Origin of the sequence: Flavimobilis rhizosphaerae, assembly GCF_014852685.1 — a bacterium.
GTDB lineage: Bacteria > Actinomycetota > Actinomycetes > Actinomycetales > Cellulomonadaceae > Flavimobilis > Flavimobilis rhizosphaerae.
The window spans coordinates 56,830-112,717 of sequence record NZ_JACZDF010000002.1 but is presented as its reverse complement, the minus strand read 5'-3'; the positions used below and the strand labels follow the sequence as shown (position 1 = coordinate 112,717).

54 protein-coding genes and 1 pseudogene (2 of these 55 running past the window's edge) are annotated in these 55,888 nt (G+C 72.4%); 23 read left to right on the top strand and 32 right to left on the bottom strand.

The window, feature by feature from the left end:
- Together IGS67_RS03855 and IGS67_RS03850 are read right to left on the bottom strand one after the other, a co-directional pair.
- Positions 1-547: the beginning of an FGGY-family carbohydrate kinase gene (locus IGS67_RS03855; protein ID WP_192278096.1), read on the bottom strand. It extends 1,160 nt beyond the left edge of the window; 547 of the gene's 1,707 nt are visible here — the first part of the coding sequence; the start codon lies at positions 545-547; its stop codon lies off the left edge, out of view.
- 58 nt (positions 548-605) lie between these two features.
- Positions 606-1,604, bottom strand: a complete 999-nt coding sequence (locus IGS67_RS03850; protein ID WP_192278094.1) for a LacI family DNA-binding transcriptional regulator — start codon at positions 1,602-1,604, stop codon at positions 606-608.
- A gap of 138 nt (positions 1,605-1,742) precedes the next feature.
- On the opposite strand from IGS67_RS03850, the gene radA reads away from it, so the two are divergent.
- A complete protein-coding gene (gene radA, locus IGS67_RS03845) occupies positions 1,743-3,146 on the top strand; it encodes a DNA repair protein RadA (RefSeq protein ID WP_192278092.1) in 1,404 nt (467 codons plus the stop codon).
- 52 nt (positions 3,147-3,198) lie between these two features.
- Positions 3,199-4,263: a DNA integrity scanning diadenylate cyclase DisA gene (disA, locus tag IGS67_RS03840; protein ID WP_192278875.1), complete on the top strand. Its 1,065-nt coding sequence runs from the start codon at positions 3,199-3,201 to the stop codon at positions 4,261-4,263.
- Between the two features lie 21 nt (positions 4,264-4,284).
- Here disA and IGS67_RS03835 read toward each other — a convergent pair whose 3' ends face one another.
- Both IGS67_RS03835 and IGS67_RS03830 read right to left on the bottom strand, forming a co-directional pair.
- Positions 4,285-4,875, bottom strand: coding sequence for a hypothetical protein (locus IGS67_RS03835; protein ID WP_192278090.1), 591 nt, complete (start codon positions 4,873-4,875; stop codon positions 4,285-4,287).
- A gap of 111 nt (positions 4,876-4,986) precedes the next feature.
- Positions 4,987-5,829 carry an Ig-like domain-containing protein gene (locus IGS67_RS03830; protein WP_192278088.1) on the bottom strand — a complete coding sequence of 281 codons (843 nt, stop codon included), beginning with the start codon at positions 5,827-5,829 and terminating at the stop codon, positions 4,987-4,989.
- Positions 5,830-6,186: 357 nt separating this feature from the next.
- On the opposite strand from IGS67_RS03830, the gene IGS67_RS03825 reads away from it, so the two are divergent.
- Positions 6,187-7,071 carry an HhH-GPD family protein gene (locus tag IGS67_RS03825; RefSeq protein ID WP_328741404.1) on the top strand — a complete coding sequence of 295 codons (885 nt, stop codon included), beginning with the start codon at positions 6,187-6,189 and terminating at the stop codon, positions 7,069-7,071.
- Positions 7,072-7,169: 98 nt separating this feature from the next.
- Here IGS67_RS03825 and IGS67_RS03820 read toward each other — a convergent pair whose 3' ends face one another.
- A complete protein-coding gene (locus IGS67_RS03820) occupies positions 7,170-7,685 on the bottom strand; it encodes an amino-acid N-acetyltransferase (protein ID WP_192278086.1) in 516 nt (171 codons plus the stop codon).
- Between the two features lie 186 nt (positions 7,686-7,871).
- On the opposite strand from IGS67_RS03820, the gene IGS67_RS03815 reads away from it, so the two are divergent.
- Positions 7,872-8,162: a hypothetical protein gene (locus IGS67_RS03815; RefSeq protein ID WP_192278084.1), complete on the top strand. Its 291-nt coding sequence runs from the start codon at positions 7,872-7,874 to the stop codon at positions 8,160-8,162.
- 58 nt (positions 8,163-8,220) lie between these two features.
- On the opposite strand, the gene IGS67_RS03810 is transcribed toward IGS67_RS03815, so the two are convergent.
- On the bottom strand, positions 8,221-9,234 hold the full coding sequence (locus IGS67_RS03810; protein WP_192278082.1) for a sugar-binding transcriptional regulator: 1,014 nt from the start codon (positions 9,232-9,234) through the stop codon (positions 8,221-8,223).
- A 152-nt stretch (positions 9,235-9,386) separates the two neighbouring features.
- Here IGS67_RS03810 and IGS67_RS03805 point away from each other — a divergent pair, with 152 nt between their 5' ends.
- The 5 genes from IGS67_RS03805 to IGS67_RS03785 all read left to right on the top strand — a co-directional run bounded on the left by IGS67_RS03805 (position 9,387) and on the right by IGS67_RS03785 (position 16,348).
- A complete protein-coding gene (locus IGS67_RS03805; protein ID WP_192278080.1) occupies positions 9,387-11,138 on the top strand; it encodes a glycerol-3-phosphate dehydrogenase/oxidase in 1,752 nt (583 codons plus the stop codon).
- A 140-nt stretch (positions 11,139-11,278) separates the two neighbouring features.
- Positions 11,279-12,016 carry an MIP/aquaporin family protein gene (locus IGS67_RS03800; protein ID WP_192278078.1) on the top strand — a complete coding sequence of 246 codons (738 nt, stop codon included), beginning with the start codon at positions 11,279-11,281 and terminating at the stop codon, positions 12,014-12,016.
- 99 nt (positions 12,017-12,115) lie between these two features.
- A complete protein-coding gene (glpK, locus tag IGS67_RS03795) occupies positions 12,116-13,633 on the top strand; it encodes a glycerol kinase GlpK (RefSeq protein ID WP_192278076.1) in 1,518 nt (505 codons plus the stop codon).
- Positions 13,634-13,777: 144 nt separating this feature from the next.
- Positions 13,778-14,920 (top strand): matrixin family metalloprotease, encoded by a 1,143-nt coding sequence (locus IGS67_RS03790; RefSeq protein WP_192278074.1) that lies wholly within the window; start codon positions 13,778-13,780, stop codon positions 14,918-14,920.
- Positions 14,921-15,040: 120 nt separating this feature from the next.
- Positions 15,041-16,348 (top strand): alpha/beta fold hydrolase, encoded by a 1,308-nt coding sequence (locus IGS67_RS03785; protein ID WP_328741399.1) that lies wholly within the window; start codon positions 15,041-15,043, stop codon positions 16,346-16,348.
- 212 nt (positions 16,349-16,560) lie between these two features.
- Here the strand turns inward: IGS67_RS03785 and IGS67_RS03780 are convergent, their stop codons facing one another.
- Positions 16,561-17,010, bottom strand: coding sequence for a hypothetical protein (locus IGS67_RS03780; RefSeq protein ID WP_192278070.1), 450 nt, complete (start codon positions 17,008-17,010; stop codon positions 16,561-16,563).
- A gap of 72 nt (positions 17,011-17,082) precedes the next feature.
- On the bottom strand, positions 17,083-18,519 hold the full coding sequence (locus IGS67_RS03775; protein WP_235977732.1) for a helix-turn-helix domain-containing protein: 1,437 nt from the start codon (positions 18,517-18,519) through the stop codon (positions 17,083-17,085).
- A 147-nt stretch (positions 18,520-18,666) separates the two neighbouring features.
- Between IGS67_RS03775 and IGS67_RS03770 the strand changes: the two genes are divergently transcribed.
- Positions 18,667-20,571 (top strand): phosphoenolpyruvate carboxykinase (GTP), encoded by a 1,905-nt coding sequence (locus tag IGS67_RS03770; protein ID WP_192278066.1) that lies wholly within the window; start codon positions 18,667-18,669, stop codon positions 20,569-20,571.
- A gap of 31 nt (positions 20,572-20,602) precedes the next feature.
- Here the strand turns inward: IGS67_RS03770 and IGS67_RS03765 are convergent, their stop codons facing one another.
- Positions 20,603-20,776: a hypothetical protein gene (locus tag IGS67_RS03765; protein WP_192278064.1), complete on the bottom strand. Its 174-nt coding sequence runs from the start codon at positions 20,774-20,776 to the stop codon at positions 20,603-20,605.
- A gap of 110 nt (positions 20,777-20,886) precedes the next feature.
- On the bottom strand, positions 20,887-22,173 hold the full coding sequence (locus IGS67_RS03760) for a hypothetical protein (RefSeq protein ID WP_192278062.1): 1,287 nt from the start codon (positions 22,171-22,173) through the stop codon (positions 20,887-20,889).
- A gap of 239 nt (positions 22,174-22,412) precedes the next feature.
- Here IGS67_RS03760 and IGS67_RS03755 point away from each other — a divergent pair, with 239 nt between their 5' ends.
- Positions 22,413-23,345, top strand: a complete 933-nt coding sequence (locus IGS67_RS03755) for a 1-phosphofructokinase family hexose kinase (RefSeq protein WP_192278060.1) — start codon at positions 22,413-22,415, stop codon at positions 23,343-23,345.
- Between the two features lie 74 nt (positions 23,346-23,419).
- Positions 23,420-24,253 carry a 5'/3'-nucleotidase SurE gene (gene surE, locus IGS67_RS03750; RefSeq protein WP_192278058.1) on the top strand — a complete coding sequence of 278 codons (834 nt, stop codon included), beginning with the start codon at positions 23,420-23,422 and terminating at the stop codon, positions 24,251-24,253.
- 21 nt (positions 24,254-24,274) lie between these two features.
- Here surE and IGS67_RS03745 read toward each other — a convergent pair whose 3' ends face one another.
- The 3 genes from IGS67_RS03745 to trpS all read right to left on the bottom strand — a co-directional run bounded on the left by IGS67_RS03745 (position 24,275) and on the right by trpS (position 27,294).
- A complete protein-coding gene (locus IGS67_RS03745) occupies positions 24,275-25,519 on the bottom strand; it encodes a hypothetical protein (RefSeq protein WP_192278056.1) in 1,245 nt (414 codons plus the stop codon).
- Between the two features lie 99 nt (positions 25,520-25,618).
- Positions 25,619-26,233 carry a hypothetical protein gene (locus IGS67_RS03740; RefSeq protein WP_192278054.1) on the bottom strand — a complete coding sequence of 205 codons (615 nt, stop codon included), beginning with the start codon at positions 26,231-26,233 and terminating at the stop codon, positions 25,619-25,621.
- Positions 26,233-27,294 (bottom strand): tryptophan--tRNA ligase, encoded by a 1,062-nt coding sequence (trpS, locus tag IGS67_RS03735; protein ID WP_192278052.1) that lies wholly within the window; start codon positions 27,292-27,294, stop codon positions 26,233-26,235. Before trpS ends, IGS67_RS03740 begins: the two co-directional genes overlap by 1 nt.
- A gap of 183 nt (positions 27,295-27,477) precedes the next feature.
- Between trpS and IGS67_RS03730 the strand changes: the two genes are divergently transcribed.
- From IGS67_RS03730 to IGS67_RS03720, 3 genes are all read left to right on the top strand, one after another.
- Positions 27,478-29,292: a bifunctional 3'-5' exonuclease/DNA polymerase gene (locus IGS67_RS03730; protein WP_192278872.1), complete on the top strand. Its 1,815-nt coding sequence runs from the start codon at positions 27,478-27,480 to the stop codon at positions 29,290-29,292.
- A 111-nt stretch (positions 29,293-29,403) separates the two neighbouring features.
- Positions 29,404-31,677: a SpoIIE family protein phosphatase gene (locus IGS67_RS03725; RefSeq protein ID WP_328741395.1), complete on the top strand. Its 2,274-nt coding sequence runs from the start codon at positions 29,404-29,406 to the stop codon at positions 31,675-31,677.
- A 71-nt stretch (positions 31,678-31,748) separates the two neighbouring features.
- Positions 31,749-32,165, top strand: coding sequence for an STAS domain-containing protein (locus IGS67_RS03720; protein WP_192278050.1), 417 nt, complete (start codon positions 31,749-31,751; stop codon positions 32,163-32,165).
- Positions 32,166-32,216: 51 nt separating this feature from the next.
- Here the strand turns inward: IGS67_RS03720 and IGS67_RS03715 are convergent, their stop codons facing one another.
- The 4 genes from IGS67_RS03715 to IGS67_RS03700 all read right to left on the bottom strand — a co-directional run bounded on the left by IGS67_RS03715 (position 32,217) and on the right by IGS67_RS03700 (position 34,914).
- Positions 32,217-32,549, bottom strand: coding sequence for a cupin domain-containing protein (locus IGS67_RS03715; protein WP_192278048.1), 333 nt, complete (start codon positions 32,547-32,549; stop codon positions 32,217-32,219).
- 89 nt (positions 32,550-32,638) lie between these two features.
- Positions 32,639-33,265, bottom strand: a complete 627-nt coding sequence (locus IGS67_RS03710) for an NAD(P)H-dependent oxidoreductase (protein ID WP_192278046.1) — start codon at positions 33,263-33,265, stop codon at positions 32,639-32,641.
- The gene (locus IGS67_RS03705) at positions 33,265-33,756 is read right to left on the bottom strand and encodes a MarR family winged helix-turn-helix transcriptional regulator (RefSeq protein WP_192278044.1); all 492 of its coding nucleotides are present in this window, start codon (positions 33,754-33,756) and stop codon (positions 33,265-33,267) included. Before IGS67_RS03705 ends, IGS67_RS03710 begins: the two co-directional genes overlap by 1 nt.
- 75 nt (positions 33,757-33,831) lie before the next feature.
- Positions 33,832-34,914 (bottom strand): aldo/keto reductase, encoded by a 1,083-nt coding sequence (locus IGS67_RS03700; protein WP_192278042.1) that lies wholly within the window; start codon positions 34,912-34,914, stop codon positions 33,832-33,834.
- 56 nt (positions 34,915-34,970) lie between these two features.
- Here IGS67_RS03700 and IGS67_RS03695 point away from each other — a divergent pair, with 56 nt between their 5' ends.
- Positions 34,971-35,435, top strand: coding sequence for a tRNA (cytidine(34)-2'-O)-methyltransferase (locus IGS67_RS03695; protein ID WP_192278040.1), 465 nt, complete (start codon positions 34,971-34,973; stop codon positions 35,433-35,435).
- Positions 35,435-36,055 carry a histidine phosphatase family protein gene (locus IGS67_RS03690; protein ID WP_192278038.1) on the top strand — a complete coding sequence of 207 codons (621 nt, stop codon included), beginning with the start codon at positions 35,435-35,437 and terminating at the stop codon, positions 36,053-36,055. The genes IGS67_RS03695 and IGS67_RS03690 overlap by 1 nt, the downstream gene beginning before the upstream one ends.
- A gap of 84 nt (positions 36,056-36,139) precedes the next feature.
- On the opposite strand, the gene IGS67_RS03685 is transcribed toward IGS67_RS03690, so the two are convergent.
- The 5 genes from IGS67_RS03685 to IGS67_RS03665 form a co-directional block, all read right to left on the bottom strand.
- Complete coding sequence (locus tag IGS67_RS03685) at positions 36,140-36,922, bottom strand: SDR family NAD(P)-dependent oxidoreductase (RefSeq protein ID WP_192278036.1); 783 nt, start codon at positions 36,920-36,922, stop codon at positions 36,140-36,142.
- 374 nt (positions 36,923-37,296) lie between these two features.
- Positions 37,297-38,421 carry a sugar kinase gene (locus IGS67_RS03680; RefSeq protein ID WP_192278033.1) on the bottom strand — a complete coding sequence of 375 codons (1,125 nt, stop codon included), beginning with the start codon at positions 38,419-38,421 and terminating at the stop codon, positions 37,297-37,299.
- A 32-nt stretch (positions 38,422-38,453) separates the two neighbouring features.
- On the bottom strand, positions 38,454-39,095 hold the full coding sequence (gene eda / locus IGS67_RS03675) for a bifunctional 4-hydroxy-2-oxoglutarate aldolase/2-dehydro-3-deoxy-phosphogluconate aldolase (RefSeq protein ID WP_192278031.1): 642 nt from the start codon (positions 39,093-39,095) through the stop codon (positions 38,454-38,456).
- Positions 39,096-39,236: 141 nt separating this feature from the next.
- Positions 39,237-40,757, bottom strand: coding sequence for a hypothetical protein (locus IGS67_RS03670; RefSeq protein ID WP_192278029.1), 1,521 nt, complete (start codon positions 40,755-40,757; stop codon positions 39,237-39,239).
- Between the two features lie 72 nt (positions 40,758-40,829).
- On the bottom strand, positions 40,830-41,969 hold the full coding sequence (locus IGS67_RS03665; RefSeq protein ID WP_192278027.1) for an IclR family transcriptional regulator: 1,140 nt from the start codon (positions 41,967-41,969) through the stop codon (positions 40,830-40,832).
- Positions 41,970-42,067: 98 nt separating this feature from the next.
- On the opposite strand from IGS67_RS03665, the gene IGS67_RS03660 reads away from it, so the two are divergent.
- The gene (locus tag IGS67_RS03660) at positions 42,068-43,450 is read left to right on the top strand and encodes an enolase C-terminal domain-like protein (protein ID WP_192278025.1); all 1,383 of its coding nucleotides are present in this window, start codon (positions 42,068-42,070) and stop codon (positions 43,448-43,450) included.
- A gap of 29 nt (positions 43,451-43,479) precedes the next feature.
- Positions 43,480-44,151: a FadR/GntR family transcriptional regulator gene (locus IGS67_RS03655; protein WP_192278023.1), complete on the top strand. Its 672-nt coding sequence runs from the start codon at positions 43,480-43,482 to the stop codon at positions 44,149-44,151.
- Between the two features lie 91 nt (positions 44,152-44,242).
- Here IGS67_RS03655 and IGS67_RS03650 read toward each other — a convergent pair whose 3' ends face one another.
- The 10 genes from IGS67_RS03650 to IGS67_RS03605 form a co-directional block, all read right to left on the bottom strand.
- Positions 44,243-44,650, bottom strand: a complete 408-nt coding sequence (locus IGS67_RS03650) for a hypothetical protein (RefSeq protein ID WP_192278021.1) — start codon at positions 44,648-44,650, stop codon at positions 44,243-44,245.
- Between the two features lie 231 nt (positions 44,651-44,881).
- Positions 44,882-45,637 carry an SDR family oxidoreductase gene (locus IGS67_RS03645; protein ID WP_192278019.1) on the bottom strand — a complete coding sequence of 252 codons (756 nt, stop codon included), beginning with the start codon at positions 45,635-45,637 and terminating at the stop codon, positions 44,882-44,884.
- Positions 45,634-46,668, bottom strand: a complete 1,035-nt coding sequence (locus IGS67_RS03640; protein WP_192278017.1) for a zinc-dependent alcohol dehydrogenase — start codon at positions 46,666-46,668, stop codon at positions 45,634-45,636. The genes IGS67_RS03645 and IGS67_RS03640 overlap by 4 nt, the downstream gene beginning before the upstream one ends.
- Positions 46,665-47,678, bottom strand: coding sequence for a C-terminal binding protein (locus IGS67_RS03635; protein WP_192278015.1), 1,014 nt, complete (start codon positions 47,676-47,678; stop codon positions 46,665-46,667). The genes IGS67_RS03640 and IGS67_RS03635 overlap by 4 nt, the downstream gene beginning before the upstream one ends.
- Positions 47,679-47,698: 20 nt before the next feature.
- On the bottom strand, positions 47,699-48,478 hold the full coding sequence (gene kduD, locus IGS67_RS03630; protein WP_192278013.1) for a 2-dehydro-3-deoxy-D-gluconate 5-dehydrogenase KduD: 780 nt from the start codon (positions 48,476-48,478) through the stop codon (positions 47,699-47,701).
- 47 nt (positions 48,479-48,525) lie between these two features.
- Positions 48,526-49,305 (bottom strand): IclR family transcriptional regulator, encoded by a 780-nt coding sequence (locus IGS67_RS03625; RefSeq protein ID WP_192278011.1) that lies wholly within the window; start codon positions 49,303-49,305, stop codon positions 48,526-48,528.
- A gap of 28 nt (positions 49,306-49,333) precedes the next feature.
- Positions 49,334-50,161, bottom strand: coding sequence for a 5-dehydro-4-deoxy-D-glucuronate isomerase (gene kduI, locus IGS67_RS03620; protein WP_192278009.1), 828 nt, complete (start codon positions 50,159-50,161; stop codon positions 49,334-49,336).
- A gap of 92 nt (positions 50,162-50,253) precedes the next feature.
- Complete coding sequence (locus IGS67_RS03615) at positions 50,254-51,561, bottom strand: TRAP transporter large permease (RefSeq protein ID WP_192278007.1); 1,308 nt, start codon at positions 51,559-51,561, stop codon at positions 50,254-50,256.
- A gap of 10 nt (positions 51,562-51,571) precedes the next feature.
- Positions 51,572-52,078 (bottom strand): TRAP transporter small permease, encoded by a 507-nt coding sequence (locus IGS67_RS03610; protein ID WP_192278005.1) that lies wholly within the window; start codon positions 52,076-52,078, stop codon positions 51,572-51,574.
- 30 nt (positions 52,079-52,108) lie between these two features.
- Positions 52,109-53,119, bottom strand: a complete 1,011-nt coding sequence (locus IGS67_RS03605; protein WP_192278003.1) for a TRAP transporter substrate-binding protein — start codon at positions 53,117-53,119, stop codon at positions 52,109-52,111.
- Positions 53,120-53,505: 386 nt separating this feature from the next.
- Between IGS67_RS03605 and IGS67_RS03600 the strand changes: the two genes are divergently transcribed.
- From IGS67_RS03600 to nhaA, 4 genes and pseudogenes are all read left to right on the top strand, one after another.
- Complete coding sequence (locus IGS67_RS03600) at positions 53,506-54,486, top strand: DUF4862 family protein (RefSeq protein WP_192278000.1); 981 nt, start codon at positions 53,506-53,508, stop codon at positions 54,484-54,486.
- A pseudogene (locus IGS67_RS14480) lies at positions 54,468-54,941 on the top strand (NAD(P)-binding domain-containing protein); the annotation flags it as partial. The gene IGS67_RS03600 and the pseudogene IGS67_RS14480, both read left to right, overlap by 19 nt.
- Complete coding sequence (locus IGS67_RS14475) at positions 54,915-55,358, top strand: NAD(P)-dependent oxidoreductase (protein WP_407925809.1); 444 nt, start codon at positions 54,915-54,917, stop codon at positions 55,356-55,358. The pseudogene IGS67_RS14480 and the gene IGS67_RS14475, both read left to right, overlap by 27 nt.
- 93 nt (positions 55,359-55,451) lie before the next feature.
- Positions 55,452-55,888: the beginning of a Na+/H+ antiporter NhaA gene (nhaA, locus tag IGS67_RS03590; protein WP_192277996.1), read on the top strand. The gene runs 835 nt beyond the window's last position; only the first 437 of its 1,272 coding nucleotides appear in the window; the start codon lies at positions 55,452-55,454; its stop codon lies beyond the right edge, outside the window.

The following is a 55,888-nucleotide window of genomic DNA, read 5'->3' as shown; positions in this document are numbered from 1 at the left end:
CAAGGACGTGCTGGCCGGTGAGTCGGCCGTGGACGTACCCGGCGAGCGTCGTGAGGCGAGCGAGGTGGGCAAGGTGCGGCTCGTCGTCGAGCACCGCCTGGACGAGGTGGCTCACGGACCAGCGCAGCGGTATGTTGACGCCGAGTGCCTCGGTGAGGAGGGCTGCAGCCGGGCCCGTCGAGGTGTTGCGCCACGTGCGGAACGGGACGAGCGCGTTGCCTGCCGCGTCGAGCGCGAGGTACCCGTGCATCATCGCGGAGACGCCGAGCCCGGCGAGGTCGCGCGGGCGCACGCCGTGGCGGACCTCGGCGTCGCCGAGGACAGCCGCCACCGCGTCCTGAACTCCGGCCTCGACGTCCTCGAGGGAGTACGTCCAGGTGGCGCCAACGAGTTTGTTTTCCCAGACGTGAGAACCCTGGGCGAGGGGGGCAAGGTCGGGTCCGACGAGGACCGCCTTGATGCGGGTCGAGCCAAGCTCGATTCCCAGAACTGCTCGCCCCTCGGCGAGGGTGCGGGCGGCGTCAGACAGTGGGCTTCGTTGCTCCATGTGCACGATGTTAGCGTTCACAATGGCGCGAACGCAAGAGCAACGAAAGCCTCTGTGATTAGCCCCAGGCGGTCGTTGACGCGCGCACAACAAGCTCCGGAACCAGCGGCGAGGTATCCGGATCCTCGCCCTCAACCATGCGATCGGTCACCGCAAGCGCATGACGTCCCAGCGCCTCAAAGTCCTGCCGCACCGTCGTGAGCGGCGGAATAAAGTGGTCCGCACCCGCAACATCGTCAAAGCCCACCACGGAGACATCCCGCGGCACCACGAGCCCGGATTCCCAGAACGCCCGGAGCAGGCCCAGAGCGATCTGGTCGTTCGCCGCGAACACGGCCGACGGCGCTCCCTCCCGCGCAAGCCTGAGCCCCAGGTCATACCCAAAGTCCGCGGTCCAGTCGCCCTGAACCATCTCCCCTGATGCACCCGGAACCGTCTCGAGCGCCGCACGCCACCCCACCAGACGCGCCCGCGCATCAAACCAGTCCCCCGGTCCCGCAACATGCAACACATTGCGGTGCCCCAGGCCCAGCAGGTGCTCGGTCGCCAGACGTCCGCCCGCGACCTGATCAACGCTCACCGAGCGCACGGGGGAAACGCCCGCACCCCGCGCGTCCACAAACGACGACGACACCATGACGATCGGCACCGGCGCCCCCAGGTCGAGGATCGCCCGCGTCGCGTCCACCTGCGGCGCGACGACGATGATGCCCTCAACCCGCTGCTCCAGGAACTGCTCAACCGTCGCGGACATCGTCGAGGGCTCAAACGACGTCACCGTCGCCACCGTGACGACATAGCCGTGCTCGCGCGCCGCGAGCTCAATGCCGAGGAGGGTTGACGAGGGCCCAAAGAGCGCCGATCCCGTCGTCACCACGCCGAGCACGCCCGAACGCCGCGTGACGAGCGCCCGCGCCGCGCTATTGCGCCGGTACCCGAGTTGCTCAATCGCCGCCAGCACCGCCGCCCGTGTTTCCTCGCGGACGTTGGGGTGATCGTTGAGCACGCGCGAAACGGTCTGGTGCGAGACACCGGCCACCTCTGCGACGTCTGCCATGGACGGCGCGCGTCCTTGCGCACCTGGGTTTTCGGCCATCATCACCCTCCTCCCGTCCGCTTCCCGCGGACGAGACCCCACTATGGCAGGTTCCCGGCTTCTCGTATGAATGTCGGTGGCCCCGGCTACCGTGTCGCCATGGCCAGCCGCACCTCCCGACCCCGCCCCGCGTTCCGCTGCACCGAGTGCGGATGGACCACCGTGAAGTGGGTGGGACGCTGCGGCGAGTGCCAAGAATGGGGCACGGTTGTCGAGGCCGACGCGGCCGCGGGGCCGCGCACCGCCGCCACCTCACCCTCCCGCGCGCCCGCCGTCCCTATTGCCGACGTCCCCGTTGAGGCCGCACGCGCCGTGCCGACGGGCGTCGACGAGCTCGATCGCGTGCTCGGCGGCGGCCTCGTGCCCGGCGCCGTCGTCCTCCTCGCGGGCGAGCCCGGCGTCGGCAAGTCCACCCTCCTCCTCGACGTCGCCGCGATCGCCGCGATGGGCGGCCGCACCGTCCTCTACGTCTCCGGCGAGGAGTCCGCGGGGCAGGTGCGGCTGCGCGCCGAGCGCATCGGGGCGCTCGCACCGTCGCTCCTCCTCGCCTCGGAGACGGACCTCGGCACCGTCCTCGGCCACGTCGAGTCGAACGAGCCCGACCTGCTCGTCCTCGACTCCGTCCAGACGATCGCCTCGACCGCCGTCGAGGGCGGGCCGGGCGGCGTCGCGCAGGTCCGCGAGGTCGCGTCGGCGATCATCCAGGCCGCCAAGTCCCGCAACATGCCCGTCCTGCTCGTCGGCCACGTCACGAAGGACGGCTCCGTCGCAGGCCCCCGCACCCTCGAGCACCTCGTCGACGTCGTCTGCACGTTCGAGGGCGACCGACACTCGAGCCTCCGGCTCGTGCGCGCCGTGAAGAACCGCTACGGGCCCACCGACGAGGTCGGGTGCTTCGAGCTCACCGAGGGCGGCATCGTCGGGCTCGCCGACCCGTCAGGGCTCTTCGTCTCCGCGGCCGTCCAGGACGTCCCCGGCACGTGCGTCACCGTCACCCTCGAGGGACGACGGCCGCTGCCGCTCGAGGTCCAGGCACTCGCCGTCCCCTCGACCGTCCCCAACCCCCGGCGCACCACCAACGGGCTCGACTCCTCCCGCCTCGCGATGCTCCTCGCCGTCATGCACCGCTTCGCGGGCCTACGGCTCGACCAGCAGGACGTCTACGCGTCGACCGTCGGCGGCCTGCGCGTCTCGGAGCCCGCCGCCGATCTCGCCGTGACGCTCGCCGTCATGAGCGCAGCCCGCCACCGTGCCCTGCCGCGCGGCACGTTCGCGATCGGCGAGGTCGGGCTCTCGGGCGAGCTCCGGCCCGTGGCCGCGCTCGCCCGCCGCCTCGGCGAGGCCGCACGGCTCGGGCTCCGCACCGCCGTCGTCCCCGCTAGCTCCGCCGCCCAGCTCGACCCCGCCCGGCTGCCCGCCGGACTCACCCTGCGGCCCGTCCACCACGTCGCCGAGGTCGCCGAGCTCTTCTTCGCCGACGCCGACGAGCGCGCCACCCGCTGAGTTCTGCGGGTCAGCCGGATAGGATCGCGACGTGCCCCAGATCTCCGCCCACATGGACGCCCAGCTGCGCGACACCCTCATGGCCGTTGCGCCCGGCACCGAGCTGCGCGATGGGCTCGAACGCATCCTCCGCGGACGCACGGGCGCGCTCATCGTCATGGGCATGGATCCTCTCGTCGAGACCCTGTGCTCCGGCGGCTTCGAGCTCGAGGTCGACTTCTCCGCGACCCGCCTGCGCGAGCTCGCGAAGATGGACGGCGCGATCGTCCTCGACCCGCGCAGCTCCCGCATCGTCCGCGCGGCCGTCCAGCTCCTCCCCGACGCCACGATCCCGACGTCCGAGTCCGGCACGCGGCACCGCACCGCGGAGCGCGTCGCCAAGCAGACCGGCTTCCCCGTCATCTCCGTCTCGCAGTCCATGCGGATCGTCGCCGTCTACACCGGCGGCGGCCGCCACGTCCTCGAGGACACCGAGGTCATCCAGTCCCGTGCCAACCAGGCCCTCTCGACGCTCGAGCGCTACCGCGCGCGCCTCGACGAGGTGTCCGGCACGCTGTCCGCCCTCGAGATCGAGGACCTCGTCACCGTGCGCGACGTGTGCGCGGTCGTCCAGCGCCTCGAGATGGTCTCCCGCATCCACGAGGAGATCGCCGGGTACGTCATCGAGCTCGGCACCGACGGCCGCCTCCTCGCGCTCCAGCTCGACGAGCTCGTCGGCGGCCTCGGCTCCGACCGCGACGCCGTCATCCGTGACTACGTCGAGCTGCGCGCCAAGGACCGCTCGATCTCCGACGTCCTCCAGGCCCTGTCCTTGCTCGACTCGACGCAGCTCCTCGACCTCTCGCAGATCGGTCGCGTCCTCGGCCTGCCCGGCGGCGGCGACGCGCTCGACGCCGCCGTCGCACCGCACGGCTACCGCCTGCTCTCGAAGGTTCCACGCCTGCCCGCGACGATCGTCGAGCGTCTCGTCACACACTTCGGTGGTCTGCAGCGACTGCTCGCCGCGACGATCGAGGAGCTCATGGGCGTCGACGGCGTCGGCGAGCAGCGAGCCCGCGCCGTCCGCGAGGGCCTCTCGCGCCTCGCGGAGTCGAGCATCCTCGAGCGGTACGTCTGACGTCGCCCGCCGGGCCGCGCCTCACTTGAGGCGGAAGACGATCTCCTTCGACGCGACGCCGAGGACGGTCGCCGACGCCCGGTAGGTGCCGGCCTTCGCCACGACACCCGTGCGGGGGCAGCCCTCCTCGGAGCGCGTGCGGTCCCACGTGAGCGTCGACGCCTCGGACTTGCCGGCGCCGACGAGCAACGTCTTCGGCTTGCTCGACTTCACGCAGTCACCGCTGCCCCACACGCGGGCGGGCCCCGACGTCACGGTGACGACCCGGGTCTCGTGGGAGACGTCGACGAGGCAGGGAACCTTCGACGTGTTCGTCATCGTCACCGTGAACGCGGGCTCGGCACCGGCCGCGAACTCGCTGCCGTTCGCCTCGAGCTTCGTCGCTAGGACGTCCTTCGTGCAGATGGGGACGCCCGCCGACGGCGTCTCGGAGGGCGTCGACGTGGCACCGGCCGCCGGCTTGTCCTTGGGTGCCGTCGGGCCGCCGCCAATCTTCTGGACGACGACGACAGCGAGCGCGACGACCGCTACGAGGACGACGAGCACGACGAGGCGGCGACGCCAGTAGACGCTTGGCGGCAATGACCCCGTGGGTCTGAGCAGCGTGCTCACCGGTCCTCCTCGCTCGGTCCTGCGACCCACGGTAGTGCGGGCCACCGACACCGGAGGGGCAGGCGCGCCGGATCGTGCGACCCGGGCGCGCCTGCCCCTCCCGCGAAGCACTCAGCGCACGCGCACCGTCGTCGTCACCGTCCGCGCCTTCGTCGAGACCTTCGTCGAGCCCGACGGCGAGAACGTCACCGTCACCTTGTGGGTGCCGCGCTTGGTGATCTTCGGGAGCGTCACCCTCACCGTGCCCTTCGCCTTCGCAGCAACCTTGACCCGGACGGTCTTCCCGGCGACCTTCACCGTGACGGTGCCCGTCGGGCGGGAGGTCGCCGACGTCGCCACGGACACCGAGAGTCGGGCCGTCGCGCCTCTCTTCACGGTCGCCTTCGACGCTGTGACCTTCGGTGTGAGACGCGCGACCGTCACCTTCGCGGACGTCGAGCTCGCGGGGAGGTACCCCGAGCGCGAGCCCGCGACGCGCACCGTGAGCGGAAGACCCGCGTCGGACGGGCGCACGACGTACGTGCGTGCAGTCGCACCCGTGATCGCCTTGCCGGACCGGAACCACTGGTACGTGAGCCGCGCCCCGGACGTCCACGTGCCGGGGACCGCCGTGAGCCGCTTGCCGACCTTCGCAGTTCCCGACACCCGCGGCCGGGCCGCCGTCACCACCGGGTCGAGGCGCATGCGGTACTCCTTGCCCCACACGGCGTCCGTGCTCCGCGCCTTGACGAGGACCCTGACCTTGCCCGCCGGCACGAAGATCGCCTGCGCCCTCCCCCACGCGCCCGCAGAGTCAGTCCCCTCGAGCTCCCACGACCCGCGCGCCCCTCCGGAGCCGTCGTTCGGCTCGGACTCGACGAGCTCTGCAGCGTGCGCCGGGCTCGCGACGAGCATGGCAGGCAGGGCGAGGGCGAGTGCCCCGAGGAGGGCGATGGTCCGGTGGTGCAGGCGCATGACGGCTCCCGTCGGGCGGAGCCGGGCACCGTCGCCCGGCGGTCATGCCAGCCGAGCAGCGTTCACAGTGGCGCGCCAGGGTTCGCCCTGGACGTCACCCGGCACCCGTCCGCGGGCACTGGCGGGGCGAGGTGCCAGGACCCCTCGACCCGAGGGCTTTCTCCCGCGATGCCACCCTGCCGGGGGCATCCGACCCTCGGCGCCGGCCGAGCTGCCGTGCGCCGAACTAGTCCCTCTGCGCCGACGTAGTCCTCTCAACGCGAGATAGGACGCGCCGGCGACTATCTCGCGTCGGGAGGACTAGCTCGCGGGCCGTGCTCGTCGGGCCGACGGCCCGCCGGGTGCGACCATGGCTCCGTGACCACCACCTCCCCCGCCCTCCTGCGCGCCCGCGTCGTCGAGTGGTTCGCGCGCGAGGCGCGGCCCCTGCCGTGGCGGGCGCCCGACCGCACGCCCTGGGGCGTGCTCGTCTCCGAGGTGATGTCGCAGCAGACGCCCGTCGCACGCGTCGAGCCGTCGTGGCACGCCTGGCTCGAACGCTGGCCGACGCCTGCGGACCTCGCGACGGCCGAGGCCGCCGACGTCCTGCGGATGTGGGGCACGCTCGGCTACCCGCGCCGTGCGCTGCGGCTGCAGGACTGTGCGCGGGCGATCGTCGAGCGTCACGGCGGCGAGGTGCCGTCGTCGTACGAGGACCTGCTCGCGCTGCCCGGCATCGGCCCCTACACCGCGGGCGCGGTGCTGGCGTTCGCGTTCGGGCGTCGGGCCGTCGTCCTCGACACGAACGTGCGGCGTGTGCTCGCACGCGCCGTCGCGGGCACGGCGCTTCCGCACCCGCACCAGAGTGCCGCGGAGGTGCGGCTCGCGGAGTCGGTCCTGCCCGACGACGACGCGTCGGCGGCCGCGTGGTCGGCAGCGTCGATGGAGCTCGGGGCGCTCGTCTGCACGGCGCGCGCGCCGCGCTGCGGCGAGTGCCCGGTCGCGGACCTGTGCACGTGGCGGCTCGCCGGGTCGCCGCCCGACGAGCACGCGGGGCGGCGCCGGACGCAGGCGTGGCACGGCACGGACCGGCAGTGCCGCGGCCGTGTCATGGCCGTGCTGCGCGAGGCGTCGTCCCCGGTCCCCCGCTCTGACCTGGCGCCTCTCTGGCCGGACGCCGCCCAGCTCGACCGCTGCATCGCGAGCCTCCTCGAGGACCACCTCGCGGAGGAGTCCCCAGAGGGCCTCCACCTCCCCACCTGACCACCCCACCTGCTCGCGAGATAGCGGCCACCGGACGAGATAGCGCGAGAGACGCGCTATCTCGTCCGAGGAGCGCCATCTCGCGAGACGGGCAGGTGTCAGAGGTGGAGGAGCATGCGGGTGTTGCCTAGGGTGTTCGGCTTGACCCTGGCGAGGTCGAGGAACTCCGCGACGCCGTCGTCGTGCGAGCGCAGCAGCTCCGCGTAGACCTCGGGCGTGACGACCGTGCCCTCGATCTCCGCGAAGCCGTGGCGCGCGAAGAAGTCGACCTCGAACGTCAGGCAGAAGACGCGCTCGAGTCCGAGCGCCCGGGCGCGGTCGAGCAGCGTGTCGAGGACCGCGTGCCCGACGCCCGCGCCGACCCAGCCCGGGGCGACGGCAAGCGTGCGGATCTCCGCGAGGTCCGACCACATGACGTGGAGCGCCCCGCACCCGATGACGGTGCCCGCGCGGTCGACGGCCACGACGAACTCCTGCACGGCCTCGTAGTAGGTGACCTGCTCCTTCGCGATGAGGATGCGTCGGTGCGCGTACGGCTCGACGAGCTCGCGGATCGCGTGGACGTCGGCGGGCAGGGCGGGGCGGACGGCGAACGACGGAAGGGCGGAAGTCACCCGAGCACGCTACTCCTCCCCGCGACTCGAAGGGCCAGAGCACCATCGAACGGTGCACCGGACCTCCGCGTCGGCAGCGGTTCGCTCTTTCTCCTCGGAACGCGCACACGGAGCATCCAGGCGTCGTCAGTCATCGTGGGAGAGTGGTCGCGCACGGTCGACCGACCGGCACCAGAGGAGCTCCCCTTGGCCGAAATCGCCGTCACGCCGCCCGCGCCACCGCCCGCCGTTCCGCGAAGCCGCGAGCGCTGGTTCGTCGCGATGCTCGTCCTCACAGCGGTCATGGCACCCGTCGCGCTCGTCGGACCGCTCGCGGCGCTTGCCACGCCCCTGCGCCGAGCGCCTCGTGAGATGCGGGTCCTATGGATCCTCGCGGTCACGCTCGTCGTCGTCGGCTGGGGGTTGGCGCTCTTCGCGTCGTCAGAGCTGTGGCCGGACTGGCTGATCCTCGACCCGGAGGAGAACGCCGCGGCCTGACCCGAGGCCACGCCGTCCGACTCGCTGGCCCCCAGCACCATCGAACGGTGCACCGGACCTACGAGTCGCGCGAGGGGTGGGGGTCGCGGACGTTCGTCCACGTCGGGTCGTCGTCGACGTCGTCGTCGAGCTCGAGCAGGCGCTGGGCGGTGAGCTCGTCCGTGATGAGGTGCGTCGGGATGCCCGCGAGCAGCGCGGCCCGCAGCGGCACGGCCTTCGTGTCGCCTGCAACTGCGCACACGCGGCGCGGGATGAGCCGTAGCTGCGCAGGCGTCGGGCCCGTCGCGCGCGCGTTGATCGCCACGTCGGCGTACGAGCCGTCGGCCCGGAGGAACACCGTGCAGACGTCGCCGACGACGCCCTCGAGCTCGAGCATCTCGACGTCCGACGGTTCGAGGTACCCGGCGGAGTAGACGTGGCTCGGCAGCTCGCCCTCGAGCGCCCCGACGGAGAACAGCGCGATGTCGGCGCGGCGCTGGACGTCGAGGACCCGCCGCACCGACCGTTCGCGCCACATGGCGTCGCGCGTCTCGGCGTAGTCGAAGAACGCGGGCACGGGGAAGTGGTGGACGTGCGCGCCGAACGCGCGCCCGTAGCCGGAGATGAGGTCGCCCGCGTAGTCAACGCCGCTCGAGCGCGTGTTCGCGGCACCGTTGAGCTGGACGACGGCCGAGCCGCGCGTCGGCTTCTTCTGGAGGTGCTCGGCGATCGCGTGGATCGTCGTGCCCCACGCGATCGCGAGGACCATCTCGGAGTCGAACCACGAGCCGACGAGCCGCGCGGCGGAGCGGGCGACGTGGTCGAGGCGGTCGGCCTGCGTCGCGGAGTCGGGGACGGGGGCGACGTACGCGTCGATCCCGTAGCGGTCGCGGATGCGCTGCGTGAGGCCGGGGGCGCGAGACTGCGTGGGCCGCAGGGTGATCTCGACGACGCCGGTCTCCCGCGCCTCCTTGATGAGCCGGGAGACGGTCGAGCGCGACGTGCCGAGCTGGCGCGCGATCGTCTCCATCGTCATGTCCTGCAGGTAGTACATCGACGCTGCTGCGAGGACGTCCCTCCCACGTGCACGCATGGCCACCCCTTGACCTTTCTTGCCCGGTAGCCGGGGGTTTTCCCCGGGGATCTAGGTCCTAGCCTTGCACATCTGTGCAGCCCGGTTGCGCGTCCGTGCTCGCACTGGTTGCGTGGACCTCACCAGGCCGACGACGACGAAAGGTGCACCACATGTCCGTCTCCGGAGCCGCATCCCGACTCACCCCGGCGACACGCCGCGCGTCCCTCGACGCTCTCCGCGCCTCGGTCACCGAGCCGCTCGACGTCCTCGTCGTCGGCGGCGGCGTCACCGGCGCCGGCATCACGCTCGACGCCGTGAGCCGCGGCCTCACGACCGCGGTCGTCGAGGGCCAGGACTGGGCGTCAGGCACCTCCTCCCGATCCTCCAAGCTCGTCCACGGCGGCCTGCGCTACCTCCAGATGCTCGACTTCCACCTCGTCAAGGAAGCACTCACCGAGCGCGACCTCCTCATCAACAAGCTCGCGCCCCACCTCGTCAAGCCCGTGTCCTTCCTCTACCCGCTCGAGCACAAGGTCTGGGAACGTGCTTACGTCGGCGCAGGCGTCGCCCTCTACGACGGGCTCGCAACCCTCGCCCCCGGCAAACGTGCGATGCCGTGGCACCGCCATCTCACGCGCACCGGCATGGAGAAGCTCTTCCCCGACCTCCGCCACGACGCCGCGGTCGGCGCCCTCCGCTACTGGGACGCGTCCGTCGACGACGCGCGCCTCGTCCTCACCCTCGTCCGCACCGCCGCCGAGTACGGCGCGCACGCCGCAACCCGCACCCAGGTCGTCGAGCTCACGACCAGCCCCTCCGGACGCGTCGACGGCGCCGTCCTCGAGGACCTCGAGACCGGCGAACGATTCCCCGTCAAGGCACGCCACGTCATCAACGCGACCGGCGTGTGGACCGAGGAGACCGAGGCCCTCGCCGGCTCCGACGGCGGCCTGCGCGTCCTCGCGTCCAAGGGCATCCACATCGTCGTACCCCGCGAGCGCATCCGCGGTTCCGTCGGCCTCATCCTCCAGACCGAAAAGTCCGTGCTCTTCGTCATCCCGTGGTCCCGCTACTGGGTCATCGGCACGACCGACACCCCCTGGGAGCAGGAGCTCACCCACCCCGTCGCGACGGCCGCCGACATCGACTACGTCCTCGACCACGCCAACGCCGTCCTCGCCGACCCGCTGACGCGCGACGACATCATCGGCACGTGGGCCGGCCTGCGGCCCCTCCTCCAGCCCGGCACCAAGGAAGGCACGAATTCCGCGAAGGTCTCGCGCGAGCACACCGTCGCCTCCCCGACCCCCGGCCTCACCGTCATCGCCGGCGGCAAGCTCACGACCTACCGGGTCATGGCCGAGGACGCCGTCGACTTCGCGCTCGGCGCCGAGGCCCGCACCCGTCCGTCCGTCACCGCGCAGACGCCGCTGCTCGGCGCCGTCGGGCTCGACGCGCAACGCAACTGGGCCCGCCGCCACGCCCGCACCTACGGGTGGGACCGCGCGATGCTCGACCATCTCTTCCACCGCTACGGCTCGCTCGTCGGCGACCTCGTCGCCCTGTGCGAGGCCCAACCCGACCTCGCCAAGCCCCTCGAGCACGCACCCGCCTACCTCCGCGCCGAGATCGCCTACGCGGTCGACGCCGAGGGTGTCCTCCACCTCGAGGACCTCCTGCTCCACCGCACCCGCCTCAACTACGAGGTCCGCGACCGCGGCCTCGCCGCCCTCGAGGAGATCTCCCGCATCGCCGCGGACCGGCTCGGCTGGGACGAGTCCCGCCGCATCGACGAGGTCGCCTCCTACACCGCCCGCGCGGAGGCCGAAGCTGCCGCCGAGCTCGAGCCCGACGACGCGTCGGCCGAGCGCACCCGCCTCGCTGCCGCCGACGTCGCACCCCTCAAGCCGCTCGGACGCTGACCGGTCGCGGAGCGCGAGCACCGCTCCCGGCAGCATCCGCCAGCACCGACCTGCCCCGCCCACCCGGGCGGCGCCCACCCGGACGCACCGACGCGTCCGGGACGTGACAACGAAGTCCACCCCTGAAAGTGAGCACCCTCATGCTGATGGATGCCTTCTGGTCCGAGGTTCTCGGCACCGCGATCCTCCTGCTCCTCGGTGGCGGCGTCGTCGCCACCGTCCTCCTGCCGAAGTCCAAGGGCTTCGACGGGGGCTGGCTCCTCATCAACTTCGGCTGGGGCCTCGCGGTCTTCGCCGGTGTGTACGTCGCCTTCAAGTCCGGCGCCCACCTCAACCCGGCCGTGACGATCGGTCTCTTCGCCGCGGGCGAGCCGTTCTACACGGGCGCCGACGGCGCCACGATCGACCCGACGATCGGCAACATGTTCGTCTACTTCGGCGCGGAGATGCTCGGCGCCTTCATCGGTGCCGTCCTCATGTTCCTCGCGTTCAAGAAGCACTTTGACGAGGACGCCGATCCGGGCGCGAAGCTCGCCGTGTTCTCGACCGCCCCCGGCATCCGCTCCTACGGCTGGAACCTCCTCACCGAGATCATCGCGACGTTCGTCCTCGTGTTCTGGGTCGTCATCCAGAGCAAGACCCCGACGCAGATCGGGCCGCTCGCGGTCGCCCTCATCGTCGTCGTCATCGGTACGTCCCTCGGTGGACCGACCGGGTACGCGATCAACCCCGCCCGTGACCTCGGCCCGCGCATCGCGCACGCCCTCCTGCCCATCCGCGGCAAGGGCGGCAGCGACTGGGGCTACGCGTGGGTGCCGGTCGTCGGCCCGCTCATCGGTGGCGTCGTCGGCGGTCTCGTCGGCACCGCGTACATCTGATCTCCCGCGGGCGGCGCGCGTGCGCGCCGCCCGCACCCCGCGCCCCTCGGGCGCACCACCGCACCCCGTCCGACCACGACGACGTGAAGGAAACCCACCATGGAGAAGAAGTACGTCCTGGCGATCGACCAGGGCACGACCAGCTCGCGCGCGATCCTCTTCACGCACGACGGCATGATCCACTCGGTCGGCCAGCTCGAGCACGACCAGATCTTCCCGCAGGCCGGCTGGGTCGAGCACAACCCCGAGCAGATCTGGAACAACGTCCGCGAGGCCGTCGGTATCGCCCTCACCCGCGGCAACGCGTCCCACGAGGACATCGCGGCAGTCGGCATCACCAACCAGCGCGAGACCGCCGTCGTGTGGGACCGCACGACCGGCAAGCCCGTCTACAACGCGATCGTCTGGCAGGACACGCGCACGCAGAAGATCGTTGAGGAGCTCGGCGGCGACGAGGGCGCGGACAAGTACAAGGCGATCGTCGGCCTGCCCCTCGCGACGTACTTCTCCGGCCCCAAGGTCAAGTGGATCCTCGACAACGTCGAGGGCGCGCGCGAGGCCGCCGAGCGCGGCGACCTCATGTTCGGCAACACCGACACGTGGGTGCTGTGGAACATGACCGGCGGCGTCGAGGGCGGCGTGCACATCACCGACGTCACCAACGCGTCACGCACCATGCTCATGAACATCGACTCGCTCACGTGGAACGAGGACATCGCGAAGGACATGGGCATTCCCATGTCGATGCTCCCCGAGATCCGCTCGTCGTCCGAGGTGTACGGCCACGGCCGTCAGCGCGGCATGCTGCCGGGCGTGCCGATCGCCGGCATCCTCGGCGACCAGCAGGCCGCGACGTTCGGCCAGGCGTGCTTCGAGCCCGGCACCGCGAAGAACACGTACGGCACGGGCAACTTCATGCTCCTCAACACCGGGACCGAGCCGGTCCGCTCCGAGAACGGCCTGCTCACGACCGTCTGCTACAAGATCGGCGACCAGCCGACCGTCTACGCGCTCGAGGGGTCGATCGCTGTGACGGGCTCGCTCGTCCAGTGGCTGCGGGACAACCTCGGGTTCTTCGAGGACGCCGCCGACATCGAGCACTACGCGCGCAAGGTCAAGGACTCGGGCGGCGCGTACTTCGTGCCCGCGTTCTCCGGTCTCTTCGCCCCGCACTGGCGGGCCGACGCGCGCGGCGCGCTCGTCGGCCTCACCCGGTTCGTCAACAAGAACCACATCGCGCGCGCCGCACTCGAGGCGACAGCGTTCCAGACGCGCGAGGTGCTCGACGCGATGAACGCGGACTCGGGCGTGCCGCTCAAGGAGCTCAAGGTCGACGGCGGCATGGTCGCCAACGAGCTGCTCATGCAGTTCCAGGCGGACATCCTCGACGTCGAGGTCGTCCGGCCCAAGGTCGCCGAGACGACCGCGCTCGGCGCCGCCTACGCCGCGGGCATCGCCGTCGGCTTCTGGAACGGAGAGCAGGACGTCCGCGACAACTGGGCCGAGGGCGGCCGCTGGAAGCCGACGATGGAGGCCGACGAGCGCGACCGCCAGTACCGCCTGTGGAAGAAGGCCGTGACGAAGACCCTCGACTGGGTCGACGACGACGTGCTCTGACACCACAGGTTCCTGGGGAGGAGGCCCCCGTCCGTCGCGCAACGCGACGGACGGGGGCCTGCGTCGTGCGCGGCTCCTGGTGAGGGCGGCACCTGCCGCCGTCCGTCGGCCCGGATGTCGGTGGCGTGCGGCACGATGGGTCCCGTGACGACGTCCGACGACCTTCCCGACGACGCCTGGCCCCGTGGGCGCCATGCGGCCGATCCGTCGCGATCGTTGCCGTCCGGACCGCCCCAGGATCCGGCACGGTCGCCCTACGACCCACCTCAGGTGCCGGCCACGCCGCCGTCGGGCGCTGCCGAGCCTGCGTCGTGGATGCCCCAGGCGTCCCGAGGCGCACCGCAGCTGTCGGACGAGGCCTACGAGCGGGCGTTCGCCGAGATCGAGCGGGCGGCGGCGGGCTGGGAGCCTCCGTCGCGCGCCCACCTGCGCGTCGTCGGGCCGCCGGCGTCCCCGTACGGTGACCCGCGCGGCTGGTCGGTGCCTCCTGCGAAGCCGCGGCGGCGCGGCGGGTGGCTCGTCCTCGTGCTCGTCGTCGTCCTCACCATCGTCGTCCTCGACCGCGGCCTCGGCACCGACCGCCTCTCGCCGACGCTCGACGTGCCGCGTGCGCAGTGGCTCGGTGACCCGCGTGCCGTGGGCGGCGACGCACCGCGTCCGGGCGAGGGTGAGCAGCGCGAGCGGATCCTGCCCGCCGTGACGACGACGCAGTCCGGGCCGTACGCAACGTTGTCCGACGGAGCCACGTGGTCGCCGTGCCGCACGATCCGTGTGGTCATCGACCCGACCAACGCTCCGGTGGGGTTCGAGGGCTGGGTGGGTCAGGTGCTCGCCGAGGCGTCGTCGCTCTCCGGCCTGTCGATCGTCCTCGAGGGGACGACCGACGAGCGCGTGAGCTTCGACCGCGAGCCCTACCAGCCGAGCCGTTACGGAGAGCGCTGGGCCCCCGCGATCATCGGGTGGGCGAGCGACGCGGAGATCCCCGAGCTCGTCGGGAACGTCGCAGGCCTCGGCGGTGCGCAGCAGCTCACGCGCGGGAACCAGACGGGCTACGTCACGGGAGGCGTCGCGCTCGACGTCGAGCTGCTGCGCGCCGCGCGCCAACGCGGCGAGCCCGCGTACGTCGGGGTGCTGCGGCACGAGGTCGGGCACCTGCTCGGGCTCGGGCACGTCGACGAGCCGGCCGCCCTCATGTACGGGGGCGCGAACAGCGTCTCGACGTGGGGGCCCGGTGAGGTCGAAGGCCTCGCGGCACTCGGTGCAGGACGGTGCACGCCGCGCCTGTGACCGCCGAGCCTCTCACCCCGCTCCCGGAGTCGGTCCGAGAGTCCGCGCATCTGGCTGCTCCCAGTAGCCATGCGCGCGGAATCTTGGTGCGGGGAGGTGCACGGGTGGGACCATGAGGGGGTGAGCACCCTCCACCGACTTCCCGGCGTCCGCGTGACCGACCACGTCGTCACCGTCCCCCTCGTCCACGGCGATCCCGCGGACCCTCGCACGATCCAGGTCCTCGCGCGCGAGGTCGTCACGGCGACGCGTGCGGGCGACGACCTGCCGCTCCTGCTGTTCCTCCAGGGCGGTCCGGGCGGCCGTTCGCCGCGTCCGCTGGGTGCGGAGGGCTGGGTTGGGACGGCGCTCGAGCGCTTCCGCGTCGTGCTGCTCGACCAGCGCGGCACGGGCCGGTCGACGCCGGTGACGGCCGCGACGATGGCGACGCTCGCCGATGGCCGCACGCCCGCGGAGGCGACCTCCGCCCAAGCCGAGTACCTCACGCACTTCCGGGCGGACGCGATCGTCGCGGACGCGGAGGCGGTGCGCACCCAGGTGTTCGGTGGGCGAAAGTGGACCACGCTCGGCCAGTCGTACGGCGGCTTCCTCACGCTCGCGTACCTGTCGCGACACCCGGAGGCGCTCGACGCGTGCCTCGTCACGGGCGGCCTCGCGAGCCTGCGCCCGGACGCGACGGCGCTCTACACGAACACGTGGGCGCGCACGCGCGGCAAGAACGCGGCCTTCCGGGCCCGGCACCCCGAGGACGTCGCGCTGCTCGCGCGCGTCGCCGACGTGCTCGACGCCGGCACGACGACGCTCCCGAACGGCGACGTCGTCTCGACGCGTCGTCTGCAGTCGCTCGGCATGGACCTCGGGATGAAGCAGGGCGCGGACCGCATCCACTGGCTGCTCGACGACGCGTTCCTGCCCGACGGCTCACCGGACTCGGACGAGCGCCTCTCGGACACCTTCCTCGCGGGGCTCGAGGCGGCGACGGGCTTCCGCAGCAACCCCATGTACGCGGTGCTCCACGAGTCGATCTACGCGAGCGGCGACGACGTGCGGCCGTGGGCCGCGCACGCGACGATGCCGGATGACTTCGCGCCGGACGCCCGGCCCCTGCACCTCACGGGCGAGATGATCCTGCCCTGGATGTTCGAGGAGATGAGCGAGCTGCGACCGTTCCGTGCCGCGACGGAGGCGCTGCACGCGCGCACGGAGTGGCCTGAGCTCTACGACGTCGACCGGCTCGCGTCGAACGACGTTCCGGTGGTCGCGGCCGTCTACCACGACGACATGTTCGTGCCTGCGGACCTCTCGCTCGCGACGGCGTCGGAGGTCGGCAACGTCCGCACATGGGTCACGAACGAGCACGAGCACGACGGGCTCCGCGTCGGCGGAACTCTCACGCACCTGCTCAATCTCCTCGACGAAGGCCTCTGACCCTTCCCGCGAGATAGCGCCTCAGCGTCGAGATAGCGCGTGCCACGCGCTATCTCGACGCCAGAGCGCTATCTCGCGGGGGGGTGAGGGCGCTAGGGTGCTGTGGGCTGGTCGACCTGGCGGTAAGGCGGTACACGGGTTGTCCCCTCCGGGGGTTCAAGAAGGTCAGGAAGTAGACCCCGGTATCGCACCAGTCCCAGGTACGTCGCCGCTCAGGCGGCGGTTCGCACGTCGACGCCACGCACCCGGGCAGAGCGGTGGCGCCCCCACCGCTCGGTCACGACGCCGACGACGACGGCGAGCACGGCCGCCACGAGCGGCGCCGCGACCTCGCCCAACGCCGAGCCGAGCGTCGGGCGGAACGTCGTCGGCTGCCCGGCGCCACCGACGTCGTTGAAGTAGGACGCTGGCCACAGCGTCGGCACGAGCCAGGCTCGCAGAGTGACGGTGACGAGCAGCGCGACGACGACGAGAGAACCCACCCAGACGCTTGCGAGAGCGATCCGGTCCACGCGCCGGCGGACACACAGCGCGGCCGCGAGAAGCGCGAGGGGAACGAGCACGAGCCACGACGCAGCGAGGACGTCGGCGACGCGCAGCCACGCCTCCCCCTCGGGTGGGAGCGGCAGGACGTACGCGGGGACTGCGGCGGACGACGACATGGCGATCCCTCCTCACGGGGGACGAGGGTCGCCCTCCACCGTGCCTGTGTCGCACACGTCGTCCGGCTTGCGTCAACCCTCGGCCACCGGCGCGTGGCTCTCGAGGAAGCGGTAGACCTCGGCGTCGTCGACGCCCGGGAAGCGACCGGTCGGGAGTGCCGCGAGGACGTGCTGGTGCATCTTCGCACTCGGCCACGCCGCCTCGGACCACCGTTCTTCGAGCGCGGACGCGGGCCGCTGGCAGCATGCGACGTCGGGGCACGTCGACGTCCTGCGCCGGTCCGTCTCGCGGCCGCGGAACCACCGGACGTCCGCGAACGGCACGCCGACGGAGATCGAGAACTCGCCGTTCTCGGCGGTGCCCGTCTGCGTCGAGCACCAGTACGTGCCGCCCGGCTTGTCCGTGTACTGGTAGTACTCGCTCGTGCGGTCGCGCGACGCGAACGCCTGCCTGGCCGCCCAGCTGCGGCACACCGTCTGCCCCTCGATCGCGCCCGTGACGTCCGTCGGGAAACGCACGCCGTCGTTCTCGTAGCCGCGCAGGAGCATGCCCTCGCCCGTGACGCGCAGGTAGTGGAGGTGGATGCCGAGGTCGACGGTCGCGAGGTTCGTGAAGCGCTGCGCGGCCGCGTCGTGCGAGACGCCGAACGCGTCCCGGAAGTCGGAGACCGCGAGGTCCCGCTCCTTCTTGCGCTCGAGCAGCCACGGCACCGCGACCGAGCGCGGCACAAGGCACGCGGACGCGAAGTAGTTGATCTCGAGCCGCTGCCGCAGGAAGTCCTTGTACGACTCGGGTCGACGGTGCTCGAGCACGCGGTGCGCGAGCGCCTGGAGCGCGAGGGCGCGCAGCCCGTGCCCGCCGGGGATCGACGCGGGCGGCAGGTAGATGCGGCCGGACGCGAGGTCGGTGACGGTGCGCGTCGAGCGCGGCAGCTCGTCGGTGTGGAGGATCTCGAACCCGAGGAGCTCGGCGGCGCGCGCGACGGTGCGGTGCGTGAGCGGCCCGCCGACGTAGCCGGCGCGGCGCACGAGGTCCTCGGCGGCCGCCTCGATCTCTGGCAGGTGGTTGTCGCGCTCGCGCATCGCGGTGCGCAGCTCGAGGTTGGCCGCGCGCGCGGCCTCGGGGGTCGCGACCGCCTCGCGGTCGCGCCTGGCGAGCTCGCGGTGGAGGCCGACGAGGCTCTCGAGGACGGGCTGCGGAAGCTTCTGCGACGCCTTGACCTCGGGCAGGCCGAGCCTGCCGTACGTCGAGCCGCGCTGCGCACGGTCGAGCTCGATCTCGAGCGCGGCGCGCTGCGACGGTGGCTCCTCGGAGAGCAGGTCGGGGACGGTGACGCCGAACGCCTCCGCGAGCGCGCCGAGCGCACTGATGCGCGGCTCGCGCTTGCCGTTCTCGATCTGCGAGAGCTGGGAGGGGGCAAGGCCCGTCGTCGCGGCGACGTCGTCGAGCGTGAGACCCGCGGTGGTGCGGAAGTGCCGGATGCGGCGGCCGAGGATGAGGAGGTCCATCGCTTCACCATACGGAAAGATCCTCGAATCTTTCCAGAGATTCGTCGGTGAAGCCGCGCAGGGGCGCGGTGAGGCTGAGGGCATGGCGGGGTTCCGGCCCCGCCCCCGGCCGCGGCGCCGGGACCGCCCGACGACGAGGAGAGGCCGATGAGCATCACCGCCCCCGCCCCCACGCTGCCCACGACGACGACGTGCGACGGCCGCCAGCTCGCGGCCCGCGCGTGGGTCTCCGCCGTCGCCGACCTCCTCGAGCCTGACGAGATCGTCTGGTGCGACGGTTCCGCCGACGAGCGCGCCCGCCTCACCGCGCTCATGGTCGCCCAGGGCACCCTCGTCCCTCTCGACCCCGCGAAGCGTCCCGGCTCGTACCTCGCGCGCTCCGACCCGTCGGACGTCGCCCGCGTCGAGTCCCGCACGTTCATCTGCTCGCGCGAGCGGGCCGATGCCGGCCCGACGAACAACTGGCGCGAGCCTGCCGAGATGCGCCGTGAGCTCCACGGCGTCGTCGCGGGCGCCATGCGCGGCCGCACGATGTACGTCGTCCCGTTCTCCATGGGGCCCGTCGGGGGCCCGATCTCGCAGCTCGGCATCGAGATCACCGACTCCCCGTACGTCGTCGTCTCCATGCACGTCATGACGCGCGTCTCGCGCGAGGTGCTGCGCCTCGTCGACCACGGTGCGCCGTACGTTCCAGCCGTCCACACGGTCGGCGCGCCGCTCGCGCCCGGGCAGGCCGACGTCCCGTGGCCGTGCAGCCCGACGAAGTACATCGCGCACTTCCCCGAGACCCGCGAGATCTGGTCGACGGGCTCCGGCTACGGCGGCAACGCTCTACTCGGCAAGAAGTGCTTCGCGCTGCGCATCGCGTCGACGATGGGCCGCGCCGAGGGGTGGCTCGCCGAGCACATGCTCGTCATCCGCGCGACGAGCCCCCAGGGCCGCGACTACCACCTCGCCGCCGCGTTCCCGTCGGCGTGCGGCAAGACGAACCTCGCGATGCTCGAGCCGACGATGCCCGGCTGGACCGTCGAGACGATCGGCGACGACATCGCGTGGATGCGCCCCGGGCCCGACGGCCGGCTTCGCGCGATCAACCCCGAGGCCGGGTTCTTCGGCGTCGCCCCAGGCACGGGCTGGTCGACGAATCCGACGGCGATGCGCACGGTCGCGCGGGACACGATCTTCACGAACGTCGCGCTCACGGACGACGGCGACGTGTGGTGGGAGGGCATGACGGACGAGCCGCCCGCGCACCTCGTCGACTGGCAGGGCCAGGACTGGACGCCCGGCTGCGGCCGTCCGGCCGCGCATCCCAACGCGCGCTTCACGGTCGCGGCGGCGCAGTGCCCGACGATCTCGCCCGACTGGGAGGCCCCCGAGGGGGTGCCGATCGACGCGATCGTCTTCGGTGGCAGGCGGGCGTCGAACGTGCCGCTCGTCGCCGAGGCGTTCTCGTGGGAGCACGGCGTGCTCATGGGCGCGACGGTGTCGTCCGAGCAGACGGCGGCCGCGGAGGGCACGGTTGGTGAGCTGCGCCGCGACCCGTTCGCGATGCTGCCGTTCTGCGGCTACAACATGGCCGACCACTGGCAGCACTGGCTCGACGTGGGCGCGTCGCTCGACGCCGAGCGGAGGCCGATGATCTTCCAGGTCAACTGGTTCCGCAAGGACTCGGATGGGCGGTTCCTGTGGCCGGGGTTCGGCGAGAACTCGCGCGTCGTCGAGTGGCTGCTGCGTCGGACGGACCTGCGGACGCGCCCGGAGGGCGCGGGCACGGAGCGTCCCGACGCCGAGGACGACGCGCGGCCGTGGGGCGGTCCCGTGCCGGAGGCGCGCCCGACGGCCGTCGGGCGGGTCCCCGCGGACGGGGCGCTCGACGTCACGGGCCTCGCCCTCGCCGAGGGCGCGCTCGCCGAACTGTTCCGCGTCGACCCGGCGGCGTGGCGGCGCGAGGCGGACCTCACGGAGGAGTTCTTCACAACCTTCGGGGACCGCGTCCCTGCGGCCCTCCGCAGGGAGCTCGCGGCGCTCCGCGACCGGCTGTCTCGCTGACAGGCGCCCCCGAGAGGGGGTGGCGGCCGCGTCAGCCGAGGCCGAGCTTGCGCTCGCCCCGCGCGGCGACCGCCCGACGACGATCACGCGCGAGCCCGCCCCGTCCCCGGCGTCGGCCGGCACCCTCCCGGTCGTGCAGCGCGTCGGCGATGTCGACGACGAGTCCGCGCGTCGGCCCCGCGTCGTCCGAGCCGCGAACGTCCACGCGAGGAACGTCCCCGCGACGAGCACAGCACCGACGGCGCCGCTGTGCCGCACGCGCAGGAGCGTTCCGCTCGAGACGTCGAGCACGTGCACGTCCCCGGAGCGGCCCCGTCACGGGACGTCCTCGCCGAGCCGCGCGACGACGGCGGCGGGGCCCGGGGCGAGGTCGTTCCCGAAGGGAACCCAAGCGATGAAGTCGCCCTCGGCGACAGGACTGACGATGGCGTCGCCAACGATGATGCGTGCGAGGTCCCCCGTCGGAAGGTCGAGGACGTGGAGGTCGCCGGTGCCTGCGAGCGGCACGGCGCCGTCGCCCGTCCAGGTCGGGTCCGCGCCCCACACGAGCCGGGAACCCGCCACCGCAACCTCGGGCATGCCGTCGACGTAGCGTGCCGTCCGGTTCGCCGTGTCAATGATCCAGGTACGGATGCTGAAGTCCGGGCCCGCGACATGGACGACGAGCCAGCGGTCGTACGCGGCGACCAGCGAGCCCGAACCCTCGATCGTGAGGACGGGCGTGATCTCGCCGTCCTCGACGTACGACAGGTGTGCGCGCACGGTGCTGCCCGGTGCACTCCCGTCCGACGGTGAGTTGTCGTCGGGCATCTCGAACTTCTGGAGGACGAGAGGGCACACGTCGCGCTCGCACACGACCGGCGCGACCCCCGCGTTGTCGAGCTGCGGCAGCCCGAGGTTGCGCGTCTTTCCGTCCCAGGCACGGAACGTGCCGTCACCGAGGACGAGACCGTCGTCGAGCACGCCGCGGATCCCGTCGGGGACGTCGATCCGCACGCCGGTGGAGCGCCCGGCCGGTGCGCGGTAGGCGTTCGACGTCATGTCGTCGGTCGTGCCTGGCTCCACGTCCTGCCCGATCCACACGGCTGCGCCGTCGCGGACGAGCCGTCCCGAGTAGACGTCCTCGAGGCGCCTGTGCTCCCCGACGAGGACCCGTGAGCCCTGCGGCCCGACGAGCCGGACGACGGTCGGCACGACGGACCCCGGTACGACGGCCCCGTCGTCGTCGTACTCACGCTCGCTGCTCTCCGTGACGAGCGCGGAGCCGTCCGCCGCGACGTCGATGACCGTGAGCATGCGGTCCTTCGGCGTCTCAATCCTGCGGACGACGGTGAGCGCGTCGGGACCGGCGCGGCGCGCCGTGCCGGTGTCGAGCATCTCGCCGACGACCTCGGTGCCGTCCGCCCACCGGAGGACCGAGTACCTCCGCCACTCGGTCGCCGGGGCGTCTGTCGGGAGACCGGGCAGCGGGTCGGGGGGCGTCGACGGTGCTGGCGCGCTCGGCGAGGATGCCGTCGTCGGGGCGGTCAGGGGAGGCTTCGACGGCGTGCACGCGGCGAGCCCGGGCATCGCGAGGCTCAGCGCGAGCGCGGCGGTGCACACCGCGCCGCTCCTGCGGGTGGCCGCGCCCCTGCGCGCCTCGTCCTGCACCGTCGCCCCCTCCGCGCCGGCTGCGTCACCGGCGACGAGTCGACCATAGCGGACGGGCCGCGAGACGCTCGGCGCCGACATTCCCCTCGCGGCCCGCCGAGCAGACGCCCGTCTCGATCCTCGTCCTCATAGAGGACGCGGAACCCTTCGTATGACGCGCGACCCACGCCCACCCGTGCCTAGGCTCTGGCATGGAACCCACCGCGCCCCACGTCGTCGTCCTCGCACCCGACCCGTTGCTCACCGTCACCGTCGAGGTGTCGGCCGAGACCGACGTGCCGGAGATCCACGTGCACGCAGGCGGGCAGGGCCTGTGGCTCGCACGCATGGCGCGATCGCTCGGCGCCACCGTCACGGCGTGCACGCCTGTCGGCGGGGAGACCGGCACGGTCGCGGCCCACCTCGCACGCGAGGAAGGCATCGACCTGCGGACGACGCCCGGCCCGCCGACGGGCGCGTACGTCCACGACCGGCGCGGCGGCGACCGCCTCGAGGTCGCACGGCAGCCGTCGCGCACCCTTGACCGGCACAGCGTCGACGACCTCGCCGGAACGTTCCTCGTCGCGTCGCTCGACGCCGACGTGTGCGTCCTCACCGGCACGCAGGACCCGACGCTCGCACCCGACGTCCTCGGCAGGCTCGCGCGCGACCTGCGGGCCGCGGGCAGGACGGTCGTCGCGGACCTCTCCGGCCCGCAGGCCCGCGCGGTCGCATCCGTCGAGGGGGTCGTCCTCAAGATGAGCCACGAGGAGCTCGTCGACGGCGGGTTCGCCGCGGACGCGAGCCTCCCGGCGCTCAGGGCGGCCGCGCGCGAGCTCGTCGCCGCGGGGCTCCGGGCGCTCGTCGTCTCGCGGGCAGGGGAGCCCGCGCTCGTCGTCGCGGCCGACGAAGCGTTCCTCACGACCACCCCTCCCATGACGACGGTCGACCATCGTGGCGCGGGCGACTCGATGACCGCAGGCATCGCCGTCGGTCTCGCCCGGGGCGAGTCGCTCTCCGAGGCGGTGCGGCTCGGGGCGGCGGCGGGTGCGCTCAACGTCACTCGTCACGGCCTCGGCACAGGCCGGCGCGAGCAGGTCGAGAGGTGGGCACGCGAGATCCGCGTCGACCCGCTCATGGACTGAGCCGGGTCCGTCACCCTGCAGGATCCCGCGGGCCGGGGCAGGGTGGAAGGACGACACAGCGAGGAGGCCCCATCGTGCGCACGCTCATCACGAACGACGACGGCATCGACTCACCCGGGCTCACCGTGCTCGCGCGCGTCGCGCTCGAGGCAGGTCACGACGTCGTTGTCGTGGCGCCGCGCCGCGAGTCGTCGGGCGCGAGCGCGTCCCTCATGGGCGCGGAGGACGACGGTCGGCTCGTCGTCGAGCGCCGCACGCCGCCCGGGCTGCCGGACGGGGTCGACGCGTTCGGGGTCCGCGCGACGCCCGCGCTCATCACGATGGTCGCCGCCCACGGCGGCTTCGGCGGCCCGCCGGACCTCGTGCTCTCGGGCGTCAACCGCGGTGCGAACACGGGGCACGCGACGCTGCACTCGGGGACGGTCGGTGCCGCGCACGCCGCGAGCACCCACGGGATCCTCGGCATGGCCGTGTCGCTCAACTCCGCCGACCCGCAGCACTGGGACACCGCGGGGCACTTCGCGGCCCGCATGCTCGCGTGGCTGCTCGAGCACCCCGACCCGAGCGGCGTCGTCAACCTCAACGTGCCCGACCGGCCGCTCGCCGACGTCCTCGGGCTGCGGCAGGCGCCGCTCGCGAGCTTCGGCATGGTCCACGCTCGCATCCGCGAGCTCGACCAGGGTCACCTCACGCTCACGTACACGGGCACGGACGCCTCGAGCGAGCCCCGCTCGGACGCGGGGCTGCTCTCGCGCGGGTGGGCGACAGTGTCGCTGCTGCGTGCGCCCGTCGCCGACGACGACGCTCCGTTGCCGTCCGACGCCCCGCGCCCCCTGCCCGAGGGCGGGCCCGTCGACGTCGTCGACGCGGGCGTCCTCACGGGGCAGGACCTGCCGGTCGACGGGTGATCCGTCCTGGCCTGAGCGCTGTCAGCGACGAGGCCAGCGCAGGATGTCGCCGCCGTCACCGTCCGTCCCGGCCCCCTCGCCGTCGTGCGAGGTGAGAGCGACGAGTCCGCCCGCGATTCCCGCGACCGACGCAGACCCGTCGACGGCGAGCTGCTCGACGGTCCGCGCGACGAGATCGACGACGACAGCCCTGGTCGCCGGGTGGTCCTGGTCGACGATCCTGCCATCGCTCATCGACTGCGCATACAGCTCGCCGACGATGCGCACCGCCGTGCGGTCGACGATGTCGACGCCCCAGAGCTCCGACACGCCGTCGCCGCCGTCGACGTGGACGAGCAGGAATCGCCCGTCCGAGTCGTCGACCCACGTCCCGGACGGCCCGCGCAGAAGCGGCTGCCGCTTCCCGCCCTCGGTGAGGAGTGCGATCTCGCAGCCCTGCGGGGAGCACCGTGTCTCGACGACGTCGTCGCCCGCCACCCGGTGGGACACCTCGAGGTCAAGGTCCGCAGGCTCGCCCGAGACCTTGCCGTCCCAGCCGACGACACGTCCGTCAGCGAGGACCGCGCCCCAGCGTGCAAGCGCCGCGATCCGCCCGTCCACGGCCCACAGCTGGTGCACGAGACGCCCCCGCGACGAGCCTGCCGGGGCGAGCACGAGCCGCTGCCCGGCCAGCTCGAAGTACGGCTCGACCCAGGCGACACCACCGTCGACGCGCCGTGCCTGAGAGATCGACTCGCGCATGTCGGCGTGCTCGTCGTGCGGTGAGGTCAGCGTCCTTGAGCGCCCCTCCGTCACCTCGCGCAGCGCACCCACCGACCCCCCGCCACCACCTGTGAGCCCGGCGTCGCCGGCGACCGTGAGGAACGAACCGTCTGGTCGTAGGTCGTAGAGATAGACGAGCTTCCCGGGCTCGGCGGGGACGTCGCGGACGTGCTCGACATCGCTGCCGAGCCGCACCCGACGCGCTTCGCCGAGGTCGAGCGACGGACCGTCGACGATCGTCCCGTCCGCCCAGACGAGCACCTCCGCGCGGCCCGTCGGGCCGTCGGAAGGGGCCTCGGACCGGTCCGGCGGGCCGTCGGAAGGGGCCTCGGACCGGTCCGGCGGACCAGCCGTGGGCGTGGGGCTCGGGGGTGCCGCCGACACCGTCGGGACCTCGAGCGTCGTGGGCCGGGTGGCAGGCGGCGTCTCGCCCTGGTGCGGCGTGCATGCGACGAGAACCGCGCAGACGAGGACCCCCCGCACCGTTGCCTCCGACAGTCGCACCGAGTCCCCCGATCGTTGTCCCGTTGGGGATGAATGTACCGCATTCCCAGGCGTGCGCGGCAGCCTTCGTGTCCCTGCTCGCGCGGGGCACGGCCGGGCTCAGCCGACGAGATGCGGTGCGTGCTCCCTCACCGCGGACAGCACCTCCGCGTACGCGCCGTCCTCGACCTGCGCCTCGGGCGCGAACGCCCAGCCGCGCCGTCGCGCCGCCGGATCCGTGGCAACCTGCCGTGCCCAGCGGGCCGGCGCACGCGACGCGAGCGCCGCGACGTCGTCGACGTAGACGTGGAGGATCCGCGCCGACCGCACGCCGAGCCACATCTGGAAACGCGGTACGACGCCCGACGCCTCGGCGTCGACGACCCGCACCCCCGTCACCTGCTCCCACGGCACGAAACCGAAGCGCGGCAGCACCAACCCGTCGGCGCGCACCGCGAGCGCGAACCCCTCGTCGAGTCCCCACATGTCCCCGGCGCGGGCGATGACCGCGCCGGCCGCGAGAGCGGCCGGCGCGAGCAACACGACCACGAGGACCGCCGGGACCCGCAGCGACTCGACGGCGAGGCCCACCACGAGCAGCGCCACGACGGCTCCGACGACGAGCAGGGCCCGCGCACGGAACCTCAGCACCGACCGCTCGCGGTACCAGACGTGCACCGCGCCCTCGAGGAGCGCGAGGTCGACGGCGGCCGAGTGACGAGGATGGTCAGCCATCAGTAGTCGGTCCCCATAAGTCGTCGGACGTCGGCGAGCGTCGCGTCCGCGAGCTCGTTCGCGCGCTCGTTGCCGCGCCGCAGGACCTCGAGCACGTCGTCGCCCGCGGACGCGGCGGCGGCACGCCGCTCCCGGAGCGGCCGGAGGTGCTCGACGAGGGCCTCGGTGAGCTCGCGCTTGAGCGTACCCGCGCCGCCGTCGCCGATGCGTTCCGCCGCGAGCGCCGGGTCCTCGCCCGTCGCGAGCGTGAGGAGGTCGAGGAGGTTCGCGACCTCGGGGCGGCTCTGCGGGTCGTAGGTGATGTGCCGCTCGGCGTCGGTCTTCGCGCGCTTCACCCAGCGTGCCGTCTCGTCCTCGGTCGCCGAGAGCATGAGGGCGTTGCCGCGCGACTTGCTCATCTTCGTGCCGTCCGTGCCGAGCACGATCGGCGTCGGCGCGAGCAACGCGTCGGGCTCCGGGAAGTACGGGGCGTCGGTCGCGTAGCGCTGGTTGAAGCGGCGGGCGACGACGCGCGTCATCTCGAGGTGCGGCAGCTGGTCCTGCCCGACGGGCACGAGGTTGCCGTGGCAGAAGAGGATGTCCGCCGCCTGGTGGACCGGGTAGGTGAGCATGAGGCCGCTCATCGCGCGGCCACCCGTCGCAGCCGTCTCCGCCTTGACCGTCGGGTTGCGGTCGAGCTCCGCGACCGAGACGAGCGAGAGGAACGGCAGCATGAGCTGGTTGAGCGCGGGCACCGCCGAGTGCGTGAAGATCGTCGCCTTCTCGACGTCGATGCCCACCGCGACGTAGTCGAGGAGGATCTCCCGGATCGTCGCGCGCAGGTCGCCGATGTCGTCGCGGTCGGTGATGACCTGGTAGTCCGCGAGGATGAGCATGAGCTCGACGCCCGACTGCTGCAGCCGCACCCGGTTGGCGAGCGTGCCGACGTAGTGGCCGAGGTGCAGCGGGCCCGTGGGCCGCTCGCCCGTGAGGACGCGGAACCGGCCGGGGTTCTCGGCGATCTGCTGCTCGAGGCGGGCGCTGCGGGCGCGCGCGGCGTCGAGGGTCGTGGTCTCGGACATGGTGCTTCTCCAGGATTCTCGAGGGGAGCGTCCCGTCGCACCGGTCACCTGCCGAGGCTGCGCGGGGCAGCTCGGTGGACACGTCAGGTCACGGCTGCGGCTGCAGCCACCACCATGCGTTCGACGTCATGGGACGAGGGTACTCCTGCAGGCGATGTCGGTGGCTCGGCGGAGAATGACGGCATGTACGTCGTCGTCGTCCCCGGACCGGACGGTCGCACCGCGCTCACGACCGTGAGCGCGGACGGCCCGCCGCGCATCCTGCGCACGGTCGACGACGACGCGCTCGCCTCGAGCATCACCGAGCTCGAGCGCACGCTCCACCCTCGCTGGACGTGGTCAGACACCGAGCACGTCTACCCGCCGCTGCTCGCCGCGGGTGTGCGCGTCGACCGCTGCCACGACCTGCGTCTGTGCAGGGCGATCCTCCGGCACTCGCTGTGGACGGCGTCGTCGGTCCTCGCGCGCAGCGCCCCCGACGCGTGGGACGCACCCCGCCGCCCCGCCCCCGCACCCGGTGCGCCCGCGACCGCCGAGCCGCTCTTCGAGCTCGGCCGCGCCACCGCGCCGCCCGACCCTGTCGTCGAGCTCCGCGCCCAGCTCATGGCGCTGCAGACCGCGGGCCGCCACGCTGCGCGCCTCGGCACGCTCCTCGCCGCCGAGTCCGTCGGGGCGCTCGTCGCCGCGGAGATGCACGCGGCTGGACTGCCATGGCGCGCCGACGTCCACGACGCGATCCTCACGCGCGAGCTCGGCGCGCGCGTGCCCGACGGCTACCGGCCGGCCCGCATGGAGGCCAAGGCTGCCGAGGTGCGCGACGCGCTCGGCGTCGGACCTGTCAATCCCGACTCGCCCGTCGACCTCCTCGGCGCCCTGCGCCGCGCCGGCCTGCCCGTCACCTCGACGTCGAAGTGGGAGCTCCAGGCCGTCGACCACCCCGTCGTCGCGCCCCTCCTCGAGTACAAGTCCATGTCCCGGCTCTTCACCGCGAACGGTTGGACGTGGCTCGACACGTGGGTGCACGAGGGTCGGTTCCGTCCCGTTTACGTCGTCGGCGGCGTCGTCACCGGACGCTGGGCGTCCGACGGCGGCGGCGCCCTCCAGCTCCCCCACGTCGTGCGGGACGCCGTGCAGGCCGACGACGGCTGGCGGCTCGTCGTCGCCGACGCCGCCCAGCTCGAGCCCCGCGTGCTCGCCGCGATGAGCGGGGACACGGCGATGGCCCGCGCGGGACGCGCCGCCGACATGTACGAGGGCATCGTCGCGTCGGGCGCCGTCGTCGACCGGAAGCACGCGAAGTACGGGATGCTCGGCGCGATGTACGGCGGCACGCAGGGCGTCTCGGGGCAGGTGCTGCCGCAACTGCGGCGCGCGTTCCCCGCCGCGATCGGTCTCGTCGAGCGCGCCGCCGCCGCGGGCGAGCGCGGCGAGCAGGTGATGACGTGGCTCGGACGGACGTCACCGCTGCCCGGGTCCGGCACCGTGACACCCGGCGGCGGCGCGTGGGGGCGTCCGGGCACCGTGCCCGCCGGCGTGCAGGCCGAGCCGCCCGGTGAGGGAGCGCACGAGGTGCCGTCGGACGAGCGTGCGGCGGAGCGCGCCGAACGCTCGTCGGCGTCCGCCGAGACCGCGCGCGCCCGCGCCTGGGGTCGCTTCACCCGGAACTTCGTCGTCCAGGGCACCGCCGCCGAGTGGGCGCTGTGCTGGATGGCGGTGCTCCGGCAGCGCCTCCGCGCGCTCGCGGTCGCGGACGCGCCACCGGACACGGCGGGCGACGGCATCGGCGTGCCTGGCGCGACCGCCGGCCCTCACCTCGTGTTCTTCCTCCACGACGAGGTCGTCGTCCACACGCCCGAGCACCTCGCCGACGAGGTCGTGCGGATCGTCGAGGAGTCCGCGATCGAGGCCGGACGCATCCTCTTCGGCCCGTCCGGCGACGACGGCGTCGAGTTCCGCCTCACCGCAACGTCCGTGACGAGCTACGCAGACGCGAAGTAGGCGGACGAGTCCGCCGTCGGACCTGCAGCAGGCCGCCACAACCCTCGTGACAACGTACGATCGAGTCGCTGCCACCTCCGTGCGGCACACCCCTTGAGTCTGGAGCGACCTGTGCGCAACGACGCGTCACCCTCCCTGCTCCCCACGACGACGACGCTCGACCCGGCGACGTGCGCGCTCGAGCCCATCCACATCCCCGGCGCGATCCAGCCGCACGGCCTGCTCGTCGCCGTCGACGAGGCGACGCTCGTCATCGAGCACGTCTCCGAGAACATCACCGACCTGTGGGGCCATGCGGTCGACGACCTCCTCGGCGTCCACCTCGCCGAGCTCGTCGGCGCCGAGACCACCGCCCAGGTGCGCCACCACGTCGAGACGTTCGTCGAGCTGCGGGCCCGCAACCCGCTGCCGCTGCAGATCCCCACGTCCGACGGGCTCGTCGACGTCGACGCGGTCCTCCACCGCCTGCCGTTGGGCGCGCGAACCCTCCTCGTCATTGAGCTCGAGCCCACCACCGACCTCGCCGCCTCGACGTTCCCCGACCTCTACCAGACGGTCCGCCACGTCGCCGACGTCCTCGCGGAGCTGCGTGACGTCGACGCGATGGCGGAGGTCGCCGTCGCCGAGGTGCGGGCGCTCACCGGTTTCGACCGGGTCATGGTCTACCGCTTCACCGAGAGCTACGACGGCGAGGTCGTCGCCGAGTCCCGCGCCCCCGACCTCGAGCCGTTCCTCGGCCTGCGCTACCCGGCGTCCGACATCCCCGCGCAGGCCCGCGCGCTCTACGAGAAGAGCCGCGTGCGGCTCATCACCGACGCCCGCTACACGCCCGCGCGCGTCCTGCCGGGCATCGACCGCGCGACGGGCGAGCCGCTCGACCTCACCCACGCCGGTCTCCGGTCCGTCTCCCCCACGCACCTCGAATACCTGCGGAACATGGGCGTCGCGGCATCGATGTCGGTGTCCCTCATGTCCGAGGGCCGGCTCTGGGGGCTCATCACGTGCCACCACACGTCGGGACCGCGGCACCTGCCGTTCGGGGTGCGCTCTGCGGCCGAGTTCATCGGCACGACCCTCTCCGAACGTCTGAGCGCGCGCGCCGAGGAGACCGAGGTCCAGATCGCCCGCCGCACCGAGAGCACGCTCGTCCAGCTGCTCATCGCGTCGCGCGACGCGGACCGCACGCTCGGCGAGACGCTCACGGGTCAGGCCGCGTCCGGCGTGACGCTTCTCGACCTCGTGCCGGCCGTCGGCGCCGTCGCTGTCGGGGACGGCCGCTGCGAGACGGTGGGCACGGTCCCCGACGATCTCGAGGCGCTGCGTGCCTGGGTGGAGGCCCCCGGACCGGAGGTCGTCTCGTCCGCGCACCTCGCCGCCGACCATCCCGAGCTCGCCGCCGCACTTCCGGGCGTCGCCGGGATCCTCGCTGTCCGGCTCCCTGAGCAGCGGGCACTCGTGTGGCTGCGCGCCGAGGACATCGAGGTCGTCACGTGGGCCGGCCACCCGCACGAGCACCGCATCGTCGTCGACGGCGGGGCGCCTCGGATCGCGCCACGCACGTCGTTCGACCGCTGGACGGAGACGGTACGCGAGACGTCGGTGCCGTGGTCCGACCAGCAGGTGCAGGCCGTCACCGCCCTGCGCCGACGTCTTCTCGAGACTCTCCTGCTGCGTTCACGCTGGAACGTCCAGGCTGCGCTCGACGTGCAGCGCTCGCTCCTGCCCGCACGGCTGCCCCAGGTGCCGGGGTGGGCGCTCGAGGCCCGCTACCGCCCGTCCGCGGGAGGGGAGGTCGGCGGCGACTGGTACGACGCGCTCATGCTGCCCGACGGCAGGCTCGCGATCGTCGTCGGCGACGTCGCCGGGCACGGTCTCACAGCCGCGGCCGCGATGGGCCAGCTCCGCAACGCCCTGCGTGCCTACCTGCTGCGCGGCGACTCCCCGGCGGAGGCCGTCCGCTGGACGGACACGGTCGCGCGGCGCACGATGGACTTCGGCATGGCGACCCTCGTCGTCGCCGCGGTCGACATCACGTCGGGGGAGGTCGAGCTCACGGTCGCGGGGCACCCGCGCCCGCTCACGCTCGCGGCCGACGGATCCGCGGATCTCCTCGACGCCGACGCCGACCGTCCCCTCGGCATCGGCACGGGACACCCGCCGACGACGCGCGTACGCATCGAGCCGGGCGGTGCGCTCGTCCTCTACAGCGACGGGCTCGTCGACTCTCGCGAGACGAACCTGCGGGCAGGTCTTGCCCGGCTCGTGGAGGCGTTCGACGGGCAGGACGCGATGGATCCACGCACCGTCGACATCGTGCTCGACCTGTGCCGGGACGACTCGAGCGTCGACGACGTCACGCTGCTCGTCCTCGCACGCGAGCCGTGACGGCCGGCGGGACGGTGTCCTCTCGTCGTGCCGGGACGGCCCGGGTGTGCGACTCTGGGCAGGTGGACGACATGACAGAACCTCAGGGCCCGGCAGACACTCCCCCGGGGTCGTTGACGCACTCAGTTTCCGGCGGCCTGCTCCGGGTGGTGCTCGCTGGCGAGATCGACGCGGCGCTGCGGGACGACGCGAGCGCGGTGCTCACGACGGTCATCACGTCCGACCTTCCCGTCGATGTCGACGCGAGCGGCGTGACGTTCATCGACTCCTCGGGCGTCGGGTTCGTCGTCCAGCTGTGCTTCGCGGTCGAGGAGCGGGCCGGGACGTTCCGGCTCGTCGACCCGCCTCAGGCCATGCGTGACGTCCTCGACATGCTCGGGCTCACCGAGCGGCTCCGCGTCGTCTCGTCGGACGAGAGCACCGACGACGAAAGTTCGCTCGTCGAGCCACCCACTGCCGCGCACCAGGACATCCCCGCAGCCGTCTGAGCCTGCACGCGCCGGCTCCGCGCGCCGCGGCCCGGTGCGGCCCGGAGAAGGTCAGGGGGCCTTCGCGACCGTGAGGACGAACGCCGTGTCCTCGAGAGCCTCGACGGCGTGCCGCGCTTGCGGCACCTCGAGGAGCGAGCCCTCCGTCCCCTCCCACGCGACGTCGCCCGAACGCAGGACGAGCCTCCCGACGAGGACGTGAACTGTCGCTTCCCCCGGGTTGTCGTGGTCGGCGAGCGTCGCGCCCGCGCGCAGCGCGACGACCGTCTGGCGCAGGACCCTCTCGTGACCGCCGACGACAGTGCGGGCGGCGCGACCTGCCGACGCGACGCGCGCGTCGACGAGCAGCTCACGGGCGAGGGCGACGAGCGAGTGCTTCTCCATGACCCCACCCTGACGCGAGTGCCGCGGCGCGGCAAGCCCCCACCGCCGGCCTCACCAGCCGGTCCCGTTGAGGTCGCCCGTGCGGACCACTACCGTCGCCCCGCCGCGGCAGGGCTCAGCCGCGCGTCGCGCCGACCGCGCGCCTCGAGGCGCGCCAGCCACGCCGCTCGGCGCTCTGGGGTCGACGTCTTGACGACGGTGAGCCGATCGACGCCGACGACCTTGACTCCGGTGTACCAGAACGTCGCGCGCGTCAGCTGGACGACGGCCGAGTCCCGGTAGACGAGCTGGTTCCACCAACGTGGGGAGTCCATCGTCATGACGACGCGCGCGGTGCGGCCGCGCAGCAGCTTCTCGGGCAGTCCCGCGCCCATCGAGCGAAACGCGACCCCCGAGAGCACGACGCGGTCGAGCCACGCCTTGAGGACGGCAGGCTGCCCGCCCCACCACTGCGGGAAGAGGACGACGACGTGCTCGGCCGCGAGCAGCTCGTCGACGAGCGCGGCGACGACGGGCTCGAGGTGGTCCGTCGCGCCGTCCGGGGCGCGCAGGGCGGTGCGCGCGGGCGGGTCGTGCGGAAGGTCGGTCGTCGCAAGATCGCGCACGACGATGTCGCTCTCGCCCGCAGCGCGCAGCCCGCTGGTGTAGGCGTCGGCGAGCGCGTGCGTGAACGATCCGGGCACTGGGGTGCCGACGATGACGAGGGTGCGGGGCATCAGAGCTCCTGGGGCGCGAGGGCGGCGAGGGCGTCGGTGAGGGCGGTGTGCAGCGCCTCGAGGTCGAGGCGACCGGCGAGCTCACCGGCGAGCCATTCCTCGAGGAGTGCGGTCGACGTCGCGACGACGGCGGCGCCCTCGTCGGTTAGCGCGAGCCGGACGCGTCGGGCGTGGTGCGGGTCTGCGGACGTGCGGACGAGGCCGCGTGCGACGAGCGCGGGGACCCGCTTAGAGACGGCGGCCCGCGTGACGCCGAGACACTCGGCGAGCGTCGTGAGGTCCGGCACCCAGCGTTCGGCAGGGCCGTCCACGGGGTCGCCGAGAGCATCGGGACGCTCGGCGTCGGCGAGGACGGAGAGGAAGGTGACGGTCGCGAGGTCGTAGTCGGTGCGGGCGCGGAGGAGCGCGTCCGAGGCAGCGTCGACCGCACCGACGAGGCGGTGGAGGGCGACGACGACGCGGCCGGACCGTGTCTGTGCAGGGGTGGTCACATGCTGAGAGTGCCGTGCCCTCTCGGCTGTGTCAACCAGTTGACAACTAAGTCTCGGTGGATCGATCCTGTGGCCTCAGACCGCACCGTGCTCCGCGAGCTCGTCGATCGCCGCGAGCTCGTCGTCCGTGAACACGGGCGCCGCGAGCGCGCCGACATTGTCGTCGAGCTGTGCGACCGAGCTCGCCCCGATGATCGCGGACGTCACGCGGCGGTCCCGCAGCACCCACGCGAGCGCCAGCTGCGCGACGGACTGTCCGCGCGCGTCGGCGATCTCGGCAAGGCCGCGGATGCGACGCAGGTAGTCGTCAGTGATGCGCTCGGGCCGCAGGAAGTGGCCGACGGCCGCACGAGACCCCTCAGGCACGCCGTCGAGGTACCGGTTGGTGAGCAGGCCCTGGTGGAGCGGCGAGAAGACGACGACGCCCATGCCGAGCTCGTCGGTGACGTCGAGCAGCGGACGCCCGACGGGCGCAGGCGCGAACAACGCGCCCGCCTCGGCCGCGTCGGCGTCCTGGCTCGAGCCCGCGTCGGGCAGCTCGACGTGACGGTTGAACATCGAGTAGCTCGGTTGGTGGACGAGCAGCGGCGTGCCCATCTCCGCGAGCACCCGGTGTGCCTCGAGGGTCTGTGCGGGCGTGTAGTTCGACAGGCCCACGTACGTCGCACGGCCCGACGTCACCGCGGTGTGCAGCGCACTCATCGTCTCCGCGATCGGCACCGACGGGTCGGGACGGTGGGAGTAGAAGATGTCGACGTGGTCGAGGCCCATGCGTTCGAGCGACCTGTCGAGGCTGCTGAGCAGGTACTTGCGCGAGCCGCCGTCGCCGTACGGGCCCGGCCACATGTCGTAGCCCGCCTTCGACGTGATGACGAGCTCGTCGCGGTACGCGCGGAAGTCCTTCGCGAGGATGCGGCCGAAGTTCTCCTCGGCGGAACCGTACGGCGGACCGTAGTTGTTCGCGAGGTCGAAGTGCGTGATGCCGAGGTCGAACGCGCGGCGCACGACCGCGCGCTGCTCGTCGAACGGCTTGGTGTCACCGAAGTTGTGCCACAGGCCGAGGGACAGGGCGGGCAGGTCGAGGCCTGAGCGCCCGCAGCGGCGGAACGTGGCGGTCTCGTAACGGGCGGGGTCGGCGGTCCAGGACGACGTCGTCATGCCCCTGACCCTAGCCCCGGCCACCGACACTCCCGCGGCGCGTGGGACCATGGAGCGTGCCCGTCATCGCCTTCTTCGAGCCCCGCATCCCCCAGAACACCGGCAACGCGATCCGCCTCGCGGCCGTGACCGGCGCCGAGCTCCACCTCGTCGAACCCCTCGGCTTCGACCTCTCCGAGCCCAAGCTGCGCCGCGCCGGCCTCGACTACCACGACCTCGCGCTCGTCACGGTCCACCAGGACCTCGAGACCGCGATCGCCGCGTGGGGCGACGCCCGAATCCTCGCGTTCACGACCCACACGACCGACCGTTACAGCGACATCGCCTACCGCGACGACGACGTCCTCCTCTTCGGCCCCGAGCCGACAGGCCTGCCGCCCGAGGTCCTCGCGCACCCGCGCATCAGCGCGCAAGTGCGCATCCCCATGCTGCCGCAGCGCCGCTCGCTCAACATCACGAGCTCCGCGTCCATCGCGATCTACGAGGCGTGGCGCCAGCTCGGCTTCCCGGGAGGCGAGTGATGACGACGCTCCTGCTCGTCCGCCACGGCCAGACCGTCTGGCACGAGGGTCCGCGCTACGCGGGCTCGTCGGACGTCGGGCTCACCGACCTCGGGCGCGCCCAGGCGCAGCAGCTCGCGGCGTGGGCGCCGTCGGCCGGGCTCGACGCGATCGTGTCCTCCCAGCTCACGCGTGCCGTCGAGACCGCACGGCCCGCAGCCGACGCGTGCGGGCTCGACCTGCGCATCGACGCGCGCCTCGCGGAGGTCGACTTCGGCGTCGCCGAGGGGCGCACGCGCGCGGACATGGAGGTCGACATGCCGGCCGAGCTCGCCGCGCACCTCGCCGACCCCATGCAGCGCGCGTTCCCTGGCGGCGAGAACGGCCTCGAGGTCGTCGGGCGCGCGGCCGCCGCCTTCCGCGACGTCTGCGCAGCGCACCCCGACGGGCGCGTCCTCGTCGTCGGGCACTCGATGACGACGCGCCTCGTCCTGTGCGTCCTCCTCGGCATCGACCCCACGACGTTCCGGACGGTCATGCCGTACCTCGGCAACGGCACGGTGACGACGCTCGACCTGGCCGACGACGGCACCGCAGCGCTCCACGGCTACAACGTGCCGCTGGGCGCGCTCCCGAGCTGACAGACCTCAACGGCTCGTGGCGTGCAGGCGCCGTCGAACGGTGCTCGGGGCCCACGTGTCAGGAGAGGTGGAGCCGCGGCCGACCTAGAACCAGGCACCACCGTTGACGTGGGTCATCGTGCCCGTGACGAACGACGCCGCGGGTGAGACGAGCCAGCGGACCGCCGCTGCGACGTCGTCGGGGTGGCCCGCGCGGCCGAGCGGGATGCCCTCGACGGTCGCGGCGCGCTTGGCGGGCGTCGAGAACGTCTCGTGGAACGGCGTGTCCGTGATGTACCCGGGCGCGACGAGGTTGACGGTCGTGCCGCGCGGCGCGAGCTCGCGCGCAAGCCCGCGCGTGAGGCCCTCGAGCGCGGTCTTCGACGCCGCGTAGGCGGCCGAGCCCGTCGATCCGCCGGTCTCCCCCGCGATCGAGCCGAGCATGACGATGCGTCCGCCGTCGGGCATCGTCGCCATGACCTCGCGCGTCACGAGGAACGCCGACGTGACGTTGACGTCCATGACGTTCCGCCAGTGGTCGAGGCTCATCTCCCCGATCGCCACGCGCCCGACGAGGCCGCCCGCGTTGTTGACGAGCGTGTCGACGGGCCCGCCGAGGGCATCGGCCGCCCGGGGGACGACGTCGCGCACCGCGTGCTCGTCGGTCGCGTCGAGCGCGAAAGCCGCGGACCGTCGGCCGAGCGCCCGGATCTCGTCGGCGACGGACTCGCCGTCGTGCGTCCGGAACGTCACGGCGACGTCCGCGCCCGCGCGGGCGAGCGCGAGCGCGACGGTCCGGCCGATGCCGGTTCCGCCGCCGGTGACGAGCGCGCGGCGCCCGTCGAGGTCGAAGGAGAGCTGGCCGTCGGATCCTGGCGTCGAGGTCATGCCTCACGCTACCGCCCGCCCCGCCAGGATCCTCGGACCGATCGACGCCTCCACCCCGTTCGACGGAGGGAAAGCGTCGACCCGTCGGAGACGACGACGGCGCCCCCCGCGCGTACTCGGGGGGCGCCGTCCGGGGCCGACGGTCTCGGGTCCGTCGGCCACAGGAGGGGCCGTGTCAGCGGCCCGACGTTCCGGCCTCACCGTGACCACCTCGGCGAGGCCGTCCCTCCCACCGGGTGCGCGCCCTGCGGGAGGTTGTCCTGCCGGCCGGGAGACCTCCGGCGGCAGGGAGTCGTCCCGGGAATCCGCGCAGATGGCTCCTGGGAGCGACCATCTGCGCGGATTCCCGGGTGGGGGGGTGGGGAGGGGACGGGTCAGCGGTCGACGCGGGCCGAGCCGCCGCCTGCGAGCTTGAGGACCTCGGCCTTCGTCACCATCGTCGTGTCACCCGGGGTCGTCATCGCGAGGGCGCCGTGCGCGGCCCCGTACTGGACGGCCGTCTGGAGCGGCTGGCCGTCGAGCATGCCGTAGATGAGGCCGGACGCGAACGAGTCGCCGCCGCCGACGCGGTCGAAGATCTCGAGGTGCTCACGCATCGTCGCGTGGACGATGCCCGTGTCGCGCGACCAGGCAAGCGCGCCCCAGTCGTTGTCGGACGCGGAGTGCACGGTGCGCAGGGTGTTGCCGACGACCTTGAAGTTCGGGAACGCGGCGGCCGCGGTCTCGACCATCTTCGCGAAGGAGTCGACCTCGATCTCGGAGATGTTCTCGTCAACGCCCTCGATCTCGAAGCCGAGCGAGGCGGTGAAGTCCTCCTCGTTGCCGATCATCACGTCGATGTACTGGGCGATCTCGCGGTTGACCTCACGCGCCTTGTCGATGCCGCCGATGGACTTCCACAGCGACGGGCGGTAGTTGAGGTCGTAGGAGACGATCGTGCCGTGCTTCTTCGCGGCCGTCACAGCGGCGATGACGGTCTGCGCGGACGTCTCGGAGAGCGCGGCGTAGATGCCGCCCGTGTGGAGCCAGCGGACGCCGAGCTCGCCGAAGAGGTGGTCCCAGTCGACGTCGTCCGGCCCGAGCTGCGACGCGGCGGTGAGGCCACGGTCGGAGACGCCGACGGCGCCGCGGACGCCGAAGCCGCGCTCGGTGAAGTTCAGGCCGTTGCGGACGGTGCGGCCGATGCCGTCGTAGTCGCGCCACTGGATGAACTGGGTGTCGACGCCGCCCTGGAGGATGAGGTCCTCGACGAGGCGGCCGACCTCGTTGTCCGCGAGCGCGGTGACGACCGCGGTGCGGAGGCCGAACGCGCGGCGCAGGCCACGGGTGACGTTGTACTCGCCGCCGCCTTCCCAGGCGGCGAACTGGCGCGTGGTGCGGATGCGGCCGGCGCCGGGGTCGAGGCGGAGCATGACCTCGCCGAGGGAGACGGCGTCGTAGCGGCACTCGGAGGCCGGGCGGATGTTGAGGGCGGCGATCTCGGGGGGAAGGGTGGACATCGATGTCACTCTTTCTTCGGAGGTGGTGGTGCTCAGGCGGCAGCGAGCGCGACGGCCTCGGCCGTGAGGCGCTCGACCTCGTCGAACTTGCCGGCGCGGACGAGGTCGGCGGGGACCATCCACGAGCCGCCGACGGCAGCGACAGCGGGGATCGCGAGGTACTCGGCGAGGTTCTTGGGGCCGACGCCGCCCGTGGGGACGAAGCGCACGCCGCCGAAGGGCGCGGCGAGGGCCTTGATGGCGGGCGCGCCGCCGGAGGTGCCGGCGGGGAAGAACTTCACGGTCGTGAGGCCGAGCTCGAGGGCGGCCTGGATCTCGGTCGCGGTGACGGCGCCGGGCAGCGCGAGGATGCCGTGCTCCTGGCAGCGCTCGACGACGGCGCGGGAGAGGCCGGGGCTCACGACATAGGAGGCGCCGGCTGCGACGGCGGTGTCGACCTGGGCGGGGGTGAGGACGGTGCCGGCGCCGAGGACGATGTCGCCGCGGTCGGCCATGGCGCGGATGGAGTCGGCGGCGGCGGCGGTGCGGAAGGTGACCTCGGCGACCGGGAGGCCGCCGGCGACGAGCGCGGCGGCGAGCGGGTCGGCGTGGGCGGCGTCGTCGAGGACGACGACGGGCACGAGGCGGCCGGCGCTCAGGGTGTCGAGAACCTGCTGGGGGGTGGGGGAGGTCATGTCCCGTCCTTCCGGCAACGGCTTCGTTGCCATTTCGCTCTCCGAAATGAAGATGTCGCTGAACGAAACAAGGATGACATGGGACGACCCCGGGAGGCAAGCCCTCCCGGGGTCGTCCACGTCACGCCGCCGCGCGGCGGCTCAGGCCTTCGGCGCCACCAGACGCCCGACGGTCGTGAGCGCACCGCCCGAGAAGTCGTCCTCGAAGAGATCCTCACCCTCCGGGTCGACGTCGTCCTCCTCGACGATCTCGACATCACCCTCGGTCGCGGACGCGTCGTCGGACGCCTCGTCGGACGACTCCTCGGACCCGCCGTCACTCCCGCCGGCCTCCCCTTCGGTGGCCTCCGGCTCGGAGCCGTCGTCGTCGCCGGCCTCACCCAGGTCCTCGAGCCCCTCGTCCTCGAGCCCCTCCTCGCCGAGCGACGCCAGGTCGACCGGCCCGCCGAACGCCACGACGCCCGGACGCACGACAAGCAGCTGCGACTCCGACTCGCCGAGCGAGAAGACCTTGCCCGATGGACGGTGGACGACGAGCTGCTGCCCGAGCGCGGTGTCGAGGTCACCGACCCACACGGCCGCCCACTCCGTCGTCATCCCGACGACCTGGAGGTCCGCGACGCCGTCGCCCATGAGCACGATGTCCCGCTCCCCGCCGCGCAGCACCACCTTCGAGGCGACGCCACCGTCCTCCGAGTACGTCTCGACGGCACCGCCCGCACCGCAGCGCAGCGACACCTCCTCGCCGTCCCCGAGAGCGAGCGGCGCGAGAACCGCCCCGAGCGCACCCTCCGCCGTCACGGTGCGCCGCTCGGCCGTCACGTCCGTCGTCACCTGCGCCGTGATCGGCGAGCCGTCGAGGCAGTCGTCGCGGACGAGCGCGCCCGCCTCGGCGGCGACGGTGACGACGCCGCCGCTCGCGTCGAGCGGACGCGCGAAGACGGACGACGTCACGGGGTCGCCCTCGTCGAGCGGCAGCTCCTCGCCGTCGAGCAGCTCGTCCGCATCCGTCGCGTCGTCGCCCGACTCCCCCTCATCAGATCCCGTGCCGCCGCCGGCGGCACCGTCCGCACCCTCGACCGGGAGCGCCCCCTCCCACACTGCGAGGTCGCCCGCGATGAGCACGCGGCTGCCCGTCGTCCCGGGCGCGAAGCCGCCCTCGCTCGTGCCGTCGGCGAGGACGTACGTCTTCTGGGACTCACGGTCGAGCGCATAGACGAACGGGATCGCGTCCTCGGGCGTCACGCCCTCGTCGCTCTCGACGGACCACGTCACCCACCGCTCGGTGACGTCGCCGGGCATGACGTAGGTGCCCTCGGCGACGTCAGCGGTGACGACCCAGTCGACCTCGCCCGTCGTCGGGTCGAGGACCCCCACCGAGTCGTCGACGACGCCGTCGCTCGAGCCCGGCACGAGGATCGCGCCGTCGTCGAGCATCGCCGTCGAGTAGCCCGTGTCGAGGTTCTTGCCGAGCACCTCGAGGATGCCGGCCTCGAGCGCGTCGGGAAACGCCCCGCCGACGACGTCGATCGTCAGCGGCTCGGGCGCCTCCTCGCTCTTCGTGCAGCCTGCGAGCGCGAGCACACCGACGGTCGCGGCGGCTCCGAGCGCGAGCAGCCGCGTGCGGCGGGCAGGTCCGGTGGGGCGGGGTGCGACGGGCATGGGGGCTCCTCGTCGAGGCGGCGGCGGAATGCGCCGAACATACCAGCCGCGGCTGGGAGCGCCGGCGGACGCTCAACCCGCCAGGGCGATCCCGGCGGGCAGGAGCGGGGGAAGCACCCGGGTCATCTCGCCGAAGAGCTCAGCAGCGCGCTCCGCGCCCATGCGTGCGGCGGGGGCGGTGACGCTCACGGCCGCGACGGGCGCGCCCGCGCGGACGAGCGCGACGGCGACGCACGCGATGTCCGGCTCGTTCTCGCGGTCCTCGACCGCGTAGCCGCGGCTGCGCGCTGCCCGCACCTCGTGCCACGCGCGCTCGGCGATGTCCTCGTGCCCGACGGTGTACGCACCGAACGCGTCGCGGTCGACACCGCGCGCGGCGAGCAGCGCGCGGCCGAGCGCGGTCGTCACCGCGGGGTTGCGGCGGCCGATCGCGGAGACGACGCGCACCGAACGCTCGGGCTCGACCTTGTCGAGGTAGACGATGCTCGTGCCGACGAGCACGCCGAGGTGGACGAGCTCGCCCGCGGCGCGCGACAGCGCGAGGAGCGCGGGATGGAGGAGGCCGGGCAGGTTGTCCTCACGGAGGAAAGCGTCGCCGAGGCCGACGGCCGCGGCGCCGAGCGCGTAGGTGCCCGACGACGGGTCCTGGTCGGCGAAGCCGCGGTGGCGCAGCGCGGCGAGGGCCCGGTGAAGGGTCGTCTTGTTGAGGCCGGTGGTCACGGCGAGCTCGGCGAGGGACAAGCCGCCCGGCCCGGCGCTCGCGAGGGTCTCGAGGAGGACGAGCGCGCGGTCGATCGCCTCGACGGGCGGGGCGGTCGCGGTGGGGTCGGGCACGGGTGTCTCCTGGGACGGGCGTCGGCGCGGTGCCCGGAGCGGGCGCCCCCACGATACGCGGGGACGCCCGTGGGGGTCAGCGGTCCAGGCCGAACGTCTGTCGTGGCGTGAGGTCGTCGAGGTCGGGGTTGACGGTCGTCGCGGGGCAGTGCCCGTGGCGGCGAGCGCGGCGGCGAGCGCGGCGGGGAGCGCGGCGGCGAGCGCGGCGGGGAGCGCGGCGGCGAGCGCGGCGGCGAGCGCGGCGGCGAGCGCGGCGGGGACGATGCCGTCGAAGCCAGCGCCGAAGGGGGCGAGGTGCTTGAGGCGGGGGCTTGCTGCGAGGGCGCGGAGCGGAAGAGCGGCGAGCGTACGCGAGAAGTCATCAGATCTATAGCCCATTAGGGCGCCGGTTCCGCCGATCGCAACCGGAGGATTCCCCTAATCGTCAGATGATTGCTACGCTCGTGTCAGCCCACTTCACCGACGAAGGACACCTCATGGCCCGCATCACCCACGTCGAGGTCCACGACGTCCGCTTCCCCACCTCCCTCACCGCCGACGGCTCCGACGCCATGAACAAGGACGGCGACTACTCCGCCGCCTACGTCGTCCTGCGCACCGACGGCACCGACGCCGCCGGCCAGCCCCTCGCCGGGTACGGCCTCACCTTCACGACCGGCCGCGGCAACGACATCGTCGCCTCCGCCGCCCGCCAGCAGGCCGCGCACCTCCTCGGCCGCGACGTCGACGAGATGGTCGCCGACATGGGCGGCACCTACCGCTACCTCACGTCCGACGCCCAGATGCGCTGGCTCGGACCCGAGAAGGGCGTCGTCCATCTCTCCCTCTCCGCCGTCATGAACGCCGCCTGGGACCTCGCCGGCCGCCTCGCCGGCAAGCCCGTCTGGCGCCTCCTCGCCGACATGACACCCGAGCAGCTCGTCGACGTCGCCGACCTCCGCTACCTCTCCGACGCCCTCACGCGCGACGAGGCCATCGAGCTCCTCCGCGCCCAGGAGGCCGGCAAGGCCGAGCGCATCGCCCACCTCGAGGAGGTCGGCTACCCCTGCTACACGACGTCCGCCGGCTGGCTCGGCTACTCCGACGAGAAGATGGCCCGCCTCGCGCAGGAAGCCGTCGACGAGGGCTACCAGCACGTCAAGCTCAAGTGCGGCCTCGACCTCGAGCACGACATCCGCCGCGCCCGCATCGCCCGGGAGATCCTCGGCCCCGACCGCCACCTCATGATCGACGCCAACCAGGTGTGGGACGTCCAGCAGTCGATCGACTGGGTGAACGCCATGCAGGAGTTCGACCTCCTGTGGATCGAGGAGCCCACGAGCCCCGACGACGTCCTCGGCCACGCCGCCATCAAGAAGGGCGTCGGCCCCGTCGGCGTCGCGACCGGCGAGCACTGCCACAACCGCGTGATGTTCAAGCAGTTCTTCCAGGCCGACGCGATCGACTTCGTCCAGCTCGACGCGGGCCGCCTCGCGTCGATGAACGAGATCGTCGCCGTCATGCTCCTCGCCGCGAAGTTCGGCAAGCCCGTCTGCCCGCACGCGGGCGGCGTCGGCCTGTGCGAGATGGTCCAGCACGCGTCGATGCTCGACTACGTCGCGATCTCCGGCTCCATGGAGGGACGCGTCACCGAGTTCGTCGACCACCTCCACGAGCACTTCACCGACCCCGTCGTCGTCGAGAACGCCCGCTACCGCCTGCCGTCGAAGCCCGGCTACTCGACCGAGATGTACCCCGCGTCCGCCGCCGACTACAGCTACCCCGACGGCGCCTACTGGAGCGAGCGTCACGCCGACGCCGCGCGCGCCGCGGTCGCCGCGGGCACCGCGGCCGAGTCCGTCGCGGCGACGCTCGCCTGAGGCGCGCGCTCGTCGTGGATGATCGACCCATGTCACGCACCGACCGCGTCGTCGACTCGATCACGCGCATGATCCTCGACGGCGAGCTCGCCGCGGGCGACCGCCTGCCCGTCGAGGCCGAGCTCGCCGAGCACCTCGAGGTGTCGCGCGGGTCGCTGCGCGAGGGCGTGCGCGCCCTCGCCGTCCTCGGCGTGCTCGACGTCCGGCAGGGCGACGGCACGTACGTGTCGAGCCTCGCGCCCGAGCGGCTGCTCGGACCCGTCGGGCTGCTCGTCGAGCTCCAGGGCGCGGGGCACGCGCGGGACACGCACGCGGTGCGGCGCCTGCTCGAGGGCGAGGCCGCCGCGGCGGCCGCGCGCAGGTCCGACGACGATGCGGCGTCGGCGGCGCGCGAGGCGCTCGCGCGAGCGTCGGCGGCGCTGACCGACGGCGACCACGAAGCCTTCCTCGACGCCGACATGGCGTTCCACGGCGCGCTCGCGCGCTGGTCGGGCAACCCGGTGCTCACGGCGCTGCTCGACGCCCTCGCGGGCCGCACGACGCGTCACCGCAGGTGGCGCGGCCAGGCGGTGCCGGACGCGGACGCGCGGGCGCACGCATGGCACACCCAGATCCTCGACGCGGTGGCGCGAGGGAACCAGGACGAGGCGCGCACCCTCACCCAGGCCCACCTCCTGGAGACGGAACGAGAGCTCCCCTAACGGTTCCCAAACCCGCGAGATAGCGCTCGTCGGACGAGATAGCGCGCCACACCCGCTATCTCGTCCCGGAGTCGCTATCTCGCGAGAGGGGTCAGCGGCTCGTGAGCCGCGCGTACGCCTCGCCGAGGGTCTCCGACGTGTACGTCGAGCGGGCCTCCTGAAGGCCGACGCGCACGGCCGGGCACGCGCCGCGGTCCGCGCTGTAGACGTCGATCGACTCAGGGCTGTGCTCCGTGACGGGCAACGGCTCCTTGAGCGCGGCGGGCGCCTGCGGGCGCAGCGCGACGACCTCGGCGAGGTCGGGGTCCGCGGCGACGAGCTCGACGAGGACGTCGCGCGGGACGGCGTCGTTCTCCGCGAGCACGCGGCGGACGAGCGCCGAGCGGTCGTGGGCGAGCTCGTCGTAGACGCGCGCGTCGAGGTCGGGCGCGGCAGCGAGAGCGATGCGGTCATCGAGCAGGCCGGAGGTCGTCCGGCGCTTCATCGTCGTGAGGTCCACACCTCCACACCATCACCCGGACGGGTCAGATGCATGGGACCTCCGGGCACGGTCGCGTCGTGCCGCTCGGCATGACGCAGGGCTCCACGACCGTCGTCGTGGAGCCCTGCGTGCACCGGTCCCTGAGCCCCAGGACGACCGGCGTCCTACCCCCGAGATAGCGTCCCGCGGACGAGATAGCGCGCATCTCGCGCTATCTCGTCCCGGGAGCGCTATCTCGCGGAAGTGGGGTTAGCGGGCCAGCCAGCCGCCGTCGACCGCGAGCGTCTGGCCGTGGACGTAGTCCGACGCACGCGACGCCAGGAAGACGACCGCGCCACCCATGTCCTCGGGCGTCCCCCAGCGGCCCGCCGGGATGCGCACCGAGAGCTGCTCGAGCCGCACCGGGTCCGCGAGGAGCGCCTCGTTCATGTCCGTCGCCATGTAGCCCGGCGCGACCGCGTTGACGTTGACGCCCTTGCCCGACCACTCGTTGCACAGCGCCTTCGTGATCTGCCCGACGGCACCCTTCGACGCCGCGTACGCGACGACGTTGAGCCCGCCTTGGAACGTCAGCAGCGACGCCGCGTTGACGATCTTGCCGTAGCCACGCTCGAGCATCGGCCGGCCGAAGAGCTGGCACAGCCGGAAGACCGCCCGCATGTTGACGTCGAGCACCGCGTCGAACGCGTCGAGCGGGAAGTCGACCGCCGGGTAACGGTCCTGCGTGCCCGCGTTGTTGACGAGGATGTCGACCGTGTGGTCCGCGAGGACCGCCGACGCGACCTCCTCGATCGCGTCCATGTCACCGAGGTCCACCGCGTAGTGGTGCACGGCCCGGCCCGCGTCCGCCGCGTGCGCGGTGAGCTCGTCCGGCACGCCGCCGCGCGAGAGGACGACGACGTCAGCCCCCGCGTCGAGCAGCGCCTTCGAGATACCGAGACCCAGGCCCCGGCCACCGCCCGTGACGACCGCCGTGCGGCCTTCGAGGGAGAACATGCTGGTCATCGGTCGGCTCCGTCCTTCAGCGGGGTGACGAGCACCTTGAGCGCGTCCGCGCCCGAGGTCGCGGCGTCGAACGCCGCCGAGACGTCGGCAAGGTCGTACGCGACCGTCGGGAACTTCTCGAGGCCGAGGACGCCCGACGCGAGCAGCTCGATCGCGCGCGTGACGTCAGCCGTCGTGTAGACGCGCACACCCACCATCGACTGCTCCTTGAAGCACACGTCGCGCAGGTTGAGCGCCGTCGGCTCCTTGTAGACGCCGACGATGACGATGCGACCCAGGACGCGCGTCGCGTCCGTGAGCTCGGCCGCGACCGACGGGTGCGCGGCCGAGTCGAACGTCGTGTCCGCACCCTCGCCGCCCGTGAGCGCGTGGAGCGTCGCCGTCATCGTCGAGCCCTCGGGCACGACGTCGAGGCCGAACGACTCCGCGACGGAACGTCGCCACGGCGACGGCTCCGTGATGACGACGCGGCCCGCGCCCTCGGCGCGCGCGACGAGCGCCGTGAGGACTCCGATGGGACCCGCGCCGAAGACGGCGACCGTGTCGCCCTGCTCCATGCCGGACAGCGCGACCGCGTGGACGGCGACCGCGAGCGGCTCGACGAGCGCCGCGAGGCGCGCGTCGACGCCGCCGGGGACGGCGTGGAGCGTGTGGGGCGGAAGGGCGACATACTCGGCCATGCCACCCGGGGTGTCGATGCCGTAGAGGCCGAGACGGTTGCAGACGTGCGCGGCGCCCGTGCGGCACGCGCGGCAGTCGCCGCACGAGATGAGCGGCTCGACGACGACGAGCGTGCCCTCCGCGAGGCCTGAGCCGCCCGGCTCGACGATCCAGCCGGACATCTCGTGCCCCGGCACGAGACCGTGCTGCGCGCGCGGGTGCTTGCCGTGGTAGATCGCCAGGTCCGTGCCGCAGATGCCGTTGTACGCCATCTTCACGAGTGCCCAGCCCTCGGGAACCTCGGGCCGCGGGATCTCGCGGACCTCGGCGGTGTCGGTGGCCGTCCACACGGCGGCCCTCATGGTGCTCATCGGGTTGCTCCTTCGGTGGCGCTGCCGAACGCCGCGTTGCGGCCCGGGGCCCCGAGGACCTCCGGGTTGAGGATGTCGCGGGGGTGGCGCCCTGCGACGACGTCGACGACGTTCGCGATCGTGCGGCGCTTGAGCTCGACGTAGGACTCCTCGGAGTACCACGCGAGGTGCGGGGTGAGGACGACGTTGTCGAACGCCGTCAGCGGGTCCTCGGCGGGGATCGGCTCGGTCGTGTGGCAGTCGATCGCCGCGCCCGCGAGACGGCCCTCGCGGAGCGCGTCGACGAGCGCGTCGTTGTCGACGATGCCGCCGCGCGCGGTGTTGACGATGATCGCGTCGGACCGCATGGTGGCGATCTGGGCGGGGCCGACGAGGCCCCGCGTCTCGTCGGTGAGCGGCGTGTGGACGGAGAGCACCTGCGAGCGGCGGAGCAGCTCGTCGAGGCTCACGACGCGCACGCCGTGGAACGTCTCGGCGCCCTCTGGGGCCGCCACGTCGTAGCCGATGACCTCGTAGCCGAGGCCTGCCGCCTTACGGGCGGTCGCGGCACCGATGCGGCCGAGGCCGAGGACTCCGAAGACGCGCTCGCGGGTCTGGTAGAGCGGACGGACCGCGACGAGGTCGAACGACCCCGCGCGGACACCGCGGTCGAGGCGCGGGATGCCGCGGGCGACGGCGAGGGCCATCGCGATCGCGTGGTCGGAGACGGCCTCCGTGCCGTAGTCGGGCACGTTGCACACGGCGATGCCGCGCGCGGTCGCCGCGGCGACGTCGACCGAGTCGACGCCGACGCCGTAGCGGCCGATCGCCTTGAGGCGCGGCAGCCGGTCCATGACCTCGGCCGTGATCTGGGCGTACTGGACGAGGATCGCGTCCGCGTCAGCACAGTTGGCGACGAGCGTGTCGTCGTCGAACGCCTGGGCGACGACGAGCTCGGCACCCGCCGCGTCAGCGACGGCCTGCTCGGCGTCGAACGTGTCGTGGTCGCACTCGGTAGTGAGGATACGCATGCCGGGTGTCCGTGCCGGGCTCAGCGGGCGAGCCAGCCGCCGTCCACGGGCACGATCGCGCCGTGGACGTACGAGGCTGCACCGGAGCACAGGAAGTGGATCGCACCCGCGATGTCCTCGGGCGTCGCCCAGCGGCCCGCAGGGATGCGGTCGAGGATCGCGGCGGAACGGTCCGCGTCCGCACGCAGCTGCGCCGTGTTGTCGGTCGCGACGTACCCGGGGGCGACGGCGTTGACGTTGACGCCACGGCCGGCCCACTCGTTCGCGAGCGCCTTCGTGAGGCCCGCGACCGCGGACTTCGCCGACGTGTAGCCGGGCACGTTGATGCCGCCCTGGAAGGACAGCATCGACGCGATGTTGACGATGCGGCCCGAGCCGCGCTCGAGCATCGACGCGCCGACCTCGCGGCACAGCACCCAGGTGGCGCGCAGGTTGATCTCCATGACGGCGTCGAAGTCGGCGTCGGAGTGCTCGGCGGCGGGCGTGCGCTTGATGATGCCCGCGTTGTTGACGAGGATGTCGACGCCGCGCGCGCGGAGGTCGGCAGCGAGGGCGGTGAGCGCCTCGCGGTCGCCGAGGTCGCACTCGATCGGCGTGAAGGTGCGCCCCGTGGCCTCGACGGCGGTGCGGGCCTCGGACTCTCCGTCGGGCATCTCGACCGAGACGCCGACGATGTCGGCGCCGGCCTGCGCGAGGGCGGTCGCGATACCGAGGCCGATGCCGCGGTTCGCGCCCGTGACGACGGCCGTCCGGCCCTCGAGCGAGAAGAGGTCGGCGAGGTGGGCGGAGGTGGTGCTCATGGCGGGGTGCTTCTTCCTGTCGTGTGCGCGCAGCCCCGGGTGAGGGCTTAGCGCGGCTGGTAGCCCAGCGCCGCGGAGATGGCGTCCGCGGTGGCGATCGCGAGGGGTGCCATCGCCTCGATCTGGGCGTCGGTGTGCTCGAGAGCAAGGGTGGAGATGGACAGTCCGTAGCGGACCGTCCCGGTGTGGTCGCGCACGGGGGCTGCGACGCACGAGACGCCGGGGACGTTCTCCTCGCGGTCGCGGGAGTAGCCCTTGGCGCGGACGTCGGCGATCTCGGTGCGCAGACCCTCGAGGGTCGTGATGGTGCGCGCGGTCCGGCGCTCGAGGCCGGCGCGCGCGACGAAGCGCGCGAGCTCGTCGTCGGAGTAGTCGGAGAGGATGACCTTGCCGATCCCCGAGGAGTGCATGGGGATCGAGTGCCCGACGCGCGACGGCATGCGGTAGGGCTTGTCGGAGTCCTGGCGCATGAGGTAGACGACCTCGTCGCCGGCCGCGACACCGAGGTGCACCGTGCAGTGCGACTCGGCGACGAGCCTCTCGATGTGACTCCGCGCGATCGCGGAGATGTCGAGGTTCTCGAGCGCGCGGCCGGCGAGCGCGAGGATGCGGGGACCGGGCTGGAAGTGGCCGTCGCCGTCGACGAGGATGAACTCGCGCGCCTGGAGGGTCGCGAGGATCCTGTGGACGGTGGCCTTGGCCAGCCCGGTCGCCTCGACGACGTCCGTGAACCGGGAGTGCGACAGTGCGCCCTCGAGCACGAGCAGCGTCTTCTCGCTCGCGCTGGCGTTCGCAGCCGTGGCTGCGGTGTCGAGGATCTCGGTCATGGTTGTCGTCTCCTACGTCGTCGAAGGGTCAGCGCATCTCGGTGACGGGGAACCCGTCCATGTCGTCGAACGACTGATTCTCCCCGGCCATCGCCCAGACGAACGAATATGCCGCGGTTCCGACACCGGAGTGCACGGACCAGCTGGGCGAGATGATCGCCTCACGGTCGGCGACGACGAGGTGACGCGTCTCGTCGGGGCGACCGAGGATGTGGATGACGCGGGCGTCCTGGGGCACGTCGAAGTAGAGGTAGGCCTCCATGCGACGGTCGTGCGTGTGGGCCGGCATGGTGTTCCACATCGAGCCTGGGTGGAGCTGCGTGACACCCATGACGATCTGGCAGGACTTCACGCCGTTCTCGTGGATGTACTGGTTGAGCGAGCGACGGTTGCTCGTCAGCTGGTCGCCGAGCTCGCGGACGGTGCCCTGGCCCGGGAGGGTGAGGACCGTCGGGTAGGCGGTGTGCGCGGGTGCCGAGAAGAGGTAGAGCTCGGCCTGGCCGTCGCCCGCGTTGGCGAAGACGACGTCGCGGACGCCGCGTCCGACGTAGAGGCACGCGCCGGTCGGCATCTCGTGGACCTCGCCGTCGGTCGTCACGGTGGCGGGGGCGCCGACGTTGACGATGCCGATCTCGCGGTGCTCGAGGAAGTACTCCGAGCGGATCTCGGGGTAGGTCGGGAGCGGGAGGGGCTCGTCGCCGGGGGCTGCTCCGCCGAGGACGACGCGGTCGTGGTGGGTGTAGGTGACGTTCACCTCGCCGCGGACGAAGAGTCCCTGGACGAGGTAGCGCGAGCGCAGCTCGTCGGTGTCCATGCCCGGGATGTGCTCGGGGCTCGTGGCGTAACGCTGTTCCATGAGGGTCCTTTGGCTCGAGGTGTTGGGAGGTGGGTGGTGGGTGGTCCTCCGTCACGCCCCGTGCGGAGCGTGACGGAGGGGGCAGGCCTGGGTCAGAGGAGACCGATGGCCGTCGGGAGCCACAGCGAGAGCTGCGGGATGAAGGCGACGAGCAGGAGGACGACGAGCAGCGCCAGGAAGAACGGCATGAGCTGCTTGATGACGTCCTCGATGCGGAGGTTGGCGACCTTCGCACCGACGAAGAGCACGGGCCCGACGGGCGGTGTGATCGTGCCGATCGAGAGCGCGAAGCACATCATGAGACCGAAGTGCACGGGGTCCATGTCGAAGGCTGCGACGATGGGCAGGAAGATCGGCACGAAGATGAGGACGGCCGGCGTCGGGTCCATGAAGCACCCGATGACGAGGAGCATGAGGAGGATGAGCAGCACGAGGACGATGGGGTTCTCGCTGATGCTGAACATCGCCTCGGCGACCATCTGGGGGATCTTCGCGAAGCTCATGACCCAGCCCATGATCGAGCTGACGCCGATGAGGAACATGACGATCGCGGTCGTGCGGGTCGACTCGAGGAAGATCCGGTAGAGGTCCCGGACCTTGATCGACCGGTAGATGAACGAGAGCACGAGCGCGTAGACGACCGCGATGCAGCTCGCCTCGGTGGGGGTGAAGAAGCCGCCGAGGATACCGCCGATGACGACGACGATGAGCAGGAGCGAGGGGATCGCGTCGAGGACGATCTTGGCGCGGACGCTGAACGCGATCTTCTCGGTGATCTTGAGCTCGGGACGCTTGCGGGCGTAGAGGTAGACGATGATCATGCACGCCGCGGCCCACATGAGTCCGGGGACGTACCCGGCGACGAACATCGCGGCGATCGAGGTGCTCGAGACGAGCGAGTACACGATCATGAGGTTCGACGGCGGGATGAGCATGCCGGACGGCGCCGAGGCGATGTTCGTCGCGGCGGCGAAGTTCCGGTCGTAGCCCTCCTTGGCCTGCAGGGGCGACATCGTCGAGCCGACGGCGGCGACCGCGGCGACCGCGGAGCCCGAGACCGCACCGAAGAGGGCGTTGGCGGCGACGTTCGTCTGGGCGAGCGAGCCGGGCATGCGCCCGACGAGCACCTTGGCCGCGTTGATGAGCTTTAACGCGATGCCGCCGTTGTTCATGATGACGCCTGCGAGCACGAAGAACGGGATCGCGAGCAGGGAGAAGTTGTTGATCCCTCGGAACATCTGCTGGGCCGAGGTGAGCATGCCGTTCTCGAAGCCGAGAGCGGAGACCATCGCGAGGGCCGAGGAGAGGCCGACGGCGACGGAGATGGGCGCGCCTGCGAGAAGCAGGACGACGAGCCCGACGACGAGGATGAGGCCTGCGAGTGCTGCGGTGTCAAGCATCATTTCCTCCTTACAGGACGTCCGGCTCGGCGTCCGCAGCGATGCCGGACTCGGCACGCCGCAGGATCGCGACCAGGTGGTAGACGGTGTAGAAGACGATGAGCACACCCGAGATCGGCAGGGCGGTGTAGAGCCAGCCGACGTTGACGGGAAGGCCCGTGAGGTTCTGGTCCCAGGCGAGCGCGGAGATCTTGTAGCCGCCGTAGACGAGGACGAGCGAGGCGAAGGCGAGGATGACGAGTTGCATGAGCACGCCGATCCAGTGCTTCACCGCGTCGGGGAGCTTCGCGACGGCGAAGTCGACGAAGATGTGCCCGCGCTCACCGAAGACGAAGGCGGACCCGAAGAGCCCGAGCCAGATGAAGAGGTACTTCGCGAGCTCCTCCGACCAGCCGGACGGGTCGTTGAGCACGACACGGGTGAAGACCTGCCACGTGACATCGACGACGAGTACTGCGAACAGGACGACGCAGAACCACGCGAGCGTCGTGTCGAGACCTCTCTTGATCTTGTTCATGTTGGATCCTTCGGGTCCGCCCTCAGGGGGTCACTTGGCCGCTGCGCGGATGGCGTCGTAGACGCCCTTGGTGACGTCGTTGTTGAGCTTCTCCGTGATGAGCGGCTCGAGGGCGGTGCGGAACGCCTCGGAGTCGACCTCGTTGAACTCGGCGCCGGCCTTCGTCGCGATGTCGATGGAGCGCGTGACCTCGTCGTCCCAGTACTTGGCCTCGTCGGTGAGGGCCGTCGTGACCTCCTCCTTGAAGGCGGTGCGGTCAGCCTCGGACATGCCCTCCATGATCTTCGGGTTCGTCACGAGGAAGTCGGGGAACATGAGGTGACGCGTGTAGGAGTAGTACTTCGCGATCTCGGCGTGCTTGAGGTTCGCGTAGATGGACTCGTTGTTCTCGGCACCCGTGAGGACACCCGACTGGATGGCCGTGTAGACCTCGCCCTGGCCCATCGGGGTACCGGAGCCGCCCATGAGCTCCATCATGCGGAGGTTCGTGTCGGACTCGATGACGCGGATCTTCATGCCGTTGAGGTCGGCCGGGGTGTTGATCGGCTTCTTCGAGTTGTAGACGTTCCGGATGCCGCCGTGGAAGCCCGCGACGACCTCGAGGTTGCTGGCCTTGAGGGTCTCGAAGAGCTCGCCCGAGATCTCGGGGTTGTTGACCGTCTCGCGCTGGTGGTCCTTCGAGTCGAACGTGAAGGGCAGGTTGAAGACGACGAAGTCGGGGTTGAAGTTCTCGAGGAGCGAGCCCGCGACCATGGCGAAGTCGACGGAGCCGGCCTGGACGAGCTCGATGGTGTCCTTCTGGCTGCCGAGGGTCTCGTTGGGGAAGACCTCGAGCGTGTAGCGGCCGTCGGTGCGCTCCTTGAGGCGCTCGCCGAGCTCGGTGATGGCCTTGTACTGGGGGTGCGTGTCGGTCTGGTTGAACGCGACCTTGAAGGTCTTCGTGCCGCCGTCGGCGGCCTTGTCGCCGTCCGAACTGCAGGCGGTGAGGCCGAGCGCGAGCGCGCCGACCGCAACCATGGAAACCACGATGTTCCGCTTCATGTTTCTCCTCTGACGCCGTGGTCAGTCTCTGCCGGGGCACTCGTCCCTGAGTGCCGGGGTGCCGGCCCGGTGCGGTTGTCGTCGCATCCGGTGAGCCGAACGGTCGTCATGCGCCGTTGCGTGATGGAACTAAGTTCCGGTGTACGGAACTAGTACGACACATGCTTCCACGTGAGTCAACCCGCTGCCAGCCCACTCCTCGCCGGATCGCCCGTTTCGGGAGGCCTGAAGAAGCAGCCGTGACCCGTCCGTGACCTCGCGGGGGACGGAGGTCCCGGTACCGCTCCTGCCGCCGGATGGGTACGGTGGCACCGTGAGACGATGTTCCGCGTCACGGAACCTAGTTCCACGATACTGAGCCTCGACGACGAGAGAACGGGACGACGATGACCTTCCCCACCCCCGGCCCCCAGCGGCTCCTGGGCGCCTACGCACTCGCCCCGGCCGACGACACCGCCCGCCGCGACCTCTACCGCGCCCTCGACGAGCTCCCCATCGACGCGCTCGAGCACCCCCTCGCGATGCCCGGCGACCCGGCGTGCGACATCGACGCGATCAGCCACGACATCCCCGAGCGCCTCGACCTCGTCATCACGTGCATCCCCCGCACCATGAAGCGCCTCGCGACCGACGGCACCTACGGCCTCGCCTCGTCCGACCCCGCCGGCCGCGCCGCCGCGATCGCCGACCTCGCCGACGTCCGCGACCTCGCCCTCGCCCTCGCCGACCGCGCCGGACGCACCCGCGTCCGCACCGTCCAGATCCACACCGCGCCCGCCCCGACGCACGCCTCCGCGCGCGGGACCGTCGGCTCGGCCGACGCGTTTCGCCGCTCGCTCGACGAGATCACCGGCTGGGATCTCGCAGGCGCCGCCGTCGTCGTCGAGCACTGCGACGCCCTCATCGACGGGCAGGCTCCCGCCAAGGGCTTCTGGACCCTCGACGACGAGATCGCCGCGATCCTCGACCACGGCCACCCGTCGCTCGGTCTCAACCTCAACTGGGGCCGCTCCGCGATCGAGGGCCGCTCCCCCGCGACCGTCGTCGACCACGCCGTCGCCGCACGCGAGGCCGGGCTCCTGCGCGGCGTCATCTTCTCGGGCGCGACCGGCGCCGAGACCCCGTGGGGCGCACCCTGGGGCGACGCCCACATCGCCCCCGCGGGCGACGACCCCGCCCTCGCACCGAGCGCTGCCTCGCTGCTCGACGCCGCCGCCCTCACCGCGACGCTCGCCGCGGCCGGCCCGCTCGACCACGTCGGCATGAAGATCACCGCCGCGCCCGGCACCGACGTTTCCGGCCGGCTCGCGCTCGCGCGCGCCGCGCTCGACCTCCTCGCCCGCGCGCACGAGGGACTCGCCCGATGACGGTCGGCCTCGTCGGGCTCGGCGTCATGGGCGCGCCCATGGCCCGCCACCTCCTCGCGGCGCACGGCACGCTCCACGTCACCGCGCGCCGCCGCACGTCGGCCGACGACCTCGTCACCGCCGGCGCGACATGGCACGCGACGCCGCGCGAGCTCGCCGACGCGGTCGACGTCCTCGTCGTCGTCCTGCCCGACCTCCCTGACCTCGAGGCCATGCTCGACGGCCCCGACGGGCTCCTCGCGGGAGCACGCGAGCTCCTGATCGTCGTGAGTTCGACCGTCTCCCCCGACGGCGTCCGCACGCTCGACGCCCGCCTGCGCGCCGCGACCGACGGTCGCGTGCGCGTCGTCGACGCGCCCGTCTCCGGAGGCGCCGAGGGCGCCGAGGCAGGCACCCTCTCGATCATGCTCGGCGGCCCCGACGACGACGTGGCACTCGCTCTCGAGGCGCTCGCACCGTGCGGACGCGTCGAGCACCTCGGCCCCCTCGGCGCAGGTCAGGTGGCCAAGGCGTGCAACCAGATGATCGTCGCCGCCACCGTCCAGGCCCTCGGCGAGGCATCCGTCGTCGCCGAGCGCGCCGGCCTCGACGTCGCCCGGCTCCTCGACCTGCTCGGCACTGGCTACGCCGCGAGCCGCATCCTCGACGTCAAGAAGGACCGCTTCGCGACGCACGACCACTCACCGTCGGGCGCAGCGCGCTTCATGGTGAAGGACCTGCGCTTCGCCGCCGAGGAGGCCGCCCGCACCGGAACCGCGACCCCGCAGCTCGACGTCCTGCGCACCGTCTTCACCGACCTCACCGACGCCGGGCTCGGCGACCACGACACCGCGGTCGTCCAGGCCTGGATCGAACGGCTCACGCGGACGTGACCCGCGCCCGGGCGTCCTGGCCAGCACCCCGGCCAGGACGCCCGGCACCCCACCGCCCCTCCCTGACACCCGGCCCGCACCCCCTGAGGAACCATGAACAACCAGCAGCCCGTCGTGCTCGACGAACCCACCGCTGGCAGCCGCCGCAACCTCGCCGACACCCTCCGCGCCGAGAACACCGGCGCGATCCTCCTGCTCATCGGCGCGGTCATTGCGCTCGCCTGGGCGAACTCGCCGTGGAAGGACGCCTACGCGTCCCTGTCTGACCTCCGCGTCGGGCCCGCCGCCCTCCACCTCGACCTCACGCTCGCGCAGTGGGCGACCGACGGGCTCCTCGCAATCTTCTTCCTCGTCGTCGGCCTCGAGCTCAAGCGGGAGATCGTCGACGGTCAGCTCCGCCGGCCCTCGACGGCGATCGTCCCGATCCTCGCCGCCGTCGGCGGCATGGCCGTTCCCGCGCTCGTCTACACGCTGACGAACCTCCAGCCGGGCGGCGAGGCCCACGGCTGGGCGATCCCCGCCGCGACCGA

What these genes read in the sequence shown, in the direction of transcription:
- IGS67_RS03850 (WP_192278094.1), bottom strand. Translation starts at nt 1,604, where the DNA reads ATGGCAGACGTCGCAGAGGTGGCCGGTGTCTCGCACCAGACCGTTTCG.
- radA (WP_192278092.1), top strand. Translation starts at nt 1,743, where the DNA reads ATGGCCAGCCGCACCTCCCGACCCCGCCCCGCGTTCCGCTGCACCGAG.
- disA (WP_192278875.1), top strand. Translation starts at nt 3,199, where the DNA reads ATGGACGCCCAGCTGCGCGACACCCTCATGGCCGTTGCGCCCGGCACC.
- IGS67_RS03830 (WP_192278088.1), bottom strand. Translation starts at nt 5,829, where the DNA reads ATGCGCCTGCACCACCGGACCATCGCCCTCCTCGGGGCACTCGCCCTC.
- IGS67_RS03810 (WP_192278082.1), bottom strand. Translation starts at nt 9,234, where the DNA reads ATGCGTGCACGTGGGAGGGACGTCCTCGCAGCAGCGTCGATGTACTAC.
- IGS67_RS03805 (WP_192278080.1), top strand. Translation starts at nt 9,387, where the DNA reads ATGTCCGTCTCCGGAGCCGCATCCCGACTCACCCCGGCGACACGCCGC.
- IGS67_RS03800 (WP_192278078.1), top strand. Translation starts at nt 11,279, where the DNA reads ATGCTGATGGATGCCTTCTGGTCCGAGGTTCTCGGCACCGCGATCCTC.
- glpK (WP_192278076.1), top strand. Translation starts at nt 12,116, where the DNA reads ATGGAGAAGAAGTACGTCCTGGCGATCGACCAGGGCACGACCAGCTCG.
- IGS67_RS03780 (WP_192278070.1), bottom strand. Translation starts at nt 17,010, where the DNA reads ATGTCGTCGTCCGCCGCAGTCCCCGCGTACGTCCTGCCGCTCCCACCC.
- IGS67_RS03775 (WP_235977732.1), bottom strand. Translation starts at nt 18,519, where the DNA reads ATGGACCTCCTCATCCTCGGCCGCCGCATCCGGCACTTCCGCACCACC.
- IGS67_RS03770 (WP_192278066.1), top strand. Translation starts at nt 18,667, where the DNA reads ATGAGCATCACCGCCCCCGCCCCCACGCTGCCCACGACGACGACGTGC.
- IGS67_RS03755 (WP_192278060.1), top strand. Translation starts at nt 22,413, where the DNA reads ATGGAACCCACCGCGCCCCACGTCGTCGTCCTCGCACCCGACCCGTTG.
- IGS67_RS03740 (WP_192278054.1), bottom strand. Translation starts at nt 26,233, where the DNA reads ATGGCTGACCATCCTCGTCACTCGGCCGCCGTCGACCTCGCGCTCCTC.
- trpS (WP_192278052.1), bottom strand. Translation starts at nt 27,294, where the DNA reads ATGTCCGAGACCACGACCCTCGACGCCGCGCGCGCCCGCAGCGCCCGC.
- IGS67_RS03730 (WP_192278872.1), top strand. Translation starts at nt 27,478, where the DNA reads ATGTACGTCGTCGTCGTCCCCGGACCGGACGGTCGCACCGCGCTCACG.
- IGS67_RS03720 (WP_192278050.1), top strand. Translation starts at nt 31,749, where the DNA reads ATGACAGAACCTCAGGGCCCGGCAGACACTCCCCCGGGGTCGTTGACG.
- IGS67_RS03715 (WP_192278048.1), bottom strand. Translation starts at nt 32,549, where the DNA reads ATGGAGAAGCACTCGCTCGTCGCCCTCGCCCGTGAGCTGCTCGTCGAC.
- IGS67_RS03710 (WP_192278046.1), bottom strand. Translation starts at nt 33,265, where the DNA reads ATGCCCCGCACCCTCGTCATCGTCGGCACCCCAGTGCCCGGATCGTTC.
- IGS67_RS03700 (WP_192278042.1), bottom strand. Translation starts at nt 34,914, where the DNA reads ATGACGACGTCGTCCTGGACCGCCGACCCCGCCCGTTACGAGACCGCC.
- IGS67_RS03690 (WP_192278038.1), top strand. Translation starts at nt 35,435, where the DNA reads ATGACGACGCTCCTGCTCGTCCGCCACGGCCAGACCGTCTGGCACGAG.
- IGS67_RS03685 (WP_192278036.1), bottom strand. Translation starts at nt 36,922, where the DNA reads ATGACCTCGACGCCAGGATCCGACGGCCAGCTCTCCTTCGACCTCGAC.
- IGS67_RS03680 (WP_192278033.1), bottom strand. Translation starts at nt 38,421, where the DNA reads ATGTCCACCCTTCCCCCCGAGATCGCCGCCCTCAACATCCGCCCGGCC.
- eda (WP_192278031.1), bottom strand. Translation starts at nt 39,095, where the DNA reads ATGACCTCCCCCACCCCCCAGCAGGTTCTCGACACCCTGAGCGCCGGC.
- IGS67_RS03670 (WP_192278029.1), bottom strand. Translation starts at nt 40,757, where the DNA reads ATGCCCGTCGCACCCCGCCCCACCGGACCTGCCCGCCGCACGCGGCTG.
- IGS67_RS03665 (WP_192278027.1), bottom strand. Translation starts at nt 41,969, where the DNA reads ATGGGCTATAGATCTGATGACTTCTCGCGTACGCTCGCCGCTCTTCCG.
- IGS67_RS03660 (WP_192278025.1), top strand. Translation starts at nt 42,068, where the DNA reads ATGGCCCGCATCACCCACGTCGAGGTCCACGACGTCCGCTTCCCCACC.
- IGS67_RS03655 (WP_192278023.1), top strand. Translation starts at nt 43,480, where the DNA reads ATGTCACGCACCGACCGCGTCGTCGACTCGATCACGCGCATGATCCTC.
- IGS67_RS03645 (WP_192278019.1), bottom strand. Translation starts at nt 45,637, where the DNA reads ATGACCAGCATGTTCTCCCTCGAAGGCCGCACGGCGGTCGTCACGGGC.
- IGS67_RS03640 (WP_192278017.1), bottom strand. Translation starts at nt 46,668, where the DNA reads ATGAGCACCATGAGGGCCGCCGTGTGGACGGCCACCGACACCGCCGAG.
- IGS67_RS03635 (WP_192278015.1), bottom strand. Translation starts at nt 47,678, where the DNA reads ATGCGTATCCTCACTACCGAGTGCGACCACGACACGTTCGACGCCGAG.
- kduD (WP_192278013.1), bottom strand. Translation starts at nt 48,478, where the DNA reads ATGAGCACCACCTCCGCCCACCTCGCCGACCTCTTCTCGCTCGAGGGC.
- IGS67_RS03625 (WP_192278011.1), bottom strand. Translation starts at nt 49,305, where the DNA reads ATGACCGAGATCCTCGACACCGCAGCCACGGCTGCGAACGCCAGCGCG.
- kduI (WP_192278009.1), bottom strand. Translation starts at nt 50,161, where the DNA reads ATGGAACAGCGTTACGCCACGAGCCCCGAGCACATCCCGGGCATGGAC.
- IGS67_RS03615 (WP_192278007.1), bottom strand. Translation starts at nt 51,561, where the DNA reads ATGCTTGACACCGCAGCACTCGCAGGCCTCATCCTCGTCGTCGGGCTC.
- IGS67_RS03610 (WP_192278005.1), bottom strand. Translation starts at nt 52,078, where the DNA reads ATGAACAAGATCAAGAGAGGTCTCGACACGACGCTCGCGTGGTTCTGC.
- IGS67_RS03605 (WP_192278003.1), bottom strand. Translation starts at nt 53,119, where the DNA reads ATGAAGCGGAACATCGTGGTTTCCATGGTTGCGGTCGGCGCGCTCGCG.
- IGS67_RS03600 (WP_192278000.1), top strand. Translation starts at nt 53,506, where the DNA reads ATGACCTTCCCCACCCCCGGCCCCCAGCGGCTCCTGGGCGCCTACGCA.